The following is a 57,527-nucleotide window of genomic DNA, read 5'->3' as shown; positions in this document are numbered from 1 at the left end:
GGGTGTCGCCCTCGGGAACCGGGAAGATGGGCATCCGGTCGTGGTGGGCCCAGACGTCGTCGTAGGGCTGCACCCGCTCGGCGATGAGCAGGGTGTTGTCGCACGCCCCGGGGACCTCGGAGTCCCACAGCTCGCGCATCTCCTCGGCCGACTTGAGGTAGTAGCCGTCACCGTCGAACTTGAACCGGGTGGGGTCGGACAGCGTCTTGCCGGTCTGGATGCACAGCAGCGCCTCGTGGTTCTTGGCGTCGCTCTTGGTGACGTAGTGGCAGTCGTTGGTGGCCAGCGGCTTGAGGTCGAGCTTGCGGCCGATGTCCAGCAGGCCCTCGCGCACCCGGGTCTCGATGGACAGCCCGTGGTCCATCAGCTCCAGGAAGAAGTTGTCCGCCCCGTAGATGTCGCGCCACTTGGCCGCGGCCTCCAGGGCCTCCCGCTCGTGGCCCAGGCGCAGCCGGGTCTGCACCTCGCCGGAGGGGCAGCCGGTGGTGGCGATGATGCCCTCGGCGTGCTGGGCGATGATCTCGGCGTCCATGCGAGGCCACTTGCCCAGCTGGCCCTCCAGCGAGGCCAGGCTGGAGAGGGTGAACAGGTTGCGCAGACCGGTGGCGTTCTCCGCCAGCATGGTCATGTGCGTGTAGGCGCCGCTGCCGGAGACGTCGTCGCTCTTCTGGCTGCGATCGCCCCACAGCACCCGCTTGGTGCTGAACCGCGACTCCGGCGCCAGGTAGGCCTCGATGCCGATGATCGGCTTGATGCCGGCCTTCTGGGCCTGGTTGTAGAACTCGCTGGCGCCGTACATGTTGCCGTGGTCGGTCATCGCGACTGCCGACATGCCCAGGCGGGCCGCCTCGTCGAACATCGGCGCCACCTTGGCCGCACCGTCGAGCATGGAGAACTCGGTGTGGTTGTGCAGGTGGACGAAGGAGTCAGCCACGGACGAGTGCACCTTTCGGCAGAGCTTCAGGATCAGCCAGAGTCTAGGCCCTCCCCCCGTCACGTCCCGGTGCCCGCCGCGCTCTGCCGGTACCGTGCGAGGTGTGACACCCCCCGACCCCACGGACCTGCGGCTGGTCTCGGCGCTGGCCGAGCTCGGTCGGACGACGGTGCTCGACCTGGCGGCCCGCGCGGGGGTGCACCCGGAGGAAGCAGCGGTGCGCCTGCTGCGCATGGGCTGGTACGGCATCCCGCTGGTCGTCGGGGTGGAGGGTGATCGCGCCGGGCTGTACGCCTGGCTGGGCGCGCAGCAGGGTGGTGTTCCCCCGCAACCGCCGCTGCCGCAGCAGGGCGCCATGCCCCAGCCGCCGCCCATGCAGCAGCCCCCACCGATGCCCCAGCCCCCACCGATGCAGCAGCCGCCCGGGATGCCGCCGGGACCCCACGCTGCTGGGCCCCAGCCGCAGCCGGGCTGGCAGGGTCCCACCCCCTGGGGGCAGCCTCCTGCCGCAGCCGGTGCCTACCGTGCACCGGAGTCGGCCCCTGCCAGCCGGGAGCCGGCCGGTGCGACCACGGCCACCGTGGGCGACGAGCTCGCTGCCGTCGGACCGAGCGGGGAGTCGGTGTCGATCACGCTGGTGGAGGTGGTGGACACCGCCGACGCCCTCATCGCCGCGGCCGGCCACCACCTGACGCCGGGCAAGCGGGCCACCGTGGTGCACACCGAGGTGACCGCAGGGCCGGAGGGATTCGCCGCCATCGCCGACACCGGTCTCACCGTGGTGCTGGGCGACGGCACCGAGGTGGAGAAGTCGGGCATGACGCTGAGCTCGCGGCCCCCGTTCCGGGCCGGCATCGCCGCCGGCGACACCGTGGGCGGGCACACCGTGTTCGAGCTGGACGCGCAGGCCAGCATCGTCGGGGTGCGCTGGCGCGCAGCCGAGGACCAACCACCACTGGACTGGCGCATCCGCTAGCGAGCGCGGGTGCACGGTGCGCGCCGGTGCCTGGCGCGGGAGGTGCCCGGCGCCTAGACCGGGGCGCGGCCCAGCATGCCCAGCAGCCGGTCGAACGCCGAGGCGTCGGCGGCCACCGGCTGCGGCGGGCCGAAGGGACGACGGTCGGCCGGGATCGCAGACAGCTGACGCTCGGTGAACCGCAGCTCCTGCTCGGCCAGCTCCGGGGAGACCTCCACCGGCTGCCCGCTGACCTGGGCGAGGTCCCAGCCGTGCACTAGCATCTCCACCACCCGCAGGTGCACCACCACCGCGCCCCGGATGGCCCCGAAGGGCACCGACACCGTCTGGTCCATCACCCCGGGCAGCCGCAGCGCGGTCACCACCTCGTTCGCGGACTCCCGAAACGCCGCGCGCAGGCGCTCCGGGTCGCGCTCGTCGTCGGGGTAGCCCGGGGTGTCCGGGATGTGCCCGGGACTGCCCCGCAGCGCGGCGGTGAACACGCGATTGCCCTGCACCAGGTGGGTGACCAGGTCGCGCACGCTCCAGTCGGTGCACGGGGTGGCGTCGTCCCACTGCTCGTCGGGCAGTCCGTCCAGCAGGCTGCTGACTCGCTCCGACAGCCGCGCCAGCTCGTCGATCTTGGCGGTGCTGTCGGCGTGGTCGGTGGTGCGCTGCTGCCCCGGCGGGAACTTCTCGGTGCTGTTCTGGTTGTTGCTGGTCGTCATGGCCCCCACCTGTGGCTCGTCCCGGCACTGAGGCGACCAGCCTGGCGCACTGGCGGCGCGGCGGCCACCGGGACGCAACACCGTGGTCCTCGTGGGCCGTTTCTGCTGTGGTTCATTCCTGCTGTGGTTCATTCCTGCTGCGCAGCGCCGGGGCCAATACTGCGGTGGTGGACACTGTTCGACGGCTGCTGCGGGCAGGCCCCAAGTACGGGCGCCGGCCAGAAGGCTGCCGGACGTGCTGGACGGCCTGCCGTGTCCGGATCGCGCTCCGGCTTACGACCGGACGGGGCGAGCTGACACGCGGACCCCCGGCAAGGTGAGCAGCTCCCGCCCTCGCGACTGGTCGCACGTGCCAGGACTGCTGATCGCTCCGCTGCTGCCCATCACCGACGCGGGCTTGGCCCTCTGGAGACGGCTGCGCGGGCGAGGCGGGGTGAGACAGCTCCCTGTCCAGCACAGCGAGGCCGATCCTCAGCCTGCGCCCTTGGTGCACGAGGAGCTCGTGAACGGTGAGCACATCACGGTGCGCATTCGCGTCATTGGTCCCGCGAGCACGCTCGGCAGAATCAGCGTGGACCTGTCGCGCAACGACCGGGCCGCAGCTGCGGAGAACCCCAACGGGCACGGCGGTGAGCTGATCTCGGTGTCGCACTCCGTCGTGACGCACCAGGTTGGCCAAGAGACACAGCTCTTCGCCTCAGAGGTGGTGACCTACCGCCACTCAGGCGCACAAGCCATCTCCCACGTCCAGCAAGCACGGCAGGAGAAGCTAGTGGATGACGAGCACATCGTCCCGTACACGGCCGCGCTCGGTCCGGCGGACACGCTGCTGGGGATCCACGAGGAGATCTCAGCGCAGATGTCGTCGGCGACCGTCATGATTCCCGCTACGAGTGGCGGAAACCTCATGTCAGTGAGCCACTCCGTCTTCACCCAGGACGTCGACGGGGAGCTGAAGTTCTTCGCTTCGTTGATCCTGACCTACCGCGACTGACCAAGCGCCATCACCTAGCCGCCGGCGAAGGCCCGGATGCGCTGGTCGCGGCTGCGCTCCAGGTGGCTGCGCATCTCCCGGCGCGCGGACTCCTCGTCCCGCTCCCGCAGGGCGGTGAGGATCGCCGCGTGCTCGGCGTTGAGCGCCTCGGGCTCGCCGTGGCTGGCAGGAGGCCCGCTGTCGTAGATGTGCAGCTGGGTGGTGAGGCGCACCAGGATGGCGGTGATGGTGGCGTTGTGCGCGGCCTGCCACAGCACCTCGTGGAAGCGGAAGTGCGCGGTGCGGGCCACGGCCGGGTCGTCGGTGGTGCTGCACAGCCGGTGCACCTGCTCCAGCCGGGCCAGGTCCAGCTCGGTGCGCCGGGTGGCCGCCGACGACGCCGCCTCCGCCTCCAGCGCGATCCGCGCCGCGTAGATCTCCACCACGTCCTCCGGCGTGCCCGAGCGCACGTGGTACCCGCGGTCGGCGCGCTCCAGCAGCCCGTCGTGCACCAGCAGGTTCAGCGCCTCCCGCACCGGGGTGCGCGACACCCCGTACTGGGCGCTCAGCGAGGTCTCCAGCAGCACCGAGCCGCGGTCGAAGCGGCCGGCGAGGATGTCGGTGCGCAGCCGCAGGTACTGCCGCGACGTCTGGTCGGAGCGACCCTCCACCGACTCGGGCACCAGTGCCTCCAGGGCGGCCATCGGGTTGCCGTCTGCGTCCATGGCTCCTCACCGCTCGTGGATGGATCCCGCGTCGTGAACCGATCATTATGCAGCGCTGCCCGACTCGTCCGCGGGAGCGCACCGAAAAGGCTGCGCATCCGAGCGTATACACTCGTCGACACTGCCGCCACGGCAGGCCTGAACCCCCTCGAGGAGGACCCGCATGACTCCCCCGTCGCCACCGGCCGACCAGTCCACGCTGGTCAGCGCCGCTGAGCTGGCCGAGCAGCTCGGCCGGCCCGGGCTGGTGGTGCTGGACGTGACGGTGGAGCTGCCCGCGCCCCGCTTCGACGGCGACTACCGGGCCGTCTCCGGTGCCGCGGGCTGGGAGCGCGCCCACCTGCCCGGCTCCCGTCACGTCGACCTGCTGCACCACCTCTGCGACCCCGCGGGCCCCCGCCACCACACCCGACCCACCGCCGAGCAGCTCGCCGCCGACCTGGCTGAGCTGGGCATCGACCCCGACGCCACCCTGGTGCTCTACGACCGCGGCGCCACCACCTGGGCCGCCCGCGCCTGGTGGGTGCTGCGCAACGCCGGGATCAGCGCCCGCGTGCTCGACGGCGGGCTCACCGCGTGGACCGCGCAGGGGCGGCCGGTGGAGCACGGCGCTAATACCACAGCCGCCCAGCCCGTCCCCGGGCACCCCGCGCAGCTGACCGATCTCGGCCTGTGGGCCGACCGCGACGACGTGCAGGCCCTGGCCGAGGGGCGGGCGCCGGGCAGCCTGGTGTGCGCGCTGTCGGCTGAGCACTTCGCGGCCACCATCCCCACTCGCTACGCCCGGCGCGGCCACATCCACCGCAGCGTGAACCTGTCCGCCCGGACGGTGCTGGACGCCGAGGGGAGGCTGCTCGCGGCCCCACAGCTGCGCACCTTGGCCGAGACCGCGCCGGCAGCAGCCGGCGCCACCGCGCTGATCGCGGGCGACCCGGTGGTCGTCTACTGCGGCGGTGGGGTGTCGGCCTGCCTCACCGCGCTGGCGCTCACCGTCGCCGGAATCAGCCCCGTGCGGGTCTACGACGGCTCGCTGGAGGAGTGGAGCGCCGACCCGTCCCTGCCGCTGGAGACCGACCCGCCCGTCTGACCCGCCCCACCCCGACCCGTGAGGAACTCGATGTCCGCCACCCCTGTCGCCGTCACCGCTGACGAGCTGGCCGCCGCGCTGGAGAACCTACGCGCCACCACTCCCCTGGTGCAGTCCCTGACCAACGTCGTCTCGGCCAACATCGTCACCAACGTGCTGCTGGCCGCCGGCGCGAGCAACGCCCACATCGACAACGTGCACGAGGCAGCCGGGTTCGCGCAGGTGGCCAGCGCGGTGCTGGTCAACCTGGGCACCCCCGACGACGGCACCGCCGCGGCGTTCACCCTGGCCGCCGAGGCCGCCCGCGCGGCGGGTACTCCCTGGGTGCTGGACCCGGTGGGCGTGGGCGGACTGCCGTGGCGCACCGAGCTGGCGGCCGGGCTGCTGCGCCAGGGCCCTACCGCCATCCGCGGCAACGGCTCGGAGATCACCGCCCTCGCCGGGCTGGGCAGCTCCACCCGCGGCGTGGACAGCGGCTCCGACTCCGGTTCCGCCGTGCCCGCCGCGGTGGCCCTGCTGGAGCACGCCGCCGCGGTGTCGGCCTCGGGCCCGGTGGACTACGTGGTGGGTCGCACCGCCGCCGGCGAGCTGGCCGGCGTGCGGGTGCTGGGCGGCAGCGCCCTGCTCACCAAGGTCACCGCCACCGGCTGCTCCCTCGGCGGGCTGGCCGCCGCCTACCTCGCCGCCGCGCCCACCCCGCTGGTCGGGCTGGTTACCGCGCACGCCCACGTCGCGGTGGCCGCCGAGCGGGCCGCGGCCACCGCCTCCGGGCCCGGCTCGTTCGCCGTGGCCTACCTCGACGCGCTGGACAGCGTGGGTCCGGACGACCTGCGCACCCACGCCCGCGTCGAGGCCCTCTCCCTCTGACCCTCCACCCCGGAAGACGGCACATGAGCATCAAGACCCTCTGGTACCTCACCCCCGCCGACGGCGACCTGCCGTGGAGCCCCGGCGGGCTCTACCCGGTGGAGCTGCAGCGCTACCTCACCCTGGCGCGCACCATCGACGACGGCGGCTTCCACGGCGCCCTGGTGGCCACCTGGCCCAACGACCCGTTCGTCTCCGCCAGCTTCGCCGCCGCCCACACCACCCGGATGCGCTTCCTGGTGGCGGTCTACGCCAACATGATCCCCGCGCGGCTGCTGGCCGAGAAGGCGCTGGCCTTCGACACCTTCAGCGGTGGCCGGCTGATGATCAACTCGGTGAACGGCCGGGAGAACATCCTCACCAAGTACGCCATGGACGTCGCCCACGACGACCGCTACCGCCTGGGCGAGCAGTACTGGGCCGACTTCCGCCGGTACTACGCCGAGGGGTCGCACTCCAACTTCCCCAACACCCCGCTGAGCCTGCACCCCACCCAGCCCGAGGGCATCGAGCTGTGGGGTGCCGGGGACTCCCCCGCCGGGCTGCAGAACTCCGGCCGGGTGCTGGACTCCTACCTGACGATGCTGCGAGAGACGTCGTTCATCGAGTCCAAGTTCACCGCGGCCCGCGCCGCCGCGGCCGAGGAGGGGCGGGAGTTCCGCGACTTCGGGGCCCTGTCCGGGGTGATCGTGCGGCCCAGCCGCGACGAGGCGCTGGCCCGGTTCCGCCACCTGTTCGAGAAGGCCGGCATCGACCAGGTGACCGACGTGCTGGACAAGGCGGTGCGCCGACGCACCCACGGCGCGCAGGACCTGCGCACCTTCACCGCGCCGGACCCGCAGCGGCAGGGCTGGGTGGACACCATCGTGGCGGGCAAGCTGCCCGAGCCCGACGACCTGTACCTGGGCGACGGCCTGCACGCCGGCATCACCGCGTGGTCACCGCTGGACATCTTCGGCACCGGCTCCTCGGCGGTGTACTACGTGGGCACCCCGGACGAGATCACCGACTCGGTGACCACGCTGCGCCGGCGCACCGGGCTGACGTCGCTGATCCTGGCCGGCTGGCCGCTGATCGACGAGGCCCGCAACGTGGCCGAGCACCTGCTGCCGCGCTTCGCCGCCATCGACTGAGCCGGCTCTCGCCACGACGTTCAGGGTGCGGGGACGTCCCCGTCGTCGGGGCCCGGCTCGGCCACCTCGGTCTGCTCGGGCAGCAGCGCCCGCACCGACACGCGCTGCACGGTCACGTCGGCATCGGTCATCTCCACCGCCCGCACCGTCGGCTGCTGGGCCACTGCGCGCAGCTGGTCGGCGGTGCCGCGCAGCAGCAGCGACAGCACGCACGCGCAGCCCGAGCGCAGCCGCGCCGCGGAGAGCTGGTCCACCGCCTGCTCGCGGCCGGTCTCGTCGCGGGCCAGGGTGTCCAGCTCGCTGGCCGCCACGTTCTGCAGCGCCCGCAGCTCCTGCGCACGGTCGCGCTGGTCCACCACGCTCACGGTGACCTGCGGGGTCTGCACGCGCTCCACCGGCACGCGGAAGATGGCTTGCGCCAGCCGGGCGTCGCCGGGCAGGGCGGCGGCCTCGGCGGTGGTCAGCTCGGCCCGCAGCGACACCAGTCCCCAGCGCGGCTGGTCAGCCTCCCCGGCACCGGCCAGGGAGCTCTCCGCGCGGAGGAGGTACTCGCCGACCGGCTCTCCGCTGGCCGGGCCCAGCCCCACCCCGGAGGTGCCGGCGCGGCGGACGTCGCTGCTGGCGCCGAGCACCAGCACCACCACCAGCAGCACCACCACGGCTGCGGCCCAGCCGGCCAGGGGGCGCAGCTCGTCCCACTGCTGCCGCCGGCCCGACTGCTGCGAGGTCATGACCAACCGGCCTCAGGCGCTGGCGCGCAGCAGGTCCAGGGCGTGCTGCAGGTCGTCGGGGTACTCGCTGGTCACCTGCACCCAGTGGCCGTCCACCGGGTGGGCGAAGCCCAGCGAGTGCGCGTGCAACCACTGCCGGGTGAGGCCCAGGCGGGCGGAGAGGGTGGGGTCGGCGCCGTAGGTGATGTCGCCGCAGCAAGGGTGGCGCAGCGAGGCGAAGTGCACCCGGATCTGGTGGGTGCGCCCGGTTTCCAGGTGCACGTCCAGCAGGCTCGCGGACGGGAACGCCTCGACGGTGTCGTAGTGGGTGACGCTCTCCTTGCCGTCGGCGATCACCGCGAAGCGCCAGTCGTGCTTGGGGTGGCGGCCAATGGGCGCGTCGATGGTGCCGCTGCTCGGGTCGGGGTGGCCCTGCACCACCGCGTGGTAGCGCTTGTCCACGGTGCGCTCCTTGAACGCCCGCTTGAGCACCGTGTAGGCGTGCTCGGAGGCGGCCACCACCATGACGCCGGAGGTGCCCACGTCCAGGCGGTGCACGATGCCCTGCCGCTCGGCCGCACCGGAGGTGGCGATGCGGTAGCCGGCGGCCACCAGCCCGCTGATCACGGTGGGTCCGGTCCAGCCGGGGCTGGGGTGCGCGGCCACGCCCACCGGCTTGTCCACCACGATGATGTCGTCGTCGGAGTGCAGCACGGTGAGCCCGTCCACCGGCTCGGCGTGCGGGATCGGCTCCCGCTCGGGCTCGGGCAGGGTCACCTCCAGCCAGGAGCCGGAGACCAGCCGGTCGGACTTGCCCGCGGGGCTGCCGTCCAGGGTCACGGCGCCGGCGGCGGTCAGGGTGGCCACGGTGGTGCGGGAGAAGCCGAGCAGCCGGGCCAGGCCGGCGTCCACACGCAACCCGTCCAGGCCGTCGGGCACGGGCATGGAGCGGGTCTCAGCCACGGGTGGAGCCATTCTCGTCGGTGTCAGGATCGATATCGGTCGTCGTGTCGCCAGAGCTGGTGTCGCTCGGCTTGGTGTCGTCGGCCTTGGTGTCGCCGGCCTGGGTGTCACTGGGCTTGCTGTCGCTGGCCTGGCTGTCGCCGGCCTTGCTGTCGCTGACGCGGGTCCCGTCCGGCTCGCGGCCCAGCACCGCCATCAGCACCAGCAGGGCACCACCGACGACGATGCAGGAGTCGGCCAGGTTGAACACCGGCCAGTACTCCCCTCGGTCGGAGAACACCGACACGAAGTCCACGACGTGGCCCTGCAGCACCCCCGGCGCCCGGAACAGGCGGTCGATCAGGTTGCCCAGCGCGCCACCGAGGATCAGCCCCAGCCCCCAGGCCCAGCCCGTCGAGCGCAGCCGGCGCGCCATCCGGATGATGACCACCACCACGATCGCGGCCACGATGGTGAGCAGCCAGGTCATGCCGGTGGCCAGGGAGAACGCCGCACCGGGGTTGCGGACCAGCACCAGGTACACCGATCCGCCGAGCAGCCGCACCGGCCGGCCCGGTTCCACGTTGGCCACCACCGCGATCTTGGAGGCCAGGTCGCCGAGCACGATCAGTGCCGCCACCGTCACCAGCAGGCCGATGCGCTTGCGGCCCGCCGCCACCGGCGGCTCGGCAGACTTCTCGTCCACGGCCGGGGGACTTTCCTTCGCGCTCACAGCGCCCATCATCCCCGATGCCCGCGCACTACCCGGTCACACCCCGCCAGCGGGCCAGGCGTCCACCTGCGTCGACGGCGCGGATGCGCTGCTCGGTGGCCTCCCGCACGTCCGACGTGGCCACCACCAGCACCTGGTCGCCGCGGCGCAGCCGGGTGCCCGGCTCGGGGGTGAACGCCTCCCCGTCGCGCACGATGAGGCTCACCGAGGAGCCCTTGGGCAGCCGCAGCTCGCCCAGGTACACCCCGTGCAGCTTGGACCCGGGCGGGATCTGCACCTGCATCAGGTCCGCACCCATGGCCTCCAGGGGCGCGGCGTCGATGGAGATCTCCTGCAGCTCGCCGGTGACGGTCACCTTGAGCCACTTGGCCACCCAGGGCAGCGACCAACCCTGCACCAGGGTGAACACCACCACCAGCACGAACACCACGTCCACCAGCCGCTCGGCCCCGGGCACCCCGTTGACCAGCGGGATGGTGGCCAGCACGATCGGCACCGCCCCGCGCAGCCCGGCGAAGGCCAGGAAGCCCTGTTCTCGCCACGGCACCCGCAGCGGCCAGGCCGCGGCCAGCACCGACAGCGGCCGAGCCAGCACCAGCAGCACCAGGCCGATGAGCAGCGCGTCGCCGACGGCGCTGGGCAGCCGGCTGGGGTCGACGTAGAGGCCGAGCAGCACGAACACGCCGATCTGGGCCAGCCAGCCGGTGCCCTCGGCGAAGGAGCGGGTGGCACCACGGTGGGGCAGGTTGGTGTTGCCCAGCACCAGCGCGCAGACGTAGGCAGCCAGCAGCCCCGACGTGTGGGCGGTCTGCCCGGCCGCGAAGCTGAGCACGCAGAAGGCGATGGCGGCGAGCGGGTAGAGGCCGGTGGAGGGCAGCGCGATGCGGCGCAGCACCCAGGCAGCGGCGAAGCCCAGCGCGGCCCCCACCCCCGCACCGCCCGCCAGCTCGAAGACCACCGTCAGCGGGAAGTACCAGGGAATGGTCTGGGTGCTGGCCAGCAGCGACACCGCGATCACCACGGGTGCGTCGTTGAGGCCGGACTCCAGCTCCAGGGCACCCACCAGCCGGCGGCGCACGGCCAGGTTGCGCAGCACGCTGAACACCGCGGCCGCGTCGGTGGAGGACAACACCGCACCCCACAGCAGGGCGATCCGCCAGTCCAGGCCCAGCAGGTAGTGCACCGCCACACCCACCACGCCGATGCTCACCGCCACGGCCACGGTGGACAGCGCCACCCCGAGGCCGAGGTTGGGGCGCACCGACTTCCACCGCGTGCTCAGCCCGCCCTCGGTGAGGATCAGCACCAGCGCCGCGATGCCGAGCTCCTCGGTGAGCACCGCGTTGGAGAACTCCACGCCGAGCCCGTCGGTGCCGATCAGCAGACCGATGCCCAGGAACAGCAGCAGCGCGGGCATGCCCACCCGGGAGGACGCCTGCACCCCGAGGATTCCCACCAGCAGCACCAGTGCACCTGCGCCGAGGAGGTACTCCAGGTGCACGCGGATACCGCCCTCGGGTCCGGGGATCACACAATTTGTCGTTATTATCCCTGCCGCAGCGGTCATTCGTCCAAATTGAGGTGCCGACACGGCGTACCGCGGTGCACTGCCCGACCCGGCAGCGACGGTCACTACCGTGGGTCGGGTGAGCACTCCCCGCACGGCCCTCGTCGCTGTCCTCGCCTGCCTGAGCCTGCTGACGGCCTGCTCCTCCTCGTCCAGCCCGCCCGCGCCCAGCAGCAGCGCGGCGCCGGCCACCAGCGAGGTAGCCGTCCCGGTGCCCGGGGTGTCGGTGACGGTGCGCAACCCGGGCGCCGAGCCGCGCGCCACCCTCACCACCCGCACCACCGACCAGACCCGCCAGCAGGTGTCCATGACCGCCACCTCGTCGGTGGTGCAGACCGTGGGTGACAGCGAGCCCCTGGACCAGACCGTCCCCGACGTCACCCTCCCCCTGGAGGTCAGCCAGCAGGGCCCGGCCGACGCCACCCACACGCTGCTGCTGCGCAACGGCACCCCGACCTCCCCCGACGCCACCCTGGCCGCCACCCTGGCCAAGGCCGCGGGCAGCACCTCCAAGCTGGAGGTGGGCACCGACAACGCGCCGAAGCAGCTGGTGCTCGACCCACCGGCGGAGCTGGACGACGCGGGGCGCTCGGCCCTGGAGCAGGCCCTGCGCCAGCTCACCCAGTTCATGCCGGTGCTGCCCACCACGCCGGTGGGGCCGGGCGCAGTGTGGACGGTGAGCCTGCAGGTCAACAGCCTGGGTCTGCTGCTGCGCCAGGACACCACGTTCACCCTGCAGCAGGTGAACGGCTCGGTGCTCACCCTCGGGGTGGAGCTCGCCCAGGTGCCGACGTCGCCGGCGTGGCAGCTGCCCGACGGGCAGGGCACCCTGGACATCACCTCCTACCAGGTGGGCGGCACCGGCTCGCTGACGATGGACCTGGCCAAGCCGCTGCCCACGGCCGGCACGGTGCGGCTCGCCGGTGACCAGGTGTTCACCCGGGCCACCGACAACCTCAAGCTCGGCCAGCGGGTGGACAGCAGCGTGAGCTGGCAGAGCTGACCTGCAGCTCGGCGACGACCGCCGCCGCCGGCGAGGTGTCTGGGGCACGACCGCGCTGGGGGTGGCCTGGTCGGCGCAGCTGGCGCCGCGCCGACCAGGCCTGACCGCTACCGGGCCGCCAGCTCCAGCCGGGCCCGCACCCGGTCACCGAGGTCCACGCCCTCGGCCAGCTCGTCCACCAGCTCCAGCTCCACGGCCAGCACCTCGGCCGCGATCAGGTCGCGGTGGCGCTGCGCCCACTCGCGCCGGCCGGCAGGCACCGCCAGCTGCAACCGAATGCGGTCGGAGACGGCGAAGTCGGCGGTCCGGCGGGCCTCCTGCAGCTCGCGCACCCGGTCCTTGGCCCAGCCCTCGGCCTCCAGCTCCTCGGTGACGTTGGTGTCCAGCACCACCAGCCCCTCCCCGCCGGGCAGCGCCGCGGTCGAGCTGGGCTCCACGGCCACCAGCCGGTCGGTGTACTCCCCCGGCAGCAGCTCCACGCCGCCGGCGAGCACGGTGCCGTCGGCGCGCTGGGTCCAGTCACCGGCCTTCACCGCCTTGATGACCTGCTGCACCTGCTTGCCGATGCGCGGGCCGGCCGCGCGGGCGTTGACCACCAGCTCGAAGCGGCCGTGCTGCTCCACGTCGCTGCTCAGCTGCACGTCCTTGACGTTGACCTCCTCGGCCACCAGGTCGGTGTAGGGCGCCAGCCGGGCGGAGTCCTTGGCCGCCACGGTCACCGAGGGCAGCGGCAGACGCACCCGCAGCTTGTTGGCCTTGCGCAGGCTGAGCACCGTGGAGCACACCGCGCGGACCTCGTCCATGGCCGCCACCAGGTCGGGGTCGGCGGGCAGCTCGGTCTCGGTGGGCCAGTCGGTGAGGTGCACCGAGCGCTCACCGGTGAGGCCGCGCCAGATCACCTCGGTCATCAGCGGCAGCAGCGGCGCGGCGAGGCGGCAGACCACCTCCAGCACCGTGTGCAAGGTGTCCACCGCGTCGGTGTCACCGGCCCAGAACCGCGGCCGGGAGCGGCGCACGTACCAGTTGGTGAGCGCGTCGCAGAAGCCGCGCAGCTCCTCGCAGGCACCGGCGATGTCGTTGGCGTCCAGCGCCGCGGTCATCTCGGTGCGGCAGGCCGCCAGCTTGGCCAGCACGTAGCGGTCCAGCACGTGCGGGGAGGTGGTCCGCCAGGTGCCCGGCTTCTCCGCGTACAGCTGCAGGAAGCTCCAGGCGTTCCACAGCGGCAGCAGCGCCTGGCGCACCCCCTCGCGGATGCCCTGCTCGGTGACCACCAGGTTGCCGCCGCGCAGCACCGGGGAGGCCATCAGGAACCACCGCATGGCGTCGGAGCCGTCCCGGTCGAACACCTCCCGGACGTCGGGGTAGTTGCTCTTGGACTTGCTCATCTTGGCGCCGTCGTCGCCCAGCACGATGCCGTGGGCGAGCACGGCGCGGAAGGCCGGCCGGTCGAAGAGCGCGGTGGCCAGCACGTGCAGCGTGTAGAACCAGCCGCGGGTCTGGCCGCTGTACTCCACGATGAAGTCGCCCGGGTAGTGGCTCTCGAACCACTCGCGGTTGTCGAACGGGTAGTGCACCTGCGCGAAGGGCATGGAGCCGGACTCGAACCAGCAGTCCAGCACCTCCGGCACCCGGCGCATCATCGAGCGGCCCGTGGGGTCGTCGGGGTTGGGCCGGGTGAGCTGGTCGATGTGCGGGCGGTGCAGGTCGGCCGGGCGCACGCCGAAGTCGCGCTCCAGCTCGTCCAGGGAGCCGTAGACGTCGGTGCGCGGGTAGGTGGGATCGTCGGAGACCCACACCGGGATGGGGCTGCCCCAGTAGCGGTTGCGGCTGATGGCCCAGTCGCGGGCGCCCTCCAGCCACTTGCCGAACTGGCCGTCGCGGATGTGCTCGGGCGTCCAGCTGATCTGCTGGTTCAGCTCCACCATGCGGTCGCGGATCTCGGTGACGGCCACGAACCAGGACGACACCGCCTTGTAGATCAGCGGGCTGTCGCAGCGCCAGCAGTGCGGGTACGGGTGGTCGTAGGTCTCCTGGCGCAGCAGCCGGCCAGCCGCCTTGAGGTGGCGGATGATCGGGGTGTTGGCCTCGAACACCTGCAGGCCCTCGTACGGGGGCACCTCGGCGGTGAAGCGGCCGCGGGAGTCCACCGGGACCACCGGCGTGATGCCGGCGGCGTCGGTGACCACCTTGTCCTCCTCACCGAAGGCCGGGGCGATGTGCACGATGCCGGTGCCGTCGGTGGTGGTGACGTAGTCCGCGGACAGGATGCGGTGGGCGTTGTCCTCGCCGGCGAAGAAGTCGAACGGCGGCTCGTAGGCCAGGCCGAGCAGCTCGGTGCCGGGGTGCTCGGAGAGCACCTCGGGGTCCTCGCCCAGCTCGCGGGCGTAGGCGCCCAGGCGCTCCTTGGCCAGCACGTAGCGCTGCCCGTCCACGGCCACCTGCACGTAGGTGATCTCCGGGTTGACCGCCATCGCCAGGTTGGACGGCAGCGTCCACGGCGTGGTGGTCCACACCAGGGCGCTGGCCCCCTCCAGCGGCGAGCCCGGGGCGTGCAGCGGCATGGCCACGGTGACGGCGGGGTCCTGGCGCTGCCGGTAGACGTCGTCCATCTTGGTCTCGGTGGCGCTGAGCGGGGTCTCGCAGCGCCAGCAGTAGGCCAGCACCCGGAAGCCCTCGTAGACCAGGCCCTTGTCCCACAGCGACTTGAACGCCCACATCACCGACTCCATGTAGTCGGTGTCGAGGGTCTTGTAGTCGTTGTCGAAGTCCACCCAGCGGGCCTGCCGGGTGACGTAGGCCCGCCAGTCCTCGGTGTACTGCAGGACGGAGGTGCGGCAGGCGTCGTTAAAGACGTCGATGCCCAGCTTCTCGATCTCGGACTTGTGGGTGATGCCGAGCTGCTTCTCCACGTGGATCTCGGCGGGCATGCCGTGGCAGTCCCAGCCGAAGCGGCGGTCCACTCGCCGGCCCCGCATGGTCTGGTAGCGCGGGACCACGTCCTTGACGTAGCCGGTGAGCAGGTGGCCGTAGTGCGGCAGGCCGTTGGCGAAGGGCGGGCCGTCGTAGAAGACGTAGTCCTCGGCACCGTCGCGCTGGGCGATGGAGGCGCGGAAGGTGTCGTCGACGTCCCACTCGGCCAGCACGCGCTGCTCGAGCTGCGGAAAGCTGGGGCCCGTGCCGGGCTCGCGGTCGCCTGCGGCCAGGTCCACCTTGGGGTAGGTCACCGGTGTGTGCTCCTCGTGCCGTCGCGGCACGGGGACGACACCAGCGCACTGTGCGCTCCTGCCGCGGTACCACCCCGCTTGTGCCCCGGAAAATCCCGGTGACACCACTCGTTGCAGGCTGTGACGGGCCTACCCGTCCGGTTCTACTGGGCCCACGCTGCGGGCTGTTCTTCCGGAGGCTCCCCGGTGATGGCCGGATCAACGCCTGACGTGCGTGCGGCCCTGGTGAGGGCCAGCTTGATTCTAGCGCTCGCGGGCCTGGGCGGCGAGCACCCGGGAGGGAGCGCAGCGGGCGCAGCCGGTGAAGCCCAGCTCCATCGCCTCGGCGACCGGCAGGCCCAGCGTGGGCTGGTCCCGCAGCCACAAGCAGGAACCCAGGTGGAAGCGCGGGTGCTCGTCGATCACCAGCACCTCCTCGCGCAGGCCGCCGACCACCAGGATGTCCGCGGCGTCCACGTCCTCCTCGTCGGGCTCGCGGTCGGTGCGCAGGTCGGCGTCGGCCTGCAGGTCGGCGGCAGTCACAGCCGGCTGCACCGCGGTCGCGCCCAGCAGTGCCTCCGCGGCGGCGTCCTTCTCCCGCTGCTCAGCCTGCACGGCGGCGCGGTCCCGGGCCTGCTTCGCCCGGGCGGCCGCCGCCACGCGGGCCTCCTCGTCGCGTGCCGCCCGCTCTTGCTTGGCCGCGGTGCGCCGGGCACGCCAGCCGGCCTTGGTCTCCGCCGGCTCCTCGTTCGCGTGCTCCGCAGGCACCGCCGCCACCGCGGTGGTGGGAGCGTCGTCGGCGGGCGGCTCGGCCACCGGGGTGGTCGCCGTGCTGGCCTGGGCGGGCGTGCTGGTCTGGGCGGTGCTGGTGCGGGTGACGGTCGGCTGGTCAGCCGCCACAGCGGTCGCCGCGGTCTCGACGCTCGCCCGGTTGCGCCGGACGGTGTCCACCAGCAGCACGATGGCGGCCACGCCGCAGGCGACGATGCAGCCCCAGGCCCACCCGGTGTTCTCCGTCAGGAAGGAGATGACCAGGAAGATGCAACCGACGAGGACGCTCCCCAGCGCCAGGATCAGCACGTCAGCTCAGAGCTCAGCTGTCCTGGACGGCACGCGCGCTGTTCGCGCCGGCCTGCACGGTCGAGGACTCCCATCCACGACGACGACCACCGGACTCGGTGTTCTCGCCCTGCGTGAGCTCGGACAGCTGGCCCTCGATGTAGGCGCGCAGCCGGGTGCGGTACTCGCGCTCGAACGTCGTGAGCTCCTCGATGCTGCTCTCCAGGCTGGCGCGCTTGGCCGTGATCGACCCGAGCATCTCGTCGTGCTTGCGCTCGGCGTCGGTGCGCAGCGCGTCGGCCTTCTCCTTGGCCTGGCGCTGCATCGTCTCGGAGCGGGTGCGGGCGTCGGTGAGCATGGACTCCGACTTGCTGCGCGCCTCGGTCACCATCTGCTCGGACTTGCTCTTGGCGTCGGCCAGCAGCTGCGCAGAGCGGGTCTTGGCCTCGGTGAGCATCTGCTCGGACTTGCCGCGGGCACCGGTGAGCAGCTCGTCGGACTCCGCCTTGGCCTCGGCAGTGAGCCGGTCGGCCATCTCCTGGGCCAGGCCGAGGATCTTCGCCGCACGCAGGTGGTGGTCGGACGGGTCGCTGCCGGCGGGCGCAGCGGACGTGGCCACGGCGTTCGTGGGTGCGTCGTTCTTGGGGGCGTCGCTCTTGGGGGCGTCGCTCTTGGGCGCCTCGCTCTGGGGGGCCTGCGCCTTGACGGTGTCCACCTTGGCCGGCGCCTGGGCCGGGGTGACCGTCGCGGGCACCACGGGAGCGGTGGCGGTGGCGGCCTGGGTCACTCCGTTGCCTGCGCCGGCACCGTTGGGCACACCAGCCGCGCCGGAGCTGTTGCCGGCCTGGGCACCGTCGCTCTTCGCGGAGCCGCCGAGGCTGCGAACCTGCTCGGCGTCCTGCAGCCGCTGCTTGAGGTCGTTGTTCTCCTCCAGCAGCCGGGCGAGCTCCTGCTCGACCATGTCGAGGAAGGCGTCGACCTCGTCCTCGTTGTAGCCACGCTTGCCAATCGGCGGCTTGCTGAACGCGACATTGTGTACGTCAGCGGGAGTCAGCGGCATCGAACGATCACCTCAGGCATTCCTCAGCGGTCCATCACGGGTGGAGCAAGGTCCAGAACTGTGCCGCGCGTGGGCTCACGGGCCAACCTGCGCGCCCACTACCTGCATCAGTATGCCCACGCCGAACAGCAGAACCATAATCGATATGTCCAGCCGCACGGCACCCAGCGGAATCGTCGGGATGACCTTGCGCAGCAAGCGCACTGGTGGATCGGTGACGGTGAAGACCGCCTCTAGCACCACGGCGACCACCCCGCGCGGGTGCCAGTCCCGCGCGAGCGAGCGAATCACCTCCACCACGATCCTGGCGATGAGCAGCAGCCAGAACGTGAAGAGGAGGTAGTAGAGGACGGTCAGCACAGCCACGTCCCCACTGTGCCTGATGTCGGGGTCACCGAGCCACCCGCAAGGGCGGGGCCGGCGACGTCAGCAGCGTTGGTCGTCATCAGGAGTGGTTGTAGAAGCCGTTCTCCACGATGTGACGCTTCACCTCGGCGGAGACGTCGACGTTGGAGGGCGACAGCAGGAACACCTTGTTGGTGACCTTGTCGATGGAGCCGCGCATGGCGAAGGCCAGCCCGGCCGCGAAGTCCACCAGGCGCTTGGCGTCGGAGTCGCTCATCTCGGTGAGGTTCATGATCACCGGGATGCCCTCGCGGTAGCGCTCACCGATGGTGCGCGCCTCGTTGTAGCTGCTGGGGTTGAGGGTGGTGATCTTGGCCAGCGGGTTGCCCCCCTCGGCCAGGGAGTCGCTGCGCTGCGCGCTCGCGGCACGGTCGTCCATGGCCAGTGCACCGCGGGTGGCACCGGTGGCCGCGGCGCTGGGGCGGCGCGCGCTCAGCGGCTCCAGGCGCGGGCGGGAGCGGGGTGCCTCCACCGCGGGCTCGTAGGCGGCCGAGTCGTAGCCGGCCGGCTCCTCGGCGCCCCGGCGCGAGCTGCCGGAGAACGCGGGGTCGTGCTCGGCGTAGCCGTCGGCGTAACCCTCCTCGTCGTAGTCCTCGCTTGGCACCATGCCGAAGTAAGCCTTGAACTTGTGCAGGGAGCTCATGAGAGGGACCTTCCGTGAGGGTGGATCGTGTGCCCGGGGTAGTGGGCGGGCACGAGAATCAGGTGCGTCGTGTGCAGGTGCATCGTGATCAGGTTGAGATTATCGGCCGCGCGCCCAGCAGGGCCGTACCGACACGCACGCAGGTGGAGCCGTGACGCACAGCCGCCTCCAGGTCGTGGGACATGCCGGTGGAGAGCTGGTCGGCGGACGGGTGCTGCTGCCGGACGGCCTCGGCGAGCTCGGCCGTGGTGGCGAACGCGGTGTCGGGGTCGGCCTCCTGGGGAGCGACGGCCATCAGGCCCCGCAGCCGCAGGTGCTCGGCCGTGGCGGCGCGCTCGACCAGCTCGGGCAGGTCCTCGCGGGGGCAGCCACCGCGGGTGGGGTCGCCGTCCAGGCTCACCTGCACCAGCACCTCCAGCGGCGTGCTGCGCTCCCCCGCACTCGCGGCGTTGCCCGTGGCGCGGTCCAGCGCGGCCAGCAGCCGGGGACTGTCCACCGTCTCCACCCGGTGCGCCCAGCGGGCCACCGAGCGGGTCTTGTTGCGCTGCAGCCGGCCGATGACGTGCCAGCGGACCGGCACGTCCGGCCGCAGCTGGGCCAGCTCAGCCACCTTGGGGGTGGCTTCCTGCTCGCGGGCCTCGCCCAGGCTCCGGCAGCCCAGGTCCACCAGGTGGGCGGCGTCGGTGGCGGGGAAGGTCTTGGTGACGGCCAGCAGCTCGACCGCGGCCCCGTCCCGTCCCGCAGCACGGCAGGCGTCGCGGACACGTCCGCGCACCGCAGCCAGGGCGCTGGCGATCTCGGCGGCGCGACCGGCTCCGCGGTCACCCTCCGCTCTCGGCTCGGTCACCGCGCCACGTCCTCGCTCCAGATGACGCCGGCCAGCCGCCCGGTGGGGGCGCCGCGGCGGTGGCTGAACAGCTCCGCCGACTCCATGGTGCACCGCTGGTCCACCGCCACCCCGGCCACACCGTGCTCCAGCAGGGACCGCCGCAGCCCGGCGCGGATGTCCAGACCCGGCGTGCCTGCGCGAGTTCGGCTGGCGCTGCCCGGCAGGTGCGCCTCCACGTCGTCGCGCATGTGGGCGGGCACCTCGTAGCACTGCCCGCAGGCGGCCGGGCCCAGCAGCGCGGTGATCCGCTCGGTCACCGCACCCGCCGAGCGCATGGCCGCCAGGGTGGCGGCGACGATGTCGATGCGGGCACCGACGCGCCCGGCGTGCACCGCCGCGATCACCCCGGCGGTGTCGTCGGACAGCAGCACCGGGGTGCAGTCGGCCGCGAGCACCACCAGCGCCAGGTTGCGCACGGCCGTCACCACGCCGTCGGTGGCGGGCAGCGGGTGAGCCTGCGGACCGTCCACGACGGTGACGGTGCGCCCGTGCACCTGCTCCATCCAGACCAGCCGGTCGTCGGCCAGGCCGATGCCCTCGGCCAGCCGGTGCCGGTTGGCGGCCACCGCGGCCGGGTCGTCGCCGACGTGGTCACCGAGGTTGAAGGAGGCGTACGGGCCGACCGAGCTGCCACCGGCTCGCGTGGTGACCACCCGGCGCACCCGCAGCGGCGCCGACGGACTCACCGCCGCATGAAGGGAGGAACGTCCACCTCGTCGTCGCCGTCGTCCTCGACGGGGACGGTGCGACCGCCGCCGAAGCCGCTGGCCGGACGCTGGCCCGGGCGCGGCGGAAGGCCGCCGGGACCGTTCTGCACCGGTCCGCGACCGGCCTCGCCCGTGGCACCCGCGCGCGGGTACTCCTGGCGACCGGCGTCGAAGGCGCTGGCCCGGGTGGGCGGCAGGCCCTGCGCGGACTGGCCGGTGTTGCCGGTGGAGTTGCGCGGTGCGACGGCGGTGGGCTCCAGCGACTTGCGCACCGGGCCGGACCCGTCGAAGCCGGCGGCGATCACGGTCACCCGGACCTCGTCACCGAGGGAGTCGTCGATGACCGTCCCGAAGATGATGTTGGCGTCGACGTGGGCGGCCTCCTGCACCAGGGTGGCGGCCTCGTTGATCTCGAACAGGCCGAGGTCGGAGCCACCGGCGATGGACAGCAGCACGCCGTGCGCACCCTCCATGGAGGCCTCGAGCAGCGGCGAGTTGATGGCGGTCTGGGCGGCCTGCACGGCGCGCCCGTCCCCGCGGGCGGAGCCGATGCCCATCAGGGCGCTGCCCGCGCCGGACATGACGCTCTTGACGTCGGCGAAGTCGACGTTGATCAGGCCCGGGGTGGTGATCAGGTCGGTGATGCCCTGCACACCGTTGAGCAGCACCTCGTCGGCGGAGCGGAACGCGTCCATCAGGCTGACGGCGGCGTCGCCGAGCTGCAGCAGCCGGTCGTTGGGGATGACGATGAGGGTGTCGCAGGACTCGCGCAGGCCGGCGATGCCGTCCTCGGCCTGGCCGCCACGGCGCTTGCCCTCGAAGGAGAACGGGCGGGTGACCACACCGATGGTCAGCGCGCCCAGCTTGCGGGCGATGCTGGCGACCACGGGAGCACCACCGGTGCCGGTGCCGCCACCCTCGCCGGCGGTCACGAAGACCATGTCGGCCCCCTTGAGGACCTCCTCGATCTCGTCCTTGTGGTCCTCGGCGGCGCGACGGCCGACCTCCGGGTCGGCGCCGGCGCCGAGACCGCGGGTGAGCTCACGGCCGACGTCGAGCTTGACGTCGGCGTCGCTCATCAGCAGCGCCTGGGCGTCGGTGTTGATGGCGATGAACTCCACGCCCTTGAGGCCGACGTCGATCATCCGGTTGACCGCGTTGACACCGCCGCCGCCGATGCCGACGACCTTGATTACGGCGAGGTAGTTGTGCGGAGGCGTCATGGGTGGGTCCTCACAGGCTTTCGTGTGTCCGTCGGGTGCAGGGGTGGAGCTGGTGTGTCTGGGAGCTGGTGGTGTCTGAGTGCTGGTGTGTCTGGGTGCTGCTGGCGCGGGCGCCGGGGCGGGTCAAAACCCTCACCCTAAACTGCAGGCTTAGAGTTATGTCAAGTTGTTCGACGAGGAGACGCTATGCAGCCGCTCCACCTGGGTCCAGCAGGCGCGCCGCACGCGCCCATCATTTTTGTGTGACCCACTCCGCGCCCCTGGTCAGCTGATGGTCGGCAGGTCGGGGCTGGAGACGTCGTACACCTTGCCAGGCTGGGTGAGCACCGCTGCCAGCACCTGTGCCTTGCGGCCCAGGTTGTCCGGTGTCCCCCAGACCACCACGCGGTCCGGGCCGAGGGTGAACCGCACGTCAGCGGCCGAGCCCGGGTTCACCAGGGTGACCTGGGCGCGCACCGGCGCCGGAAGCGAGGTGATCACGGTCAGCGCTGCGGTGGTCACCGGGTCGCTGCGCCCGGGGCGCTCCGTCACCAGGCGCGGCACGCCGGGCGGGGGCACCGCGGCGGCGAAGTCCACTCCGGTGGCGTCCAGCAGGTGCGGGCCGTCGGCCTTGTCCACGTAGACCACCGGCACCCGCTCCTCCACCAGCACGCGCAGGTCGGAGGGGAAGTGCCGGTCGACGGTCACCCGAGCGGCGCGGGGCAGCATCGCCACCCGGCCGGCCGCCTCGGTGAGGTCCACCTGCAGCAGCGGCGTGCCGTCGGCCACGTCCAGCGCCGCGGTCACCTCCTCGGCGGTGAGCACCTGCGCCCCCTCCACCTGCACGCTGCGCACCGACAGCAGCGGGCTGAACCACGCCACGGCGCCCAGCACCACCACCAGCACGACCGCAACGGCCAGCGCCATCTTCTGCCGGCTGCCGACCTGCAGACCCAGCCTGGGCAGCCGCGCCCGTCCGGCCCCGCCGCGGCTGGCAGCACTGCTGCGGGCACCACCGCGCCGGGCACTGCGCCGGGCGCTGCGGCCGGCACGGCCGCCCGGCTCGGCGGCCGCGGTGTCCGTGGTCCGCCGGGAGCGGGTGGCCGCGCGGGCGGCGGCCGAGCGGGCACCACGGTGCGTGGCCGTCCTGCGGCTGCCACCCCGAGCGGTGGGCCGGGGAGAGCGACCAGCCGGGCTCACGGCAACGACCCACCCGCACGCAGGCGCAGGCTCCGCAGGATCTCCGGACCGAGCATGGTCACGTCGCCGGCGCCCATGGTGAGCACCAGGTCGCCGGGCCGGGTCAGCGCGGCCACCTGCTCGGGGGCCGCGGCCAGGTGCGGCTGGTAGTGCACCGGGCAGGCCACCGCCTCGGCGACGATCGCCCCGCTCACTCCGGCCACCGGTTCCTCGCGGGCGGCGTAGACGTCGAGCACCACCACCTCGTCGGCCAGCGACAGGGCGGCGCCGAACTCCGTGGCGAAGGTGAGCGTGCGCGAGTACAGGTGCGGCTGGAACAGCACGATCACCCGGCCGGGTCCGTCCGGCTGCTGCTCGACCACGGCGCGGGCCGCGAGCAGCACCGCCTGCACCTCGGTGGGGTGGTGGGCGTAGTCGTCGTAGACGCGCACCCCGGCCTCGCTGCCGGTGAGCTGGAACCGCCGGTGCACCCCGCCGAAGGAGGTGAGCCCCTCCAGCGCCCGGGCCGGGTCAGCGCCCACCGCCAGGGCGGCCAGCAGCGCCCCCAGGGCGTTGAGGGCCATGTGCTCACCGGGGACGTTGAGCCGCATGGGACGCGCGGTGCTCTCCCCCGCCAGCGCCACCTCCCCCGCGCCGCCACCGTCGGCCGCCGACCAGCTGAGCAGGCGGGCGTCGGCGCCCTCGGCGCGGCCGTAGCGCTGCACCCGGAGGCCGGCGGCCTCGGCCCGGTCGGCCAGCGCGGCCGAGCCCGGGTCGTCGGCGCAGGCGATGAGCACGCCATCGGGGTCGATGCGCTCGAGGAAGGCGTCGAACACCGCCACGTAGGCCTCGACGGTGCCGAAGTAGTCCAGGTGGTCGTAGTCGACGTTGGTGACCACCACGACGTGCGGGCTGTACTCCAGCAGCGAGCCGTCGCTCTCGTCGGCCTCGGCCACGAAGACGTCGCCGCTGCCGTGGTGGGCGTTGGTGCCCGACTCGTTGAGCTCACCGCCGATGGCGAACGACGGGTCGAAGGCGCAGCGCTGCAGGGCCACCACCAGCATCGAGGTGGTGGAGGTCTTGCCGTGCGTGCCGGCCACCAGCACGTTGCGGGTCTCGGTCATCAGCGAGGCCAGCACCTTGGGCCGCACCGTCACCGGGATGCCGCGCCGACGCGCCTCGACCAGCTCGGGGTTGTCCTTGGGAATGGCGGCGGTGGTGGTGACCACCGTGGTGGGCCCACCCGGCAGCAGGTCCAGCGCGGAGGGGTCGTGGCCCAGCCGCACCTGGGCGCCGCGGGCGCGCAGCGCCAGGACGCCGCGAGACTCCTTGGCGTCGGAGCCGGAGACCTGCCCACCGCGGGCGAGCAGGATCCGCGCCACCCCGCTCATACCGGCACCGCCGATGCCCACCATGTGCACCCGCGCCAGCTCGGCCGGCAACCCTTCGCTGAGCTCGTTCGGCTCGTCGAGCGGGGTCATCGGGCTACCTCCAGGACGATCTCGGCGATGCGGGCGGCCGCGCTGCGGTGCCCGGACGCGGCGGCGGCGGCCCCCATGGCCGCCAGCCGCTCGGGGTCGGTGAGCAGCGGCACGACCGTGGTCGCCACCAGCTCGGGAGTGAGGTCGGCGTCGCGCACCAGCAGTCCACCGCCGGCGTCGACCACCGGCCGGGCGTTGAGCTCCTGCTCGCCGTTGCCGTGCGGCAGGGGCACGAAGATGCCCGGCAGGCCGACCGCGGAGACCTCGGCGACGGTCATCGCGCCGGAGCGGCAGATGGTGGCGTCGGCGGCGGCGTAGGCCAGGTCCATCCGGGACAGGTACGGCACGGCCACGTAGCGCGGCGCGCCCTCCGGCGAGTGCACCTCGACGGTGTTGCGCGGGCCGTGCGCGTGCAGCACGCCGATGCCGGCCCGGCCCAGGGCCTGCGCCGCCCCGGACACCGCGTCGTTGATGCTGCGGGCGCCCTGCGAGCCACCGGTGACCAGCAGCACCGGCCCGTCGGGGTCGAGGTCGAAGTGCTTGCGGGCCTCGGCGCGCAGCGCGGCGCGGTCGAGGTCGGTGATCGACTGCCGCAGCGGGATGCCCACCACCTCGGCGCCACGGAGCCCGCTGCCGGGCACCGCCGCCAGCACGCGGCGCGCCACGCGGGCACCCACCTTGTTGGCGACGCCGGCGCGGGCGTTGGCCTCGTGCACCACCACCGGCACCCCGCGGCGCCCGCGGGCGGCGAGGTAGGCCGGCAGCGCGACGTAGCCGCCGAAGCCGACCACCACGTCGGCGTCCACCGCGCGCAGCACCGCCCGGGTGGCGCGCACCGAGGCGACCACACGGGCCGGCAGCCGGAGCAGGTCGGCGGAGAGCCTGCGCGGCAGCGGGACCGGCGGGATCAGCTGCAGCGGGTAGCCCCGCTCGGGCACCAGCGTGGTCTCCAGCCCGCGAGCGGTGCCCAGGGCAGTGACCCGCACGTCCGGCCGCACCAGGCGCAGGGCGTCGGCGACGGCCAGCGCGGGCTCGACGTGTCCGGCCGTGCCACCTCCGGCCACCACCACCGAGAGCGGGCGCTGGTCAGCAGCAGTGCTCACCTGCGACCTCCGCGTCCGGTGTCGGTGCCGCGGCTGGTGCCGGGACGCCGCGGCGGCTCGGGGGTGCGGCTGCGCGGACCACGGGCGGGCTGGCGGGACTGCCCGCGGGGGGCGGAGCGCAGCGGCTCGGTCCTGCGGTCGCCGGCAACGCCCTCCGGCCCAGCACGCTCGGCGGTCGGGCGGGCACCACCAGGTGCCGGGTGCGCGGTGCGCGCGCGGCGCGCCTGCTCGCCGGTGCGCACCACCCGGGAGCTGGGGCGGGCGCGGTAGGGCTCAGGCGCCGGCAGCCGCAGCAGCCGGCCGAGCGGGCCCTCCCCCTGGGTGCGCAGGGCGGCCACGGCGGGTGGCTCGTGGCGCGCGGCGTTGGCCAGCAGTCCGAACACGAACATGGTCACGGCGGTGGAAGTACCTCCAGAGGACACCAGCGGCAGGGTGAGCCCGGTGACGGGCAGCAGCCCGATGACGTAGCCAATGTTGATGACGGCCTGACCCACCAGCCACAGCGTGACGGTGGCGGTGAGCAGGCGCAGGAACGGGTCGATGGAGCGGCGGGCGATGCGCAGCCCGGTGTAGGCGAGGGCGCCGAAGAGCAGCAGCACCGCGGCGGCGCCGACGAAGCCCAGCTCCTCGCCGAGGATGGCGAAGATGAAGTCGTTGTGCGCCTCGGGCAGGTAGCTCCACTTGCCGCGGCTCTGCCCCAGGCCCACGCCCCACAGCCCGCCCCCGGCCAGGGAGTACCGGGCCTGCATGGCCTGGTAGCCCGCCCCCTGCGGGTCGGCCCCGGGGTCGAGGAAGGAGGTGATGCGCTCCAGGCGGTAGCTCGCGGTCAACGCCACCACCACGAAGACCACACCGGCCAGGGCCAGCAGGGTCAGGAACAGCTTGACCGGGGCCCCGGCGAACCACAGCAGTCCCAGCACCACGATGGCCAGCGAGATGCTGGTGCCCAGGTCGGGCTGCAGGAAGATCAGCACCAGCACGATGGCCGCCGCCGGCAGCAGCGGCATGAGCATGTGCCGCAGCGAGTGCAGCTGGCCACGCTTGATCGACAGCAGGTGCGCGCCCCACACGGCGATCGCGATCTTGGCCACCTCGGAGGGCTGCAGCGACACCGGCCCGAGGACGAACCACGACCGGGCGCCGTTGGACATGCTGCCGATGCCGGGCACCAGCACCAGCACCAGCATCGCCACGCAGCCCAGGAACGCCGGCAGCGACCACCTGCGCAGGGTGGCCACCTTGACCCGCATGCCCACGTAGAACAGGCACAGCCCCAGCAGCACGAAGATGACCTGCCGGGTGAAGACGCTGTAGGCGGAGCCGTCCTGGGCGTAGGACTCCACGCTGGAGGCCGAGAGCACCATGGTGAGCCCGAGCCCGCTGAGCAGCAGCAGCAGGCTGACCACCAGGTGGAACGAGGTGAGCGGCCGGGAGAGCCAGCCGGTGAGCCGCTCGCCCACCTGGCGGGCCGTGGCGGAGACGCCCGCCGACGCCGACGAGGCCCCGCGCCGGGGGCGTCGGTCCTCGGCGGCGCCCCGGGTCCCGCGGCTGCCGGTGCGCGAGCCGGTGCTCCGGCGCCCGGCGGCGTCCTTGCTGATGGTCACCGCTCCGTCCCCGGCGCGGTCGCACCGGTGGCCAGCGCCTGGGCTGCCGCGGCGAAGGCATCTCCGCGGTGGCCGTAGTCGGTGAACATGTCCATGGAGGCCGCGGCCGGGGCGAGCAGCACCACGTCGCCGGGCTGGGCCAGCCGCGCTGCCTCGCCGACCACCGCGGACATCGCAGCGTCAGCCGACAGCACCTCGCTCATGGGTCCATCGTGGCCCTTGCCCACCTCCACCACCGGGATCTGCGGCGCGTGTCGCCGCAGTGCGTCGGCGATCACCGCACGGTCGCGACCCAGCAGCACCGCACCCACCAGCCGGTCGGCGACCGCCTGCACCAGCGCGTCCACGCTGGCTCCCTTGAGCAGCCCGCCGGCCACCCAGACCACCCGGGGGTGGGCGGTGACGGAGGCGAGCGCGGCGTGCGGGTTGGTGGCCTTGGAGTCGTCGACGTAGTCCACGCCGTCGTGGGTGGCCACCAGCACCGCGCGGTGCGCACCCTGCTGCACGGCCCGCAGCCCCGCCGCCACCGACTCCGGCGCCACCCCGGCGGAGCGGGCCAGCGCGGCCGCCGCGAGGGCGTCCAGCAGCCCGGGCGGGCCGGCCGGGGTGACGTCAGCGGTGTGCGCCAGCACGGTGTGCGCCTCGGGGCCGTCGCCGAAGGCCCGGTCCACCAGCGCGTCGCCGACGACGCCGAGCTGGTCTGCCGTGGGCTCGCCCAGGGTGAAGCCCACGGTGCGCCCGGCCCGGGGCTGCTCGCCCAGCGCGGCCGCGGCCGGGTCGTCCACCCCCACCACCGCCACGTCGCCGGTGAGGACCTGCGCCTTGGCCGCGGTGTAGGCGGCCATCCCGCCGTGCCAGTCCAGGTGGTCCTCGGCGATGTTCAGCACGGCACCGGCTGCGGGGCGCACCGACGGCGCCCAGTGCAGCTGGAAGGAGGACAGCTCCACCGCGAGGTGGGTCAGCGCCGGCTCCGCCAGCAGCACGTCCAGCACCGCGCGCCCGATGTTGCCGCAGGCGGTGCTGGCCAGGCCGTCGGCAGTGAGGATCGCGTCCAGCATGGTGGTGGTGGTGGTCTTGCCGTTGGTGCCGGTGACCACCAGCCACTGCTTGCGGGGGCCGAACACCTCGGCCTCGTCGCACCACCAGGCCAGCTCGACGTCGCCCCACACCGGCAGCCCCGCGGCCGCCGCGGCCCGCAGCAGCGGCGCGTCGGGGCGGAACCCGGGCACGGTGCACACCAGCTCGGTGCCCGCGGGTGGCTCCTGCAGGTCCAGGTGCGCCTCCGCACCCAGGGCGGTGAGCTGGTCGAGCATGGCGGGGTTGGAGTCGGTGGCCACCACCCGGGCGCCGAGGCGAACCAGGGCGCGCACCATGGCCAGGCCGCTCACCCGGCCGCCGGCCACCAGCACCTGCCGACCGGTCAGCTCGCGCACGTCCAGCGCCGGGCGCGGGGCCGCAGCGCTCGTGCCGCCGGGACCGGTCACGGCCCGATCGCCGAGAGCCACTCGCTGTAGAACAGCGCCAGGCCCAGGGCGCAGGAGATCGCGGCGAGGATCCAGAAGCGGATGATCACCGTGGTCTCCGCCCATCCGGCGAGCTCGAAGTGGTGGTGGAACGGGGCCATCCGGAACACCCGTCGGCGGCTGGTGCGGAACACCGCCACCTGCACCACCACGGAGGCTGCCTCCATCACGAACAGCGCGCCCAGCACCACCAGCAGCAGCTCGGTGCGGGTGACCATGCTGATGCCGGCGAGCAGCCCACCCAGGGCCAGCGAGCCGGTGTCGCCCATGAAGATCTTGGCCGGTGCGGCGTTCCACCACAGGAAGCCGACGCAGCCACCCATCGCCGCAGCGGCGAGCAGGGACACGTCCAGCGGGTCGCGCACCTCGTAGCAGCCGGCCAGCGCGGTGGTGCCGCAGTCGTTGCGGTACTGCCAGAAGCAGATGATGACGTAGGTGGCCAGCACCATCGCCATGGAGCCGGCGGCGAGCCCGTCCAGGCCGTCGGTGAGGTTCACCGCGTTGGACCAGGCGCTCACCAGCAGGTAGCAGAACAGCACGAAGCCGACCGTGCCGAAGGACACCGTGGCGATGTCCCGCACGAAGGACAGGTTGGGCGTGGCCGGGGTGAGGCCCTCCTCGTTGGCGAAGCGCAGCGCCAGCACCCCGAACAGCACCGCGGCGACCAGCTGGCCGACGAGCTTGGCCGTCTTGTTCAGGCCGAGGTTGCGCTGCTTGCGGATCTTGATGAAGTCGTCGAGGAAGCCCACCAGCCCGAGGACCGAGGTCAGTCCCAGCACCAGCAGCCCCGACGCTGTCGGCCCCTCCGCCTCCAGGCCGGCCCCGATGGCGTGGGAACCCCAGTAGCCGGCCCACAGCGCCGCGATGATGGCCACCCCACCCATGGTGGGGGTGCCGCGCTTGGCCTGGTGGCTGGCCGGGCCCTCCTGGCGGATCTCCTGGCCGAAGCCCTGCCCGGAGAAGACCTTGATCAGGTAGGGGGTCAGCAGGATGGAGACCGCGAACGCGATGCCCGCGGCGATGAGGATCTGTCTCACTGCTGTCCCTCCTCTGCCTGTTCGCTGTTGCTGTTGCTGTCCTGGTCGGGGCCGGGCCTGGGCCCGTCGTCGGCCAGCAGCGCCTCGGCCACCCGCCACAGGCCCTGGGACTGCGACGCCTTCACCAGCACCACGTCACCGGGTTCGACCTCGCGGCGCAGCAGGTCGATCGCCGCGGCCACGTCGGGCACGATCACCGACTCCTCTCCCCACGACCCCTCCTGCACGGCGCCGGTGTGCATGGCCCGGGCGGACTCGCCCACCACCACCAGCCGGTGCACGTCCAGCCGGACCGCGAGGCGACCGATGCCGTCGTGCGCGGCAACGGTATCCGCCCCCAGCTCGGCCATCTCGCCGAGCACCGCCCAGCTGCGGCGCGGAACCGCGGCCCGGGCACCCCGGGACATGCTGACCAGCGCCTTCAGCGCGGCGCGCACCGAGTCGGGGTTGGCGTTGTAGGAGTCGTTGATGACGGTGACGCCGTCGGCGCGGGTGCGCAGGTCCATCCGGCGCACCGAGGCCGCGCGCGCACCGGCCAGCGCGGTGCGCACCTGGCCCAGGCTGGCCCCGGCCTCCAGCGCCACCGCGACGGCCGCCAGCGCGTTGCCCACGTTGTGCTCGCCGTGCACGGCCAGCTCCACCTGGGTGTGCCCCTGCGGGGTGTGCAGGGTGAACCGCGGCCGGGCCTGCTCGTCCAGCTCGATGTCGGTGGCCCGGATGTCGGCGCTGGGCGAGGTGCCCACCAGCACCACCCGGGCAGTGGTGCGCGAGGCCATGGCGGCCACCAGGGGGTCGTCGGCGTTGAGCACGGCAACCCCGCCGTCGGCGGCGGCGGGCAGCGCCTCCACCAGCTCGCCCTTGGCCTGGGCGATGGCCGCGCGCGAGCCGAACTCGCCCAGGTGCGCGGTGCCCACGTTCAGCACCACGCCGATCTGCGGTGGGGCCACCTCGCACAGCGCCGCCACGTGGCCGACGCCGCGGGCGGAGAGCTCCAGCACCAGGAAGCGGGTGTCCGCGTCGGCGCGCAGCACCGTCCAGGGGTGGCCCAGCTCGTTGTTGAACGATCCCGGGGGCGCCACCACGGTGCCGAGCGGGGCGAGGACGGCGGCGAGCAGGTCCTTGGTGGAGGTCTTGCCGGAGGACCCGGTCACGCCCACCACCCGCAGGCCGGGCAGCGCGTCCACCGAGGCGCGGGCCAGCCGCGCCAGGGCGGCGAGCACCGCGGCGCCGGAGCCGTCGGTGTCGGCGGCCAGGGCCATCGCCCGGCGGTCGTGCGCACCGGCGGCCGGCACCACCACGGCGGGCACGCCCACCGGTCGGGCAGCCAGCACGCCCACCGCACCCTGGGCGACGGCGGCGGCGGCGTGGTCGTGGCCGTCCACCCGCTCGCCGGGCAGGGCCAGGAACAGCCCGCCCGGCACGATCTTGCGGCTGTCGAACTCCACCCCGGCGGTCACCTGCACGGTCGGGTCGGGACAGTCGTGCAGCGTCCCGCCCACCACGTCGGCCACCTGCTGCAGGCTCAGCGCGATCATGAGCGGGTCCGCGTGATGGCAGCTGCCAGCACGTCTCGGTCGTCGAACGGGTGCTTCACGCCGTTGATCTCCTGTCCGGTCTCGTGGCCCTTGCCGGCCACCAGGACCACGTCCCCGGGCTGGGCCCAGCGGACCGCCCGGTCGATGGCCGAGGCGCGGTCGAGGGCCTCGACGACCTCGGCTCGCACGTCGGCGGGCACCTGCTCGGTGCCGGCCAGCACCGCGGCCCGGATGGTGGCCGGGTCCTCGCTGCGGGGGTTGTCGTCGGTGACCACGAGGAGGTCGGCGCCGCGGGCGGCCGCCTCGCCCATCATGGTGCGCTTGCCCGGGTCGCGGTCTCCCCCGGCACCGACCACCACGGCCACCCGGCCGGACACCTGCTCGCGCAGCGCCTCGATCACGGCCTGCAGCGCGGCGGGCTTGTGCGCGTAGTCCACGACGGCCAGAAAGGGCTGGCCGACGTCGACCCGCTCCATCCGCCCCGGCACGTCCACCGCGGCCACGCCGGCGGCCGCGTGCTCGGCGGAGACGCCGGCGCAGGTGAGCATGGCGATGGCGAGCAGGGCGTTGGCGACGTTGTAGCGGCCGGGCAGGCGCAGGTGCGCGGGCAGCCGCACGCCCGCGGGTCCGCAGGCGGTGAAGTGCTGGCCGCCGTCGTCGGCGGCGGAGACGTCCTCGGCCCACCAGCTGGCGGCGGAGCCGGTGGCGCTGACGGTCACCGCGTCCGGGCCGTAGAGCTCGGCGATGCGCCGGCCCCACTCGTCGTCCACGCACACCACGGCCCGCTCGCAGCGCACCGCGGAGCCGGGGGCGAACAGCCGGGCCTTGGCCGCGAAGTAGTCCTCGAAGGTGGGGTGGAAGTCCAGGTGCTCGCGGGAGAGGTTGGTGAAGCCGCCCACCGCGAAGCGGGTGCCCTCCACCCGGCCCAGGGTGAGCGCGTGGCTGGAGACCTCCATGACCACGGCGTCGACCGCGCCCTCGTCCATCCGTCCCAGCAGGGCCTGCAGGTCCGGCGCCTCCGGCGTGGTGAAGCTGCTGGGGATGCGCCGACCGGCCACCCGCGTCTCCACGGTGCCGATGAGGCCGGGCACCAGCCCAGCGGCGCGCAGGCCGGCCTCCACCAGGTAGGCGGTGGTGGTCTTGCCCGAGGTCCCGGTGATTCCGAGCACGGGCACGTGCGCCGACGGGTTGCCGTAGAGGTGCGCGGAGAGGATGCCCACGACCGAGCGAGGGTCGGGGTGCACCAGCACCGGCACGTCGACCAGGGCGGGCCGGGTGGCACCGGCGGCGTCGGTCAGCACGGCCACCGCACCGGCGGCCAGGGCGGTGGCGGCGAAGTCGGCACCGTGGGCGCGCGCACCCGGCAGCGCGGCGAATAGGTCGCCGGGGCGCACCGTGTCGGCGCGCAGGGTGGCTCCGGTGACCGTGATCTCGGCGCTGGTGCTGCGCAGCTCGGCACCGACCAGGACGGCCAGCTCGGTCAGCGTCGTGGGCACGCTCGCGGTGGGGCGCTCGTCCTCGGCTGGTGGAGCGGCAACCGGCGTCTGACCGGGGGTCTGCGGGTGGATCCGGTCGGGCACCGGGGAACTCTCGGACTCGGGGGCGGGAAGCTCAGGGGGCGGCGGCACGTGCGATGAGGTTACCGGCTCGCGTGGGGCGCTCACTCCTTCACGAAGGGCATGACCGGCGTGGGGCCGCTGGAGAGCGGAACCCGGTTGCGCAGCAGCAGCCAGGAGGCGATGTCGTGGAAGAGCGGGGCGGCGGAGGCACCCGGCTTGCCGTCGGTGGACCGCTCGGGGGCGTCGAGCATGATGCCGATGACGTACTTGGGGTTGTCGGCCGGAACCATGCCCGCGAAGGTGATGTTGTACTGCGAGTTGGAGTAGCAGCCGCACTTCGGGTCGACCTGCTGGGCGGTGCCGGTCTTGCCGGACACCTGGTAGCCGTCGATGCCCGCTGCCACTCCGGTGCCGCGCTCCTGGTTCGGCTCGTCCTGCACCACCGCGCGGAACATGTCCTTGACGGTGCTGGCCGTCTGCTCGCTGACCACCCGCACGCCCTCGGGCTCGGGCGTCTCGGTGCGGTTGCCGCTGGCGTCGACGGTGGCGGCCACCACGCGGGGCGGGATGCGCACGCCGCCGTTGGCGATGGCCTGGTACATGCCGGTCATCTGCAGCAGGGACATGGACAGACCCTGCCCGATGGGCAGGTTGGCGAAGGTGCTGCCCGACCACTGCGACTGCGGCGGCACCGAGCCGGCCGTCTCGCCGGGCAGGCCGACGTTGGTGAGCTGACCCAGCCCGAAGCGGCTGACCATGTCGGAGAAGCGGTCGGCGCCCACCCGCTGGGCGAGGACCAGGGTGCCGATGTTGGAGGACTTCCCGAACACCCCGGTGGTCGTGTACTTGACGTCGCCGTGGCCCCACGCGTCGCGCACGGTGGCGCCACCCATGGTGATGCCGGCGGGGATGTCCAGCACTTCCTCCGGCGTGGTCACGCCGTACTCGATGGCGGCGGCGGCGGTGACGATCTTGGCCACCGAGCCGGGCTCGAACGGGGTGGTGACGGACGGGTTGCCCAGCGCGGCGGCGGGCGCGGTCCCGGTCTCGGTGCCCGGGTCGAAGGTGCCGTCGTTGGCCATCGCCACGATCTTGCCCTTGGTGTCCATGACCACCACCGAGGCGTGCTTGGCCCCGGAGAGGTCCTTGGCGCGCTGGGTCATCTCCTGCACCTGGTACTGGGCGTCGGCGTCGAAGGTCAGCTGGATGGTGTCGCCGTCCTGGGCCGGCTGCTCGTCGCGGGTGCTGCCCGGGATGACGGCGCCGTCGGAGCCGACCTCCACGGTGCGGGTGCCGTCGGTGCCCGCCAGGGTGGCGTCCATGGAGCCCTCCAGGCCGAGCAGGCCGTGGCCGTCCCAGCCGGTGCCGCCGATCATGTTGGCTCCGGTGCGACCGGTGGGGTACTGCCGGATGTCCTGGCGCTCGGCGCCGACCTCCGGGAAGCTCTCGGTGATCTGGGTGGCCAGGGCCGGGTCCACGCCCCGGGCCAGGTAGGTGAAGGTGGTGTCCGCGCTCATCGCCTGCACCAGCTTGGCCACCGGGGCGGCCGGGCCCAGGACGTCGTGCACGCCGACGGCGATCTGCTGGATGCGGTCGGCCGGCGTGGGTGCGGCGGGGTTGGCCTCGCGGGCCTTGACCAGGTCCGCCTTGACCGCCTGCGGCTGGAAGGTGAGGGCCTTGGCCTGCAGGGTGAACGCCATCTTCTTGCCGGTGACGTCGGTGATGGCGCCGCGGTTGGCCACCAGTGTCTGGGTGGAGGTGCGCTGGGCGTCGGCCCGGGCGGACAGCCCGGCGGCGTCCACGCCCTGCACGCGGATCAGCTGGAGGCCGGCAATGACCAGCGCCGCCACCATCAGCATGGCGCTGACCTGGTGGCGGCGGTAGTCGGCGGGACGGACGGTGCGCGGGCCGGTGTCACGTCGCCGCAGGCTCATCCTGCGGGTGGAGCTCCGAGCTGCCGAGGCCGATCGCGGTGCGCGTCGATCGTCGGGCATCAGGCTCCTCCACCGGCAGTGGCCGGGGCCGCCCCCGGCTGGATCTGCTCAGAGTGTGCCTGCGGCGCAGCGGGAGCCGCGGGAGGCGCGCCCGGCGTGGTGGCGGCCTCGGCCACCGGGGGCACCGGGCTCGCCGGGATGGTGGCGACCCGGGTCGGGGCGGCCGGAGCGGGGGCCTGGGTCGCAGGGGCTGCCGGGCGGCTGTCGGCGGCGGGCGCGCTGGTGCCGGCAGGAGCGCTGCTGGTCGGCCGGGTGGCGCGCGGGGTGGTGGCGCTCGGGGTGGTGGGGGTGGTGGCGCCCGCGGAGGGGGTCTCGGCACCGGCGCGGGTGGCCGGGGCGATCTGCTGGGTGGCCACCGGCGACGGCGCGGCACCCACCGGCGGCACGCCGGCCACCTGCGGGGCGGGGGGCGGGCCGGCGGGCGGCGCGGCCGGGGCCGGGCTGCCGACCACGGTGACGGCGCCGTCCGGACCCACCGACAGGCGGGCGACGTTGGTGCTGGGCACCATGCCCAGCTGCTTGGCCCGGGTGGCCAGCGCGGCGGCGGAGTCCATGGTGGCCACGTCGCGCTGCAGGGCTTCCACCCGCTCGGAGAGCAGCCGGTTCTCCTTCTGCGCGTCGGTGATCTGGTAGGAGCTGGCCGCGGAGTTGGTGGACAGCCACAGCGTGCTCACGAGGCCGAGGCCGAGCAGGGCGATGACCAGCACCACGAAGGGCACCTTGCGGGCCACGGCCACGCTGGCCAGCTGCTCCGGCACCAGGTGGTTCCACCGCTGCGTGCGGTCGACCTTGCGCTCGTAGGCGCGCTGCGCGGCCACCGAGCGTCCACCACGCCGGGTGGGCGGGCCGTTGCGCGGGGCGCGACGGGTGGGGGCCGGACGGGTACGGGTGGGTGCGGTCATGCCGGCCTCCTGGAGATGCGCTGCACGGCACGGAGTCGTACCGGTGCAGCCCGCGGGTTTTCCTCGATCTCGGTCTCGCTCGCGCGCTCGGCGCCCCGGGTGAGGGACTCCAGCTCGGGGCCCTGCCCGGGCAGCTCCACGGGCAGTCCCTCGGGGGTGTTGGAGCGCAGTCGCGGGGCCAGCTCGTGCTTGGTCACCCGGTCCTCCAGCGACTGGTAGGACATCACCACCATGCGCCCGCCCACGCCGAGCGCGTCGATGGCCGCGGGCAGTGCGGCGCGCAGCGCGTCCAGCTCTCCGTTGACCTCGATGCGCAGCGCCTGGAAGGTGCGCTTGGCGGGGTGCCCCCCGGTGCGGCGGGTGGCGGCGGGAACGGCGGCGTAGATGGCCTCCACCAGGCGGGCGCTGGTGGTGAAGGGCTCGCGCTCGCGCTGGCGCAGCACCTCCGAGGCGATCCGTCCGGCGAAGCGCTCCTCGCCGTAGGTGGACAGCACCCGGGCCAGCTGGCCGTGGGAGTAGGTGTTGAGCACCTCGGCGGCGGTGATGCCCGTGGTCGGGTCCATCCGCATGTCCAGCGGGGCGTCCTTGCTGTACGCGAAGCCGCGCTCGGTGGCGTCGAGCTGCATGGAGGACACGCCCAGGTCGAACAGCACGCCCTGCACCAGACCGCCGCGGCCCAGCCCGGCCTGCTCGAGCGCGTCGTAGATGCCGTCGTAGACGGTGTGCACCAGGGTGATCCGGTTGCGGTATGGCGCGAGCCGCTCCCCCGCCATCGCCAGGGCGTCGGGGTCGCGGTCCAGGCCGATGAGGCGGATGCCCGGGTTGCGTGCGAGCAGGTGCTCGGCGTGCCCACCGAGACCGAGGGTGGCGTCGATGAGCACGCTGCCGGGCGCCAGGGCCGGCTCGAGCAGCTCGGTGACGCGGTCGCGGAGCACGGGGACGTGCCGGTGCTGCTCGGGCTGCTGCTGGCCGTCTGGCTCGGGTGCCACGGTGTCCTCCTCGTCTGCTCGCTGGGTGCTGTGGTGGGCCGGGGTAGTGCGGGGCGGGTGCTGAGCTGGCTGGCTGATCGCGGTGGCGACGGATGTCGGGAGGTCCCCGTCCGAACGAAGGTGACCTGACGCCGGGGAAGTGCGTCAGGGCCAACCTCGGACGGAGGCCTCGGGACACCCGTGGGTGCCGCTGCTCAGAGGATGTCGCCCAGCGCCTCCTCCCGTCCTTGGGAGAAGCTCTCCTCGTTGGCGTCCAGGTAGGTCTGCCAGGCCTGGGCGTCCCAGATCTCCAGGAAGTCCACCGAGCCGACTACTACGCACTCCTTGGCCAGGCCGGCGTAGCGGCGGTGGTCGGCCGAGAGGCTGATGCGACCCTGCCCGTCCGGGTGCTGCTCGTCGGTGCCGGCGGCGAGGGCCCGGACGAAGGCCCGGGCCGTCTCGTTGGTGCGGGAGGCCTCGGCCGCCTTGCGGGCCCGCACGATGAACTCCTCGCGCGGGTAGACGGCGAGGCTGTGGTCCTGACCCTTGGTGACCATGACTCCGCCGGCCAGGGCGTCGCGGAACTTGGCCGGCAGCGTGAGCCGGCCCTTGTCGTCCAGCTTGGGGGTGTAGGTGCCCAGGAACATCGGCTTCATCTCGACCATGTCCGCACCTCCCCACTCCCCCGCCGCCCGGCTCGTCCGCGAGGGTGGTGCTGCACATCACCCCACTTCGCACCACCTTACCCCACCAGGGCCCACTATCAAGCCGACACAACCGGGAAAAACCGGGCGCTTTACGGCGTTTTCGCAGGTAGCAGAAGGCGGTTCGCGGTGGGGGGCGAGTGGGGCGACCGCCCTGCCCTCGGCCGCGCAGCGACCCCTTCCGGCCCCGTTCACCCGGTCGCAGAGCGTCCTGGCGGGGTCCGCCCCGGCTCGCTGACGGTCATGGTGGGGCGTGGTGGGTGGTGGGGAGCGGGAGCACCGAACGCCCGGCACCCGGGCGGGCCCCGCGCTCGTCCGAACACGCCACCCGCAGGTTTGGCACACTCGTGGAGAGACCTGGGACGTCACCGTCACTGCCCGCCGTGCGGCGCAGCCGGCGGCCGCCCGCACCGCCGGGAAGGACACACGTGAGCAGACCGCGGACCACGGGCGGCTTCGACGGCGCCTGGGAGCAGGAGCTCGCGCGGCCGGGGTCGTCGGCGCACGGCCGGGACGGGGCGCCCGACGACTCCGCGCACCAGACCAACGGGCGCCACGCCACCACCCAGTCGACGGCCACGGCGCAGCAGACGGCCACACAGTCGACGGCCACACAGTGGACGGTGAGCGAGGTGGCCGAGACGGCCGAGCGGGTGGTGGCCACCGTCGAGCAGGTGCTGGTGGGCAAGACGGCAGTGGTGCGCACGGCCGTGCTCACCCTGCTGGCCGGCGGACACCTGCTGCTGGAGGACGTTCCGGGCGTGGGCAAGACCGCGCTGGCCAAGGCGCTCGCCCGTGCCGTGGACTCCTCGGTATCCCGCATCCAGTTCACTCCGGACCTGATGCCCAGCGACGTCACCGGGGTGTCCATCTACGACCGCCAGAACGGGGAGTTCGAGTTCCAGCCCGGACCGGTGTTCGCCAACCTGCTGGTGGCCGACGAGATCAACCGGGCCTCGCCCAAGACCCAGTCGGCCCTGCTGGAGTGCATGGAGGAGCAGCAGGTCACCGTGGACGGCCACACCTACCAGCTCGCCGAGCCGTTCATGGTGCTCGCCACCCAGAACCCGGTGGAGATGGAGGGCACCTACCCGCTGCCCGAGGCCCAGCGCGACCGCTTCACCACCCGCGTGTCGCTGGGCTACCCCTCGGCCGAGGCCGAGCTGATGATGATCGACACCCACTCCGGCCACGACGCGGTGGGCCAGCTGGTGCCCGCCTGCTCGGCCGCCGAGGTGAGCCGGATGATCGACGCCGTCCGCGACGTGCACGTCTCTGCCGAGCTGCGCCGGTACGTGGTGACCCTGGTGAGCGCCACCCGCACCTCTCCGCTGGTGCGCCTGGGTGCCTCGCCGCGCGCCACCCTGCACGTGGTCCGCGCCGCCCGGGCCCACGCGGCGATGGCCGGTCGCGCCCACGTGCTGCCCGACGACGTGATCGCCGTGGCCGAGCCGGTGCTGGCCCACCGCCTGCTGCTCTCCGGCGAGGCGGTGGCCGCCCGACGCGACGCGGCCGCGGTGGTGCAGGAGATCGTCGGCCGCACTCCCGTGCCGCGAGGCGGTCCGGCTCCGCGCGCGGCGCGCTGAGTGAGCTCGCCGCTGTCGGGCCTGACCACCCGCGGGCGCTGCCTGGTCGCCGCGGGGGTGGCCTGCATGGTGTGCGCACTGGTCCTGGACGAGCGCGACCTGCTCCGCGCCGGTGTGCTGCTGCTGGTGCTGCCCGTGCTCACCGCCCTGCTGCACACCCTGCTGCCGCTGCGGCTGGAGGTCAGCCGGTCGGTGGGCCCGGAGCCGGCGTCGGTGGGGCAGCCCTGCCCGGTCACCACCGAGGTGCGCGCGGTGGCCCGGCAGCCCGCCGGTGGGCTGCTGGTGCTCGACCCGGTGCCCGCCGAGCTCGGCCGCGACGCCGTGCTGGCGCTGCCCCGGCTGCGCGCCCGGGAGAGCGCGGTGCTGCAGCACGCCCTGCTGCCCACCCGCCGCGGCGAGCACCGGGTGGGACCGCTGCGGGTGGCGCTGACCGACGCGCTGGGCCTGGTGCAGGTGCAGCGCCCGGTGGGCGCGGCCACCCCGGTGCTGGTGCGGCCCCGGGTGGAGCCGCTGCAGCCCGTGGTGCTGGGTGGGGCGGCGGGCGCGGAGACCGCCGCCCGGGCCAGCAGCGGCCACGCCGTCCGCGACACCCAGCTGCGCGGGTACGTCCCCGGCGACGAGATCCGCAGCATCCACTGGCGCAGCTCCGCGCGCCGCGACGAGCTGATGGTGCGCACCGCCGAGCAGGGCCAGCGCGCCCGGGTGACGGTGCTGCTGGACAACCGGGACTCCGCCTTCGGCGGGCCTGCGGGTGAGCCGGCCTTCGAGCGCGCCGTGAGCCTGGCGGCCAGCCTCGCCGAGCACCTGCGTCGCACCAGCACCCCGGTGCAGGTGGTCACCGCCGACGCCGCGGTGCTGGCACCGGGCGGATCCGGCCTGGACCAGCTGGCCGTGCTTGGCCTGTCCGCCACCACCGAGCTGGGCCCGGCGCTGGCGGTGGTGGGGAGCGACGAGCTGGTGGCGGTGCTCGGCGAGCCCGGCACCGCCGACGCCACCGTGCTGCTCGAGCACCGCGCACGGGTGGGGGCGGCCGGCACGGTGGCCCACCTGCTGCCCGGCGACGGCGTCCCCCTGCTGACCGGTGCGGGCTGGCTGGTGACGGCGGTGGGCGGCAGCACCCCGCTGGCGGACCTGCTGCCGGCGTTCTCCGCCGCCGGGTCGGTGGGGCGGTGACGTTCCGCGACGCCAGGCCGGCACAGGCCCTGGTGGGTGCGCTCGCCCTGCTGCTGGCCAGCGCAGCGCTGGCCACCCTGTTCACCTCCAGCCGCTGGGTGCTGCCCGTGGCGGGCACCTTCGCCACCGTCGCGGCCGTGGGGGTGGTGCTGCGGCTGGTGCGCGTGCCGCACTTCCTGGTGCCCGTGGGGCAGCTGCTCGCCCTGGGGGTGCTGCTGTGTGCCTCCTTCGCCGGCACCGCGCTGCCCGGCCCCGCGGCCCTGACCCGGCTGCGCGAGCTGCTGTCCGGCGCTGGTGCGCAGATCGCCAACGAGCAGTCGCCGGTGGCCGTCACCGACGAGATGCTGCTGCTGCTGGTGCTGTGCCTGGGGTGCGCGGCCGTGCTGGTGGACCTGCTGGTGGCGGGCATCCAGACGCCGGCGGTCGCTGGGCTGGTGCTGCTGTGCGTGGTGGCGGTGCCCGCGTCGCTGTCCAGCACGCTGCTGGCGTGGTGGTCGTTCGCGCTCGGCGCGCTGGGCGTGCTGCTGCTGCTGCTCTCCGACGGCAGTCGACGCGCTGCGCTGGCCGGTCCGTCGGCGGGCATGACCGGGCTGCGCTCACCGTTGGTGGCGGTGTCGGTGGCCGGTGCCCTGGCCTGCGCGCTGTGGGTGGGCACGGCCGCCACCGGGGTGGGCACCTCCGCCCGGCTGCAGGGCACCAGCGGCGGCTCCGACGGGGTGGCGCTCAACCCCTTCACCGAGCTGCGCGGCGACCTCACCCGCGAGAGCATCCCGCTGTTCACCGTGGAGGGGATGACGGCGCCGACCTACCTGCGGGCGGTCACCCTGGACACCTTCGTCAACGACCGGGGCTGGGTGGTCGAGGAGCTGCCCGCGGGCACGCCCGCCGGCGACCGGCTGGCCCAGCAGGGGCTGGTGGGCAGCCCCCAGGACGTCACCGTCCGCGGGTTGGGCTACAACGACCGCTGGCTGCCCTCGCCCGGCATCCCGGTGGCCCTGCGCGGCCTGAACGAGCAGCTGCGCGGGTACCGGTACAACGCCGAGGCCGGGGTGCTGCAGGCCAGCCAGCGCCAGCAGCTGCCGAGCTACGTCGTGCAGGCGGTGGACCCGGGCACCTCCGTCGAGCGGCTGCGCGCAGTGGGGGCCGGGCAGCAGAGCCAGGCCGGGGTGGACGCGCGGTGGCGCCAGCTCGACGGGGTGGACCCCCGGGTGTCCGCGCTGGCCCGGCAGGTGGCCGGCTCCGCCCCCACCACCTTCGACGCAGCGGTGCTGCTCAGCGACTTCTTCACCAACCGGGCCAACGGCTTCACCTACGACCTGCGCGCCGGCGACGGCACGGTCGGCGAGGACGCGCTGGTGGACTTCCTCACCCGCAGCAGGCGCGGGTTCTGCGAGCAGTACGCCTCCGCCATGGGCGTGATGCTGCGCGAGCTGGGCATCGCCTCCCGGGTGGTGCTGGGCTACACCCCCGGTACCGGCGACGCGAGCCAGCGGACGGTGACCACCGACGACGCCCACGCCTGGGTGGAGGTGTACTTCACCGGGGTGGGCTGGGTGCGGTTCGATCCCACGCCGCTGGCCCAGGGACGCAACAACGTGCCCAGCTACGTCCGCGAGGCCACGGCCGGGGACGCCGCACCGGAGAGCGCCGCACCCGCGGCCGCCCCGGCACCCGCACCCCAGCCGGCGCCAGCAGCTCCGACCGAGACGCCCCCGCCCCCCACCCCCGCTCCGGAGGACGAGCCGCAGCCGGCGGCGGCTCCCCCGGCCACCTCCTCCAACCTGGCCGCTGCCGTGGGGTGGACGGTGCTGGCGGTGACGCTGCTGGGCGCCATCTGCTGCGTGCCGGTGGTGCTGCGCCGCAGCCGGCGCTCCCGGCGGATGGCGGTGGGCAGCGCGGACGCGGCCTGGGCCGAGCTGGTCGACGTCGCCGCCGACCACGGGCTGCAGCTGAGCAGCTCCGACACCGCGCGCACCAGTGGACAGCGCCTGAGCGACGAGCTCGGCCTGGACGAGCCGGGCCGTGCCGCCGTCGCCGGGCTGGTGGAAGCGGTGGAGCTCGCCTGGTACGGCGACCCCAGCTCGACGGCCGGGACCGAGCGCTCGTGCCGGGAAGCCCTGCAGAGGTTGACCGCCGCCGAGCGCCGCTGCGCCCCGCTCCCCTGGCTGCGGCGCGCGCTGCCGCTGTCGCTGCTGGGCCCCCGCTGGGCCGGCCGCGCACCCCGGGAGCTCGAGCACACCGGGTAGGGGTCGGCCCAGGGTCCGGGGAGTCCACCCTGGACAGTCAGCCCCGGCCGCGGGCACCGGGCCGCCAGGAGCCGGGGTCGGCTGGGGCACAGGGCTGGCTGGGGCACAGGGCCGGCTGGGGCACAGGGCCGGCTGGGGCACGGGGCCGGACACAGGACGAGGGCTGCCGGACGATGTCTCGTCCGGCAGCCCTCGTCGTGGTCGTGCCTGGCCAGCTCGCGGCGGCCTGTGCTGCCGACTACTCCTGGTCGAAGCGACGCTTGAAGCGCTCTTCCATCTTGGCGGAGAACCCACCACCGTCGGAGCGATTGGTGCTGCGGGTCTCGCGGCGGCCGTGCCCGGAAGCACCGTCTCCCGCACCGGGTGCGTCCGACCGACCCCTGCCGAGGAGCAGCAGGACGCCCGCAGCGAACATCACCAGGAAGCCGAGCACGCTCACCACGGGGACGCCCCCGGGCTTGAGGGGCAGCGCAATTCCACCGACCAGCAGGACCAGCCCGAGGAGGAACACCGCGACTGACTGAACACCGCGTCGATGGCCAACACGCAGCCCTCGACCCGTTCGAACGTTGGAGGCAAATTTCGGATCTTCCGCGTACAGCGCGGACTCGATCTGATCGAGCAGTCGCTGCTCGTGCTCCGAGAGTGGCACTGTCCCTCCCCCGGCACTGAGGTCTTGGGCTGTCGGCTCCCCGTCGGAGTCAACGAATGCCCGACCTGCCGGGCATCTACTCGACATCGTACGAGTCTGGCGGGCGGGAGACCACCCAAAGTCAGGGCAGGGGTGCAGCCGGCTGAAGTTGATCTCTTCGGTCAGTGCTCGCGCTCTCGACCCTCGAGGAGGGTGGCGGGGCGCAGCACGCTGTCGCCGAAGCGGGAGCGCAACCGGTCGGCCGCCTTCTCCGCGTCGCGCCAGCCGTGCTCGGGGGCACCGAGCTCGAGCTGTTCCACCACGGCGGAGGCCGCCACGAGCTGCTCCGCCCGCACCCCCACGAGGCGCACGGCCTGAGCACGAGGCCCCAACCCGTCCAACAGGTCGCAGGCGCACTGGTACACCTCGTGGGCCACGTCGGTGGGCACCCGCAGCGTCCGGGACCGGGTGAGGGTGGTGAAGTCGGCGTAGCGGACCTTGATGGACACGGTGCGCGCCCGCACGTTCTTGCGGCGCAGCCCCGCCGTGGTCCGCTGGGCCAGGCGCAGCAGCTCGCGGCGCAGCGCGGCGGTGTCGTAGAGGTCGGTGCTGAAGGTCTCCTCCGCGCCGACGGACTTCTCCACCGAGTCGGGCACCACGGAGCGGTCGTCCTGGCCGTTGGCCAGGGCGTGCAGGTGGGCGCCGCTGGCCCGGCCCACCCACTGCTGCAGCACGTGCAGGTCGGTACCCGCCAGGTCGCCGACGGTGCGCAGCCCGTGGCCGGTGAGCACCTCCCCGGTGCGCGCGCCCACCCCGTACAGCGCCCCCACCGGCAGCGCGTGCAGGATCTCCCGCTCCCGCACCACGGGGACGACCATCACCCCGTCCGGCTTGGCCATGGCCGAGGCCAGCTTGGCCATGGACTTGGTGCGCGCCACCCCCACCGAGCAGGTCAGCGCAGTGGTCTCCTGCACCTGCCGACGGATCTGCGCGGCGACCCCGGCTGGCGTGGTGCCCAGCCGGCGCAGCGCCCCGGAGACGTCCAGGAAGGCCTCGTCCAGGCTCAGCGGCTCCACCAGCGGCGTGATCCCCCGGAAGATGTCCATCACCAGCCGGGACGCCTCGGTGTAGAGCGGGAAGCGGGGCGGCACGAACACCGCCCGCGGGCACAGCCGCCGAGCCTGGCTGGTGGGCATGGCCGCACGCACCCCGTAGCGCCGCGCCGGGTAGGTCGCCGAGACCACCACGCCCCGGTTGTCGCCGCCGGCCACCACCACCGGCAGCCCGGCCAGGTGCGGGGCCTCGCGCACCTCGACGGAGGCGTAGAAGGCGTCCATGTCCACGTGCAGCACCGGGCAGCCGGCGTCGTCGGCGCCAGCCGCGTCCCGGTCGGGGTGGCTGGCCAGGTCGCCGCTGCGGCCCATGGCGCTGCGGCCCCCTAGACGCTCAGCGGCAGACGGGCCAGGGCGTGCAGCCGACTGGCGATCTCCCGCAGCGGGCTCGTGCCGCTGGCCAGGGCGTCCAGCTCGTGCAGCTGGACGGCGGCCTGCGAGCCGGCCTCCAGCGACGCGGAGGGCACCAGGTCGCTGAGCGCGGCGTCACCCTGCACCAGCTCCACCACCAGTCCCGACGAGGTGAGCAGCGTGGTCAGCCCGGGCAGGTCGAAGCGGCGCAGCAGCGGGTCGTGCTCGCCGAAGCGGCCGTCGGGGTCGGTGAGCACCCGAGCGGCGTCGGCCAGCCGTCCGGCCAGCGCGCGGTGCAGCACCGCCGCGGCCCGGCCGGCCACCAGCACCGAGAGCACCCCGCCGGGGGCCAGCGCGGTGACCAGCGCGTGCATGGCGGCGGGCACGTCCTCGACCACCTCGAGCACCCCGTGGGCCAGGACCACGTCCGCGGTGCCGGGGGCCACCAGCTCGCCGAGGCAGTCCATGTCGCCCTGCACCGCGGTGACCTGCGCGGTCGCGCCGGTCTCTCGGGCACGGCGCGCCAGGGAGGCCAGCGCGTCCGGGCTGGGGTCGACCACGGTGACGTCGCAGCCGAGCTCGGCCAGCGGCACCGCCCACCCGCCGGAGCCCCCGCCGACGTCGAGCACGCGGCACGGCTGCCCGGCCTCGCGGCGCAGCACCTCACGGCGGATCGCCCCGTGCACCAGGACGTTCCGGTCGCCCTCGGCAGTGGCGCCCCGGTGCCTGGACTGGCGCTCGGTCACCGGGACATCCTCGCAGGTCTTTTCACGGCTCCGCACTCTAGTGGCACCCGCGCGGCGGGCCGGGGCCGAGCGGCCCAGGCTCACCGGTGCCCCCGGTTGCGGCAGGCGGCGGCGCGGGCCAGGCCGAGGAACTGCTCCGCCTGGCGCAGCAGGTCGTCGGCGTCGCGGGTGGTGATGCTGCGGGTGACGGCCTGCGCGGCGAAGAACTCCGACCACTCCCCCAGCTCCGGCGCCACCCGGCCCAGCAGCAGCCAGACGCTGTTCGGCCGGGAGCGCACCGGGGCAGCACCGGCGCAGGTGGGCTGCGCGCGGGTGGCCAGCACCGCCGCCCCGGCCCGCAGCGCGGCCAGCTGAGCCTGGGAGAAGCGGAGCTCCACCGCCGCCGCCCGCCGGGCCTGCTGCAGGCCGGCCTCCGCCTGCTCCAGCAGCGCGGCCGCCGCGCGGGCGCCCTGCACGGCCGAACCCTGCCAGGCCGCCCGCTGTCCAGCTGACCGCTGCGCAGCCGTCCGCTGCCCAGCTGGCCGTCGCATCCCGGCCCGGACCTTCTCCACCGCCGTCATGACCTCAGCCATCGCGCACACCTCCACCACTCGCACCCGCTCACCACCAAGGCACCCAGACCGAACCGGCACCCAGATCGCTGTTCGAACACTTGTTCGACAGCGCCACTGTAGCGCCCCCGCCGCCCCCGGCGTCAAGACCAGCTCGTGGTGTGATGGCGCGGTGAGCGTGACCGTGGTTGACCTGTCTCGGGACGCACTGCACGCCAGGATGGGCGAGGCGCTGGGGATCTACGTCGCAGCCATGGGTTATCCGCGCGGAACCGAGCGGCAGCGGGCCCCGATGTGGGCCGAGCACGCGCTGCGCGTGGGGTGGCACGCGGTGGCCGCAGTGGGCGATCCGGGCCCCGGCGAGCGGGAGAACCGGGAGGCCGGCCGCGCGGCGGGCCCCGTCCCCACCGGCCAGCTGCTCGGCATCGCCTACGGCTACCGGGGTGCCCGGAGGCAGTGGTGGTGCGAGGAGGTGCGCGGCGGGCTGCTGGCTCGCGGCATCCCCCCGCACGAGGTCGACGTGCTGCTGGGCGAGTACTTCGAGCTGACCGAGCTGCACGTGCTGCCCAGCGCGCAGGGCCAGGGGCTGGGCGAGGCGATGCTGCGCCGGCTGCTCACCGGTCGCCCGGAGCAGCGGGTGCTGCTGTCCACCCCAGAGGTGGCGGAGGAGGAGAACCGGGCCTGGCACCTCTACCGGCGGCTGGGCTTCACCGACGTGCTGCGGCAGTTCAGCTTTGCCGGTGACTCACGCCCCTTCGCAGTGCTTGGGCGCGACCTGCCGCTGTGAGGGCCGCTACGGTCGGGGCGTGCATGACGTCATCGTGGTGGGCTCCGGCCACAACGCCCTGGTCAGTGCCTGCTACCTCGCCCGCAGTGGCCTGGACGTCACGGTGCTGGAGGCCGACACCGTGCTCGGCGGCGCCGTCTCCACCGTCGAGCGCTTCCCCGGCCACCAGGTCGACCGCGGCTCCTCGGCCCACCTCATGGTCCGCCACCTGGGCATCATCGAGGAGCTCGACCTCGCCGCGCACGGCCTGAGCTACGCCGACTGCGACCCGTGGGCCTTCGCCCCCGCCCCGGCCGGCAGCGACGCCCCCGCCCTGGTCTTCCACCGCGACCTGGATGCCACCTGTGCCTCCATCGAGGCCGCGTGCGGGGCGTCCGAGGCCGACGCCTACCGGCGCTTCGTCGCCGAGTGGGGCCCGCGCAGCGTGCGGGTGCTCGCCGCCTTCGCCGGGCCGCCCACGCCCGGGCACCTGCTGCGCTCGTTCTGGGGCATGGACTCCCAGGGCAACCCCGCGCGGCTGTCCCGGGAGTTCCTCACCTCCGGCGACGCGCTGCTGGAGGAGTGGTTCGACGACGAGCGGCTGCGCGCCGCGCTGGCCTGGTTCGGTGCGCAGTCCGGCCCGCCCACGTCCGAGGTGGGCACCGCGCCGATGGTGGGCTTCGCCGCCGCCATGCACTCCATCCCGCCGGGCCGGGCCATCGGCGGCAGCGGCGCGCTCACGAAGGCCCTGGCCTCCCGGCTGCGCTCCGACGGCGGCGAGATCTGCCTGGGCGACGCGGTCATCTCGCTGCGCCGGGGCATCGACGGCTGGCAGGTGCGCACCGCCAGCGGGCGCCGGCTGCAGGCTCGCACCGTGGTGACCGGCTGCCACGTGCTCACCACGCTGGACCTGCTGGCCGCCGGCGGCGAGCGCACCGCCGAGCAGGCCCGCTGGCGCCGTGGGGTGCGGGTGGGCCCGGGCATCGGCATGGTGGTGCGCCTGGCCACCTCCGGGCTGCCGCAGTACAGCAGCGCCTCCCCGCACGACTCCCCGCACGCGGGCCTGCAGCTGCTGGTCAGCGACCGCCGCCAGCTGCACGCCGCGCACGGCGCGGCGCTGGCCGGTGAGCTGCCGCCCAAGCCGGTGGTGCTGGCCATGAGCTTCTCCACCCTCGACCGCAGCACCGTGCCCGAGGGTGAGCAGCAGCTGTCGCTGTGGGCGCAGTGGCACCCCTACCGGCTCAGCGGCGGGCGCAGCTGGGACGACGTCGGCCAGGCCGAGGCGGACCGCATCATCGCCGAGGTGGACGCGCTGGCCCCTGGCTTCGCGGCCACCGAGCTGCACCGGCACGTGCAGACGCCGCTGGACCTGGAGCGCGAGCTGCGGCTGATCGGCGGCAACGTCATGCACGTGGAGATGTCGATGGACCAGATGATGCTGTGGCGTCCTGCACCGGAGCTGGCTGGCTACCGGGTGCCCGGCCTGGACGGGCTCTACCTGACCGGGGCCTCCACCCACCCCGGCGGCGGCGTGGCCGGGGCCAGCGGGCGCAACACCGCCGCCCTGGTGCTCAAGGACGCCAGGGGCGGGCTGCTGCGCCGCACCGTCACCGCCGCCCAGCAGCGCCTGGGCCAGCGGTGAGCGCTCGCTCGGCTCGGCTCGGTCGTCGCGCCGCGTGGGTGCTGGGTGGGGTGGCCGTGCTCGCCCAGATCACCTACCCGCTGACCCAGGGCTCCGCCCGCGACGACGTGAGCGTGGCGGTGGTGCTGCTGCTCGCGGCGGCCTGCACCGTGCACGCCGCGTCCACCCGTGGACTGCAATGGACCGCCGGCCTGCTGGCCGTCACCGCGGTGGGCGGGTTCCTGGTGGAGATGCTGGGCACCGCCACCGGCTTCCCCTTCGGCGCCTACGACTACGCCACCGGCCGCCTGGGCCCCACCGTCTCCACCGTCCCGGTGATCATCGGGCTGGCCTGGACCGCCGGCGCCTACCCGGCCTGGTGCGCGGCCAGCACGGTGGCCGGGGGCGCTCGGGGCCGGCGGCTGCTGCTGGCCACCGTGGGCCTGGCGGCGTGGGACCTCTACCTCGACCCGCAGATGGTCGCGGACGGGCGGTGGACGTGGATGCCGGGCTCGGCCACGCTGCCCTTCCTCGACGACATCCCGGTGAGCAACTACCTGGGCTGGGTGCTCACCGCCGCGGTGATGGTCGCGGCGCTGGAGGCGCTGCCGCAGACCCGACCGGACCGCCTACAGCCCGACGAGCTGCCGCTGGCGCTGTACCTGTGGACCTGGCTGGGCTCGGCGCTGGCGCACGCGGTGTTCCTGGACCTGCCCGCCTCGGCGGTCTACGGCTTCGTGGCGATGGGCCTGCTCGGTGTCCCGCTGCTGCGCGCCCTGCTCCGGGGTGGCGCGACTCACGGCGGCGGCCAAGATCACCGGCGCGCCGAAGTCGCACGCCCGGCTCGCCGCGGCGGCCGACTGGCACGATGGGCCCGTGCACCTCTCGAAGACCCGGCAGCCCCGCATCCGTAGGTCGGCAGCCGTGGCGCTGCTGCTGCTGGTGATGCTTCCCCTGCTCAGCGGGTGCCTGCGGGCCAGGATGACGATGGGTGTCTCCGGCGACGACAAGGTGACCGGCGAGATCATCATCGCCACCCAGGGCGGGGCCCAGGCGCCCAAGGTGGAGGCACCCTCGGCGATCGCCGACCGGGTCAGCGTCCGCAGCTACGACCAGGACGGCTACCAGGGCAGCCAGGTGTACTTCAGCAACCTCTCCTTCTCGGAGCTGCAGCAGCTGACCACCATGACCAGCTACAGCGGCAACCAGTACCGGCTGAACGTGCGCCGCTCGGGCGAGGTGGTGAACCTGGACGGCTCGGTGAACCTCACCTCCCTGCGCAAGGAGGGTGCCGACGTGCAGCTGCGGGTGAACTTCCCCGGCGAGGTGACCAGCACCAACGGCGAGCGCGACGGCAACACCGGCGTGAGCTGGAACCTGCCCGCCGGCGAGCTCACCAACATCCAGGCTGCCGCCACGTACCAGGATCCGGGCACCCGCGGCTACTTCACCTGGTTCGTGGTGATGATCCTGCTGGTGCTCGGCGCCTCGGCGCTGGTGGTGTGGATGGCCCTCAAGGACCGCAACTACACCGCTCGGCTGCAGCGCGAGCGCGAGCTGCGCTGAGCGTGCGCAGCGCTCCCCTGCTGCTCCGCTGCGGGACGGCGCTGGCCTGGTCCGGGCTGCTCACCGCGGCGCTGAACAGCCGGGTGCTGCCGCGCCCGCGCCGACCAGTCGCCCCGGTGCAGCACCCGGTGACGGTGTGCGTGCCGGCCCGCAACGAGGCCGCCCGGCTGCCTCAGCTGCTGGCCGACCTGCGGGCCCAGCAGCACGTGCCGTGGCTGCGGGTGCTGGTGCTCGACGACGACTCCACCGACGACACCTCCGCCGCGGCGACCACCGCCGCCGGTGGCGACGAGCGGGTGTCGGTGCACCGCCGCACCGACGGTCCGCCCCCGGGCTGGCTCGGCAAGTCCGCCGCCTGCCACCGGTTGGCCGAGCTGGCCCTGGCCGAGCCGGCCCACCGCCCCGAAGTGCTGGTGTTCGTCGACGCCGACGTGCGGCTGGCCCCGGACGCGGTGGCCGCCGGGGTGGCCCTGCTGCACGACACCGGCACCGCGCTGGTGTGCCCGTGGCCGGTGCAGGTGGCCGAGACCGCAGCCGAGCGGCTGGTGCAGCCGCTGCAGCAGTGGAGCTGGCTGAGCACGCTGCCGCTGCCGGTGGCCCTGCGCTCGCACCGCCCGTCCATGGCTGCGGTGTGCGGGCAGCTGCTGGTGGTGGACACCGCCGCCTACGCCGCGGTCGGTGGGCACTCCGCGGTCGCCGGCGCGGTGCTGGAGGACCTGGAGCTGGCCCGGGCGCTGCGTCGGCACGGCTACCGCACCACGCCGGCCGACGGCTCGGAGCTGGCCAGCTGCCGCATGTACACCAGCGCGGCCGAGCTGCGCGCGGGCTACGGCAAGTCGCTGTGGACGGCCCTCGGCACACCGGTGACGGCGGTGGCGCTGTTCGCGGTGCTCGGCGCGGCCTACGTGCTCCCACCCGCGGCGGCGGTGCTCGGCCGCGGCGCCACCCGCCGCTGGGGGGTGGCCGGGTACCTGGCTGCGGTCGGCTCGCGGGTGATCGCCGCCCGCGTCGGTGGCAGCCGAGCCTGGCCGGACGCGCTGACCCAGCCGCTGGGCGTGCTGGCGCTGGCGGGGATGACGGCCGCCTCGCACCGCGACCACCGCCGCGGGCGGCTGAGCTGGAAGAACCGCTACCTGGCGTGAGCCCGCCGGGCGTGAACCAGGTGCGCCGCACCCAGCACCGCCAGCACCACGCCCACCCAACCGGTGGCCGGGCCGGTGAACCCGGTGGCGTCCCACTCCACGGCCACCAGCCCCACCACCGCCAGCACCGCACGGGAGGGGCGCTCCCACACCGTGATCGCGCCGTAGCGACCGCCGCGGGCCCGGCTGGCCTCCATGCCCAGCGCCAGCGCCCCGAACACCACCGCCTGCCACGCCGGCACCCCCGCGGTGAGCACCAGCGCCACCCACCAGGCCAGCTCGGAGAAGCGGTCGGCGACGGAGTCCAGCGCCCGCCCGTAGCGGCTGACCCGGCCGGACAGCACGGCCACCGCGCCGTCGAGACCGTCCATCGCCACCGACACCAGCACCGCCACGGCTGCCACCACGGGCAGCCCGGCCTCGGCGAGCACCGGCACCGCCAGCGACACCAGCAGCCCCACCGCGGTCAGCACGTCCGGCGTGACGCGCAGCCGCACCAGCGGCACGGCGAGGACGTACATCACCCGCAGCCAGCCGGACAGCAGCGGCACGTCGTCCGGGGTGATTCCCTGGTGCTGGGCCGACCACCCGTCGAGGTAGGCCTGCACGCCGCCGACCGGGGTCCGGCGGGGGCGAGGTCCACGCTCGGTCGCCACGCCCCGACGGTAACCGAGCGCGCCGGTCACGGCGGGCCGGCGTCGGGCGGGCCGGCGTCGGGCGGGCTAGCCCTGCTTGGGCTGCACCATGCCGAGGGTGGTGAGCACCTCGAGCGTCGCCCGGGAGAAGTTCAGCGTGTAGAAGTGCAGGCAGGGCACACCCTCGTCGATCAGCCGCTGCGAGAGCTCCGCGGCGATGGCCACGCCCTCACGGCGCACCGCGTCCTTGTCCTCCACCTCGCCGGTGCCGGCGGCGCGCTCCAGCCGCTGCACCACCTCCGGCGGCACCTCCTTGCCGGACAGCTCGGCCATCCGCTTCACCGAGCGCAGCGAGGTGATGGGCATGATGCCCGGCACGATCGGCTTCTCGCCCTGCTCGGGGTCGAGCTTGACCACCCGGTCGCGCAGGCCCAGGTAGTCCTCCGCCCGGAAGAACATCTGGGTGATGGAGTACTCCGCGCCGGCACGCAGCTTGTTCACGAAGTGCCGAGCATCGTGGTCGAGGTCGGGCGAGCGGTGGTGGCCCTCTGGGAAGGCGGCCACGCCCACGGTGAAGTCACCGAGGCTGCGGACCAGGCGCACCAGGTCGGAGGCGTACTCCAGGCCGTCGGGGTGCTGCTGCCACTCCCCCAGCGGGTCGCCGGGCGGGTCGCCGCGCAGCGCCAGCACGTTGCGGATGCCGGCGTCGGCGTAGGCCCCGATGACGCTGCGCAGCTGCTCAGCGGAGTGCGACACCGCGGTCAGGTGGGCCACCGGCAGCAGCGTGGTTTCCGTGGCCAGCTGGCCGGTGATCCGCACGGTGCGGTCGCGGGTGGAGCCGCCCGCGCCGTAGGTCATGGACACGAACGCCGGCTGCAGCTGCTCCAGGATCCGCACCGTCCGCCACAGCTGCGCCTCGCCCACCTCGTCGCGCGGCGGGGAGAACTCGAAGGAGAAAGTGGGACGTCCGTCACGTCCGGAGCGGATGCGCTCCACCACCGACGGGGTGCCGGAGGAGTCCTCGGGGACCCCGGACAGCTGGTCCTCCGAGGTGGGGACGGGTGTCGGGCTCTGCGCGGTAACCACCGAACCAGCATAGAGAGCCCCCGGTCACGTGCGATCATTAGCACGTCGTGACACTCTCAGCCCATGTCCGTTTCGACCCTCGCCACCGCGGTGGAGCACGAGCTCACCACCTTCTTCGCGAGCCGCCGCGCCCAGACCACGCGGGTCGATCCGCTCTTCACCGAGGCCGCCCGCGCCCTCGAGGAGTTCGTCCTGCGGGGCGGCAAGCGGGTGCGTCCCAGCTTCGCCTGGTGGGGCTGGCGCGGCGCCGGCGGTGATCCCGACGGCCCGGAGGCCACCCGGGTGCTGCGGGCCTGCTCCGCGCTGGAGCTGATCCAGGCCTGCGCGCTGGTGCACGACGACCTGATGGACGACTCCGACACTCGCCGCGGCTTCCCCACCGTGCACACCGAGTTCACCCAGCGCCACCGCGACATGGGCTGGCACGGCGACGCCGAGCGCTTCGGCCTGGCCGCGGCGGTGCTGCTGGGCGACCTGGCGCTGGCCTGGGCCGACGACATGCTCCGCGCGGCCGACCTGCCCGCCCCCGCGCTGGCCCGGGCGCTGCCGTTCTGGGAGTCCATGCGCACCGAGATGCTGGGCGGGCAGTACCTGGACGTCTCCGCCGACGCCCGCCGCGACGAGACCCCCGAGGCCGCGCTGCGCATCGACCGCTTCAAGACCGCGGCGTACACCATCGAGCGACCGCTGCACCTCGGCGGCGCCCTGGCCGGTGGCTCCCCGGAGATGATGGCGGCCTACAGCTGCTTCGGCGCCGACATCGGGGTGGCCTTCCAGCTGCGCGACGACCTGCTCGGGGTGTTCGGCGACCCGGAGGTGACCGGCAAGCCCGCCGGTGACGACCTGCGAGAGGGCAAGCGCACCCTGCTGGTGGCGCTGGCCCTGCAGCGCGCCGACGCCACCGAGCCCGCCACCGCCGCGCTGCTGCGCCGCTCCCTGGGCCGCACGCTCGACGCCGACACCATCGCCGAGCTGCGCCGCGCGCTGGTTCGCCTGGGTGCGGTGGACGAGGTGGAGCAGCGCATCACCGAGCTCACCGCCAGCGGCCTGGCCGCCATGGACACCGACCTGGTGGAGCCGCTGGCCCGCAAGGAGCTGCAGGCCATGGCCGAGTCCGCCACCAGCCGGAGCTACTGATGCGCACCGTCGCCGGCCCCACCGACCACGTGGTCGTCGTGGGGGCGGGGCTCGCCGGGCTGTCCGCGGCCCTGCACCTGCTCGGCGCCGGCCGCGCGGTCACCCTCCTCGAGCGCGACGACCTGCCGGGTGGGCGGATGGGGCGCCTCGACGTCGACGGCTACCGCATCGACACCGGGCCCACCGTGCTCACCATGCCCGAGCTGATCGACGACGCCCTCTCCGCGGTCGGCGCGTCCCTGCACGACACCGTGCGGCTGCACCGGCTCGACCCCGCCTACCGGGCCCGCTACGCCGACGGCACCACCCTGGACGTGCACACCGATCCCGACGCCATGGAGGCCGAGGTGCGCGCCAAGATGGGCGCGGCCGACGCGGCGGGCTACCGGCGGCTGCGCACCTGGCTCACCGCCATGTACGACGCCGAGATCGACCGCTTCATCGGCGGCAACTTCGACTCCCCGCTGGACATGGTGTCCTCCCGCGCCGCGCTGGCCGACCTGTCCCGCTTCGCCCGGCTGGGTGGGCTCGCCAGCCTCGCCGGCAAGGTCGGCGCACACGTCACCGACGAGCGGCTGCGCCGGATCTTCACCTTCCAGGCCCTCTACGCCGGCGTGGCGCCGCAGCGGGCGCGGGCGGCCTACGGCGTCATCTCCTACATGGACACCGTGGCCGGGGTGTACTTCCCCGAGGGCGGCATGCACGCCGTCGCCCAGGCCATGGCCGACGCCGCGGTCGCCGGTGGCGCCAAGCTGCAGCTGGGAACCGAGGTGGCCGAGCTGGAGCACGACGGCGACCGGGTCAGCGCGGTGCGCACCGCCGCCGGCGAGCGCATCGCCTGCGACGCCGTGGTCCTCACTCCCGACCTGCCGCTGGTGGACGAGCTGCTGGGCCGCCCGCACCGCCGCCGGCTGCCCACCCGCTGGGCGCCCTCGGCCGTGGTCCTGCACGGCGGGGTGTCCCGGGAGGTCACCGCCGGCTGGCCGGAGGCCGCGCACCACACCATCGACTTCGGCGCCGCCTGGAAGCAGACGTTCAGCGAGATCATCGCCGGCGGCCGACCCGGCCGCGGCCGGCTGATGAGCGACCCGTCCCTGCTGGTCACCCGCCCCAGCCTCACCGACCCCACGCTCGCCCCCGACGGCCAGGAGCTCTGCTACATCCTGGCCCCGTGCCCCAACCTGCGTACCGCCCCGCTGGACTGGGACACCCTGGGCCCGGCCTACCGCGACGAGCTGCTCGGCGTGCTCGAGGCCCGCGGCTACACCGGCATCGCCGAGCACCTCACGGTGCACGAGCTGGTCACCCCGGCCGGGTGGGCTGCGCAGGGCATGGCGGCCGGCACCCCCTTCTCGGCCGCGCACACCGTCGCCCAGACCGGGCCGTTCCGCCGCGGCAACCTGGTGCCCGGGCTGGACAACGCGGTGCTGGCCGGCTGCGGCACCACCCCCGGCGTCGGCGTGCCCACCACCGTCATCTCCGGTCGGCTTGCGGCCCAGCGCGTCACCGGGTGAGTGGTACAACGGGAAGTACGGTCACGAGACGGCAACATCACTCGATTCGCGCGTCGTTGCCCACGGGCCATGGGGGATGATGCTCGGTGATGACAGCGCCCACCAGTCTTCGCGAACGATCTCGAAGCGGCAACGGACAGGATCTCCTGAACCGTGGCCGCGTTTTTCTGCGTGGGCCGGCGGCCCCGGACGTGTACCTCGGACTCGTCGCCAGCCTGCTGATCCTGGCGGGCGGGCTCGGGGCCGGCAGCGTCCGCGTGCGCGACCCGCTGCTGGAGTCGGTCAAGCTGTCCTGGCTGCGCTTCGGCCACGGCCACGACCTGTCCACCGCCGCCATCTACGTCGGCGTGCTGGCCATGTTCTTCGCCTGGATGCGCATCGGGCGCCGGGTGCTGCGCGACGAGCTCAGCCCCACCGCGCTGCGTGGCGTGCTGGTGCTGTGGATGGCCCCGCTGCTGGCCTCGCCACCGCTGTTCAGCCGCGACGCCTACTCCTACCTCGCCCAGGGCGCGCTGCTGCGCGACGGGTTCAAGCCCTACGAGGTGGGGCCGGTGGCCAACCCCGGGGTGCTGCTGGACAACGTCAGCAGCGTCTGGACCACCACCACCGCCCCCTACGGCCCGCTGTTCCTGCTGCTGTCGGACCTCATCACCCGCATCTGCGGTGACAGCGTGGTCGCCGGCACCATCCTGCTGCGGCTGGTGATGCTGCCGGGCATCGGGCTGCTGGTGTGGGCGCTGCCCCGCCTGGCTGCGCACCTGGGTGGCAACCACGCCGTGGCGCTGTGGATCGCGCTGCTCAACCCGCTGGTGCTGGTGAACCTGGTGGGTGGCGTGCACAACGAGATGCTCATGGTGGGCCTGCTCGCCGCCGGCACCGTGCTGGTGCTGAACCGCAGGCACGTGGCGGGGTTCGCCGCGGTCGCCGTGGGCATGGCGATCAAGGCCACCGCCGGGTTGGCGCTGCCGTTCCTGGTGTGGGTGTGGATGGTGCACCGGCGCGAGGACGCCCTGGCGCGCGGCGAGCAGCCGGCGCACCCGCTGCGGGTCTTCGCGGTGACCGCCGGCGCCGGTGTGGCCATCGTGGTGGCGGTCTTCCTCGGTCCGTCGGTGCACCCCAACCTGGGCCTGGGCTGGATCACCGCGCTCAGCGGCTCCGGGTTGATCATCAACTGGCTGTCGCTGCCCACCGCGATGGCGCACATCATCACGCTGGTGTTCGGCTGGCTGCTGAACTTCCAGCTGGTGGCGGTGCTGCCCTACACCCGGATGCTGTGCGCGCTGGCGCTGGTGGGGATCGTGGTGTGGCTGTGGTGGCGCAGCCGGCACTCCGCCGTGGCGGCCACCCGGTCCCTGGTGCTGGCCCTGGTGGCCGTGGTCATCCTGTCGCCCGCCGCGCTCACCTGGTACTACGCCTGGCCGCTGGCGCTGGGCGCGGCGCTGCCGTGGCGGCCGCGGCCGATGGCGCTGGTGGTGGGCCTGTCGGTGGCGCTCATGCTGCTGTTCCGCCCCTCGGGCGTCACCGGCATGTACAACTGGCTGGACGTGGCCGCCGCCCTGGGCCTGGGCGTTCTCACCGGCGTCTCGCTGCTGCGCCCGGACCCGCTCCGCCTGCGCGCACACTCCCCCGTCCACGCCCCGCTGCCCACCCAGCCGTGAGCGTCGCCGTGGTGGAGCGGGCACCGATGTCGCCGGACCTGGCCGAGTGCTACCGCCAGTGCCGCGAGCTCAACGCCCAGCACGGCCGCACCTACTACCTGGCCACCCGCCTGCTGCCGGCCTCCCGTCGCCCCGCGGTGCACGCCCTGTACGGCTTCGCCCGGCTGGTGGACGAGATCGTCGACGCCACCGACGACCCCCGGCCCTGGCCCGAGCGCGCCGCCGAGCTGGACGCGGTGGCCGCCGAGCTGCGGGCCGGGCTGACCGGCAGCGGTCCGGCGCCGGTCACCCCCGTGGTGCGCGCGGTCTGCGACACCGCGCAGCGCTACACCATCGAGCCGCAGCTGTTCGAGGACTTCCTGAGCTCCATGCGGATGGACGCGGTGGGGTCGGACACCCAGGTGGACGAGTACGCCGACCTGGCCCAGCTGACCACCTACATGTACGGCTCGGCCTCGGTCATCGGGCTGCAGATGCTGCCGGTGCTGGGCACCGTGGTGCGCCGCGAGGTGGCCGCCCCCTTCGCCAGCGACCTGGGCATCGCCTTCCAGCTGACGAACTTCCTGCGCGACGTGGGCGAGGACCTCGACCGCGGCCGGGTGTACCTGCCGGCGGACACCCTGGCCGCCTTCGGCGTGGACCGCCAGCTGCTGGCCGAGCTGCGGGCCAGCGGGCGCAGCGACCCGCGGGTGCGCCGTGCGCTGGCCCACCTGGTGGCGCTCACGCGCAGCACCTACCGGGCCGCCGAGCCCGGGGTGGACATGCTGCAGCCGGACGCCCGCCGCTGCGTGCGGGCGGCGTTCACGCTGTACTCCGACATCCTCGGCGAGATCGAGCGCGCCGACTACGACGTGCTCAGCCACCGGGTGGTGGTGCCGCGGCGCCGTCGGCT

At 73.8% G+C, this 57,527-nt stretch carries 51 protein-coding genes (2 of these 51 cut by a window edge); 18 read left to right on the top strand and 33 right to left on the bottom strand.

What is annotated here, in order from left to right:
* A protein-coding gene (gene dnaE, locus AC3YO9_RS16890) for a DNA polymerase III subunit alpha (protein ID WP_489983984.1) crosses the window boundary here: on the bottom strand, positions 1-934 show its 5' end (the start). It extends 2,597 nt beyond the left edge of the window; 934 of the gene's 3,531 nt are visible here — the first part of the coding sequence; its start codon is at positions 932-934; its stop codon lies off the left edge, out of view.
* 103 nt (positions 935-1,037) lie between these two features.
* Between dnaE and AC3YO9_RS16885 the strand changes: the two genes are divergently transcribed.
* Positions 1,038-1,910, top strand: coding sequence for an Lrp/AsnC family transcriptional regulator (locus tag AC3YO9_RS16885; RefSeq protein WP_489983983.1), 873 nt, complete (start codon positions 1,038-1,040; stop codon positions 1,908-1,910).
* A gap of 53 nt (positions 1,911-1,963) precedes the next feature.
* Here AC3YO9_RS16885 and AC3YO9_RS16880 read toward each other — a convergent pair whose 3' ends face one another.
* The gene (locus AC3YO9_RS16880) at positions 1,964-2,617 is read right to left on the bottom strand and encodes a TIGR03086 family metal-binding protein (RefSeq protein WP_489983982.1); all 654 of its coding nucleotides are present in this window, start codon (positions 2,615-2,617) and stop codon (positions 1,964-1,966) included.
* A 316-nt stretch (positions 2,618-2,933) separates the two neighbouring features.
* Here AC3YO9_RS16880 and AC3YO9_RS16875 point away from each other — a divergent pair, with 316 nt between their 5' ends.
* On the top strand, positions 2,934-3,611 hold the full coding sequence (locus tag AC3YO9_RS16875; RefSeq protein ID WP_489983981.1) for a hypothetical protein: 678 nt from the start codon (positions 2,934-2,936) through the stop codon (positions 3,609-3,611).
* Between the two features lie 14 nt (positions 3,612-3,625).
* On the opposite strand, the gene AC3YO9_RS16870 is transcribed toward AC3YO9_RS16875, so the two are convergent.
* Entirely contained in the window at positions 3,626-4,315 is a 690-nt protein-coding gene (locus AC3YO9_RS16870) for a GntR family transcriptional regulator (RefSeq protein WP_489983980.1), read from the bottom strand.
* A gap of 163 nt (positions 4,316-4,478) precedes the next feature.
* On the opposite strand from AC3YO9_RS16870, the gene AC3YO9_RS16865 reads away from it, so the two are divergent.
* The 3 genes from AC3YO9_RS16865 to AC3YO9_RS16855 are packed head-to-tail and all read left to right on the top strand — an operon-like array spanning position 4,479 to position 7,402.
* Positions 4,479-5,402: a sulfurtransferase gene (locus tag AC3YO9_RS16865; protein ID WP_489983979.1), complete on the top strand. Its 924-nt coding sequence runs from the start codon at positions 4,479-4,481 to the stop codon at positions 5,400-5,402.
* A gap of 30 nt (positions 5,403-5,432) precedes the next feature.
* On the top strand, positions 5,433-6,269 hold the full coding sequence (gene thiM, locus AC3YO9_RS16860; RefSeq protein WP_489983978.1) for a hydroxyethylthiazole kinase: 837 nt from the start codon (positions 5,433-5,435) through the stop codon (positions 6,267-6,269).
* A gap of 23 nt (positions 6,270-6,292) precedes the next feature.
* Positions 6,293-7,402, top strand: a complete 1,110-nt coding sequence (locus tag AC3YO9_RS16855; protein ID WP_489983977.1) for an LLM class flavin-dependent oxidoreductase — start codon at positions 6,293-6,295, stop codon at positions 7,400-7,402.
* 20 nt (positions 7,403-7,422) lie between these two features.
* On the opposite strand, the gene AC3YO9_RS16850 is transcribed toward AC3YO9_RS16855, so the two are convergent.
* From AC3YO9_RS16850 to AC3YO9_RS16835, 4 genes are read right to left on the bottom strand one after another with little or no spacing between them, the layout of a single operon-like run.
* On the bottom strand, positions 7,423-8,133 hold the full coding sequence (locus AC3YO9_RS16850) for a hypothetical protein (protein WP_489983976.1): 711 nt from the start codon (positions 8,131-8,133) through the stop codon (positions 7,423-7,425).
* A 12-nt stretch (positions 8,134-8,145) separates the two neighbouring features.
* The gene (locus tag AC3YO9_RS16845; protein WP_489983975.1) at positions 8,146-9,075 is read right to left on the bottom strand and encodes an RluA family pseudouridine synthase; all 930 of its coding nucleotides are present in this window, start codon (positions 9,073-9,075) and stop codon (positions 8,146-8,148) included.
* The gene (gene lspA / locus AC3YO9_RS16840) at positions 9,068-9,799 is read right to left on the bottom strand and encodes a signal peptidase II (RefSeq protein WP_489983974.1); all 732 of its coding nucleotides are present in this window, start codon (positions 9,797-9,799) and stop codon (positions 9,068-9,070) included. The genes AC3YO9_RS16845 and lspA overlap by 8 nt, the downstream gene beginning before the upstream one ends.
* Before the next feature lie 16 nt (positions 9,800-9,815).
* Positions 9,816-11,354 carry a potassium/proton antiporter gene (locus tag AC3YO9_RS16835; protein ID WP_489983973.1) on the bottom strand — a complete coding sequence of 513 codons (1,539 nt, stop codon included), beginning with the start codon at positions 11,352-11,354 and terminating at the stop codon, positions 9,816-9,818.
* Between the two features lie 79 nt (positions 11,355-11,433).
* On the opposite strand from AC3YO9_RS16835, the gene AC3YO9_RS16830 reads away from it, so the two are divergent.
* On the top strand, positions 11,434-12,357 hold the full coding sequence (locus tag AC3YO9_RS16830; protein ID WP_489983972.1) for a hypothetical protein: 924 nt from the start codon (positions 11,434-11,436) through the stop codon (positions 12,355-12,357).
* A gap of 107 nt (positions 12,358-12,464) precedes the next feature.
* Here AC3YO9_RS16830 and ileS read toward each other — a convergent pair whose 3' ends face one another.
* The 20 genes from ileS to mraZ form a co-directional block, all read right to left on the bottom strand.
* Entirely contained in the window at positions 12,465-15,581 is a 3,117-nt protein-coding gene (ileS, locus tag AC3YO9_RS16825) for an isoleucine--tRNA ligase (protein ID WP_489983971.1), read from the bottom strand.
* Positions 15,582-15,824: 243 nt separating this feature from the next.
* Positions 15,825-16,640, bottom strand: a complete 816-nt coding sequence (locus AC3YO9_RS16820) for a hypothetical protein (protein WP_489983970.1) — start codon at positions 16,638-16,640, stop codon at positions 15,825-15,827.
* A gap of 13 nt (positions 16,641-16,653) precedes the next feature.
* Positions 16,654-17,679 (bottom strand): DivIVA-like cell division protein Wag31, encoded by a 1,026-nt coding sequence (gene wag31 / locus AC3YO9_RS16815; RefSeq protein WP_489983969.1) that lies wholly within the window; start codon positions 17,677-17,679, stop codon positions 16,654-16,656.
* A 75-nt stretch (positions 17,680-17,754) separates the two neighbouring features.
* Entirely contained in the window at positions 17,755-18,045 is a 291-nt protein-coding gene (locus tag AC3YO9_RS16810; RefSeq protein ID WP_127782504.1) for a YggT family protein, read from the bottom strand.
* Positions 18,046-18,124: 79 nt separating this feature from the next.
* Positions 18,125-18,727, bottom strand: a complete 603-nt coding sequence (locus tag AC3YO9_RS16805; RefSeq protein WP_489983968.1) for a cell division protein SepF — start codon at positions 18,725-18,727, stop codon at positions 18,125-18,127.
* An 88-nt stretch (positions 18,728-18,815) separates the two neighbouring features.
* Complete coding sequence (locus tag AC3YO9_RS16800) at positions 18,816-19,574, bottom strand: YggS family pyridoxal phosphate-dependent enzyme (protein ID WP_489983967.1); 759 nt, start codon at positions 19,572-19,574, stop codon at positions 18,816-18,818.
* Positions 19,571-20,284, bottom strand: coding sequence for a peptidoglycan editing factor PgeF (pgeF, locus tag AC3YO9_RS16795; RefSeq protein WP_489984095.1), 714 nt, complete (start codon positions 20,282-20,284; stop codon positions 19,571-19,573). The genes AC3YO9_RS16800 and pgeF overlap by 4 nt, the downstream gene beginning before the upstream one ends.
* A 14-nt stretch (positions 20,285-20,298) precedes the next feature.
* Positions 20,299-21,546 (bottom strand): cell division protein FtsZ, encoded by a 1,248-nt coding sequence (gene ftsZ / locus AC3YO9_RS16790; RefSeq protein WP_127782501.1) that lies wholly within the window; start codon positions 21,544-21,546, stop codon positions 20,299-20,301.
* 264 nt (positions 21,547-21,810) lie between these two features.
* Positions 21,811-22,725, bottom strand: coding sequence for a cell division protein FtsQ/DivIB (locus AC3YO9_RS16785; RefSeq protein WP_489983966.1), 915 nt, complete (start codon positions 22,723-22,725; stop codon positions 21,811-21,813).
* Positions 22,722-24,185: a UDP-N-acetylmuramate--L-alanine ligase gene (gene murC / locus AC3YO9_RS16780; RefSeq protein ID WP_489983965.1), complete on the bottom strand. Its 1,464-nt coding sequence runs from the start codon at positions 24,183-24,185 to the stop codon at positions 22,722-22,724. The genes AC3YO9_RS16785 and murC overlap by 4 nt, the downstream gene beginning before the upstream one ends.
* Positions 24,182-25,288, bottom strand: a complete 1,107-nt coding sequence (gene murG / locus AC3YO9_RS16775; RefSeq protein ID WP_489983964.1) for an undecaprenyldiphospho-muramoylpentapeptide beta-N-acetylglucosaminyltransferase — start codon at positions 25,286-25,288, stop codon at positions 24,182-24,184. Before murG ends, murC begins: the two co-directional genes overlap by 4 nt.
* Complete coding sequence (gene ftsW, locus AC3YO9_RS16770) at positions 25,285-26,892, bottom strand: putative lipid II flippase FtsW (RefSeq protein ID WP_489983963.1); 1,608 nt, start codon at positions 26,890-26,892, stop codon at positions 25,285-25,287. The genes murG and ftsW overlap by 4 nt, the downstream gene beginning before the upstream one ends.
* Entirely contained in the window at positions 26,889-28,376 is a 1,488-nt protein-coding gene (gene murD / locus AC3YO9_RS16765; protein ID WP_489983962.1) for a UDP-N-acetylmuramoyl-L-alanine--D-glutamate ligase, read from the bottom strand. Before murD ends, ftsW begins: the two co-directional genes overlap by 4 nt.
* Complete coding sequence (gene mraY / locus AC3YO9_RS16760) at positions 28,373-29,452, bottom strand: phospho-N-acetylmuramoyl-pentapeptide-transferase (protein WP_127782497.1); 1,080 nt, start codon at positions 29,450-29,452, stop codon at positions 28,373-28,375. Before mraY ends, murD begins: the two co-directional genes overlap by 4 nt.
* Positions 29,449-30,987, bottom strand: a complete 1,539-nt coding sequence (locus AC3YO9_RS16755; RefSeq protein ID WP_489983961.1) for a UDP-N-acetylmuramoyl-tripeptide--D-alanyl-D-alanine ligase — start codon at positions 30,985-30,987, stop codon at positions 29,449-29,451. The genes mraY and AC3YO9_RS16755 overlap by 4 nt, the downstream gene beginning before the upstream one ends.
* Positions 30,984-32,567 (bottom strand): UDP-N-acetylmuramoyl-L-alanyl-D-glutamate--2,6-diaminopimelate ligase, encoded by a 1,584-nt coding sequence (locus AC3YO9_RS16750; RefSeq protein ID WP_489983960.1) that lies wholly within the window; start codon positions 32,565-32,567, stop codon positions 30,984-30,986. Before AC3YO9_RS16750 ends, AC3YO9_RS16755 begins: the two co-directional genes overlap by 4 nt.
* 80 nt (positions 32,568-32,647) lie before the next feature.
* The gene (locus AC3YO9_RS16745) at positions 32,648-34,480 is read right to left on the bottom strand and encodes a peptidoglycan D,D-transpeptidase FtsI family protein (protein WP_489983959.1); all 1,833 of its coding nucleotides are present in this window, start codon (positions 34,478-34,480) and stop codon (positions 32,648-32,650) included.
* 59 nt (positions 34,481-34,539) lie between these two features.
* A complete protein-coding gene (gene ftsL / locus AC3YO9_RS16740; RefSeq protein WP_489983958.1) occupies positions 34,540-35,442 on the bottom strand; it encodes a cell division protein FtsL in 903 nt (300 codons plus the stop codon).
* Positions 35,439-36,431, bottom strand: a complete 993-nt coding sequence (gene rsmH, locus AC3YO9_RS16735) for a 16S rRNA (cytosine(1402)-N(4))-methyltransferase RsmH (RefSeq protein WP_241249800.1) — start codon at positions 36,429-36,431, stop codon at positions 35,439-35,441. The genes ftsL and rsmH overlap by 4 nt, the downstream gene beginning before the upstream one ends.
* A gap of 194 nt (positions 36,432-36,625) precedes the next feature.
* Positions 36,626-37,057 carry a division/cell wall cluster transcriptional repressor MraZ gene (gene mraZ / locus AC3YO9_RS16730; RefSeq protein ID WP_127784700.1) on the bottom strand — a complete coding sequence of 144 codons (432 nt, stop codon included), beginning with the start codon at positions 37,055-37,057 and terminating at the stop codon, positions 36,626-36,628.
* Positions 37,058-37,542: 485 nt separating this feature from the next.
* On the opposite strand from mraZ, the gene AC3YO9_RS16725 reads away from it, so the two are divergent.
* From AC3YO9_RS16725 to AC3YO9_RS16715, 3 genes are read left to right on the top strand one after another with little or no spacing between them, the layout of a single operon-like run.
* The gene (locus AC3YO9_RS16725) at positions 37,543-38,700 is read left to right on the top strand and encodes an AAA family ATPase (RefSeq protein ID WP_489983957.1); all 1,158 of its coding nucleotides are present in this window, start codon (positions 37,543-37,545) and stop codon (positions 38,698-38,700) included.
* Complete coding sequence (locus AC3YO9_RS16720; protein ID WP_489983956.1) at positions 38,701-39,873, top strand: DUF58 domain-containing protein; 1,173 nt, start codon at positions 38,701-38,703, stop codon at positions 39,871-39,873.
* Complete coding sequence (locus AC3YO9_RS16715) at positions 39,870-42,119, top strand: transglutaminase TgpA family protein (protein WP_489983955.1); 2,250 nt, start codon at positions 39,870-39,872, stop codon at positions 42,117-42,119. The genes AC3YO9_RS16720 and AC3YO9_RS16715 overlap by 4 nt, the downstream gene beginning before the upstream one ends.
* Positions 42,120-42,357: 238 nt before the next feature.
* On the opposite strand, the gene AC3YO9_RS16710 is transcribed toward AC3YO9_RS16715, so the two are convergent.
* The 4 genes from AC3YO9_RS16710 to AC3YO9_RS16695 form a co-directional block, all read right to left on the bottom strand.
* Complete coding sequence (locus AC3YO9_RS16710) at positions 42,358-42,771, bottom strand: SCO2097 family morphological protein (RefSeq protein ID WP_489983954.1); 414 nt, start codon at positions 42,769-42,771, stop codon at positions 42,358-42,360.
* A gap of 161 nt (positions 42,772-42,932) precedes the next feature.
* Positions 42,933-44,174 carry a DNA polymerase IV gene (dinB, locus tag AC3YO9_RS16705; RefSeq protein WP_489983953.1) on the bottom strand — a complete coding sequence of 414 codons (1,242 nt, stop codon included), beginning with the start codon at positions 44,172-44,174 and terminating at the stop codon, positions 42,933-42,935.
* A 14-nt stretch (positions 44,175-44,188) separates the two neighbouring features.
* Positions 44,189-44,959 (bottom strand): class I SAM-dependent methyltransferase, encoded by a 771-nt coding sequence (locus AC3YO9_RS16700; RefSeq protein ID WP_489983952.1) that lies wholly within the window; start codon positions 44,957-44,959, stop codon positions 44,189-44,191.
* 80 nt (positions 44,960-45,039) lie between these two features.
* A complete protein-coding gene (locus AC3YO9_RS16695) occupies positions 45,040-45,531 on the bottom strand; it encodes an SAV_6107 family HEPN domain-containing protein (RefSeq protein ID WP_489983951.1) in 492 nt (163 codons plus the stop codon).
* Positions 45,532-45,730: 199 nt separating this feature from the next.
* On the opposite strand from AC3YO9_RS16695, the gene AC3YO9_RS16690 reads away from it, so the two are divergent.
* The 5 genes from AC3YO9_RS16690 to AC3YO9_RS16670 are packed head-to-tail and all read left to right on the top strand — an operon-like array spanning position 45,731 to position 50,605.
* The gene (locus tag AC3YO9_RS16690) at positions 45,731-46,297 is read left to right on the top strand and encodes a GNAT family N-acetyltransferase (protein ID WP_206518195.1); all 567 of its coding nucleotides are present in this window, start codon (positions 45,731-45,733) and stop codon (positions 46,295-46,297) included.
* Positions 46,298-46,316: 19 nt separating this feature from the next.
* Complete coding sequence (locus tag AC3YO9_RS16685; protein ID WP_489983950.1) at positions 46,317-47,918, top strand: phytoene desaturase family protein; 1,602 nt, start codon at positions 46,317-46,319, stop codon at positions 47,916-47,918.
* Positions 47,915-48,811: a carotenoid biosynthesis protein gene (locus tag AC3YO9_RS16680; RefSeq protein WP_241249799.1), complete on the top strand. Its 897-nt coding sequence runs from the start codon at positions 47,915-47,917 to the stop codon at positions 48,809-48,811. The genes AC3YO9_RS16685 and AC3YO9_RS16680 overlap by 4 nt, the downstream gene beginning before the upstream one ends.
* Positions 48,774-49,463 carry an LppM family (lipo)protein gene (locus AC3YO9_RS16675; protein ID WP_489983949.1) on the top strand — a complete coding sequence of 230 codons (690 nt, stop codon included), beginning with the start codon at positions 48,774-48,776 and terminating at the stop codon, positions 49,461-49,463. Before AC3YO9_RS16680 ends, AC3YO9_RS16675 begins: the two co-directional genes overlap by 38 nt.
* Positions 49,460-50,605 carry a glycosyltransferase family 2 protein gene (locus AC3YO9_RS16670; protein ID WP_489984094.1) on the top strand — a complete coding sequence of 382 codons (1,146 nt, stop codon included), beginning with the start codon at positions 49,460-49,462 and terminating at the stop codon, positions 50,603-50,605. The genes AC3YO9_RS16675 and AC3YO9_RS16670 overlap by 4 nt, the downstream gene beginning before the upstream one ends.
* Here the strand turns inward: AC3YO9_RS16670 and AC3YO9_RS16665 are convergent.
* Positions 50,593-51,261 (bottom strand): CDP-alcohol phosphatidyltransferase family protein, encoded by a 669-nt coding sequence (locus AC3YO9_RS16665; protein ID WP_489983948.1) that lies wholly within the window; start codon positions 51,259-51,261, stop codon positions 50,593-50,595. The genes AC3YO9_RS16670 and AC3YO9_RS16665 overlap by 13 nt on opposite strands.
* Positions 51,262-51,327: 66 nt before the next feature.
* Positions 51,328-52,236: a methylenetetrahydrofolate reductase [NAD(P)H] gene (gene metF / locus AC3YO9_RS16660; RefSeq protein ID WP_489984093.1), complete on the bottom strand. Its 909-nt coding sequence runs from the start codon at positions 52,234-52,236 to the stop codon at positions 51,328-51,330.
* 153 nt (positions 52,237-52,389) lie between these two features.
* Here metF and AC3YO9_RS16655 point away from each other — a divergent pair, with 153 nt between their 5' ends.
* The 4 genes from AC3YO9_RS16655 to AC3YO9_RS16640 form a co-directional block, all read left to right on the top strand.
* Entirely contained in the window at positions 52,390-53,463 is a 1,074-nt protein-coding gene (locus AC3YO9_RS16655; RefSeq protein ID WP_127782482.1) for a polyprenyl synthetase family protein, read from the top strand.
* The gene (gene crtI, locus AC3YO9_RS16650; RefSeq protein WP_489983947.1) at positions 53,463-54,977 is read left to right on the top strand and encodes a phytoene desaturase family protein; all 1,515 of its coding nucleotides are present in this window, start codon (positions 53,463-53,465) and stop codon (positions 54,975-54,977) included. Before AC3YO9_RS16655 ends, crtI begins: the two co-directional genes overlap by 1 nt.
* A gap of 191 nt (positions 54,978-55,168) precedes the next feature.
* Positions 55,169-56,635, top strand: a complete 1,467-nt coding sequence (locus tag AC3YO9_RS16645; RefSeq protein ID WP_489983946.1) for an alpha-(1->6)-mannopyranosyltransferase A — start codon at positions 55,169-55,171, stop codon at positions 56,633-56,635.
* A 26-nt stretch (positions 56,636-56,661) separates the two neighbouring features.
* Positions 56,662-57,527, top strand: the 5' portion of a protein-coding gene (locus tag AC3YO9_RS16640; protein ID WP_489984092.1) for a phytoene/squalene synthase family protein. It continues 67 nt past the right edge of the window; 866 of the gene's 933 nt are visible here — the first part of the coding sequence; the start codon lies at positions 56,662-56,664; its stop codon lies off the right edge, out of view.

Source organism: Rhodococcus sp. Z6_132, assembly GCF_058133635.1.
Note: the sequence above shows the minus strand (reverse complement) of the source record. Positions and strands in the feature narration are given on the sequence as shown.

Bases quoted from the DNA above. Each gene is read 5' to 3' on its own strand.
- AC3YO9_RS16880 (WP_489983982.1), bottom strand. From the start codon at position 2,617: ATGACGACCAGCAACAACCAGAACAGCACCGAGAAGTTCCCGCCGGGG.
- AC3YO9_RS16870 (WP_489983980.1), bottom strand. From the start codon at position 4,315: ATGGACGCAGACGGCAACCCGATGGCCGCCCTGGAGGCACTGGTGCCC.
- AC3YO9_RS16865 (WP_489983979.1), top strand. From the start codon at position 4,479: ATGACTCCCCCGTCGCCACCGGCCGACCAGTCCACGCTGGTCAGCGCC.
- thiM (WP_489983978.1), top strand. From the start codon at position 5,433: ATGTCCGCCACCCCTGTCGCCGTCACCGCTGACGAGCTGGCCGCCGCG.
- AC3YO9_RS16855 (WP_489983977.1), top strand. From the start codon at position 6,293: ATGAGCATCAAGACCCTCTGGTACCTCACCCCCGCCGACGGCGACCTG.
- AC3YO9_RS16850 (WP_489983976.1), bottom strand. From the start codon at position 8,133: ATGACCTCGCAGCAGTCGGGCCGGCGGCAGCAGTGGGACGAGCTGCGC.
- lspA (WP_489983974.1), bottom strand. From the start codon at position 9,799: ATGATGGGCGCTGTGAGCGCGAAGGAAAGTCCCCCGGCCGTGGACGAG.
- AC3YO9_RS16835 (WP_489983973.1), bottom strand. From the start codon at position 11,354: ATGACCGCTGCGGCAGGGATAATAACGACAAATTGTGTGATCCCCGGA.
- wag31 (WP_489983969.1), bottom strand. From the start codon at position 17,679: ATGCCGCTGACTCCCGCTGACGTACACAATGTCGCGTTCAGCAAGCCG.
- AC3YO9_RS16805 (WP_489983968.1), bottom strand. From the start codon at position 18,727: ATGAGCTCCCTGCACAAGTTCAAGGCTTACTTCGGCATGGTGCCAAGC.
- ftsZ (WP_127782501.1), bottom strand. From the start codon at position 21,546: ATGACGCCTCCGCACAACTACCTCGCCGTAATCAAGGTCGTCGGCATC.
- murC (WP_489983965.1), bottom strand. From the start codon at position 24,185: ATGACCCCGCTCGACGAGCCGAACGAGCTCAGCGAAGGGTTGCCGGCC.
- AC3YO9_RS16755 (WP_489983961.1), bottom strand. From the start codon at position 30,987: ATGATCGCGCTGAGCCTGCAGCAGGTGGCCGACGTGGTGGGCGGGACG.
- AC3YO9_RS16745 (WP_489983959.1), bottom strand. From the start codon at position 34,480: ATGAGCCTGCGGCGACGTGACACCGGCCCGCGCACCGTCCGTCCCGCC.
- ftsL (WP_489983958.1), bottom strand. From the start codon at position 35,442: ATGACCGCACCCACCCGTACCCGTCCGGCCCCCACCCGTCGCGCCCCG.
- mraZ (WP_127784700.1), bottom strand. From the start codon at position 37,057: ATGTTCCTGGGCACCTACACCCCCAAGCTGGACGACAAGGGCCGGCTC.
- dinB (WP_489983953.1), bottom strand. From the start codon at position 44,174: ATGGGCCGCAGCGGCGACCTGGCCAGCCACCCCGACCGGGACGCGGCT.
- AC3YO9_RS16695 (WP_489983951.1), bottom strand. From the start codon at position 45,531: ATGGCTGAGGTCATGACGGCGGTGGAGAAGGTCCGGGCCGGGATGCGA.
- AC3YO9_RS16690 (WP_206518195.1), top strand. From the start codon at position 45,731: ATGGGCGAGGCGCTGGGGATCTACGTCGCAGCCATGGGTTATCCGCGC.
- AC3YO9_RS16655 (WP_127782482.1), top strand. From the start codon at position 52,390: ATGTCCGTTTCGACCCTCGCCACCGCGGTGGAGCACGAGCTCACCACC.
- crtI (WP_489983947.1), top strand. From the start codon at position 53,463: ATGCGCACCGTCGCCGGCCCCACCGACCACGTGGTCGTCGTGGGGGCG.